At 46.8% G+C, this 55,957-nt stretch carries 52 protein-coding genes, 1 tRNA gene, 1 pseudogene and 1 CRISPR repeat array (1 of these 55 only partly in view); of the genes and pseudogenes, 24 read left to right on the top strand and 30 right to left on the bottom strand.

Going from position 1 to position 55,957, the window contains the following annotated elements; translation table 11 throughout:
- The 3 genes from FHS56_RS03015 to FHS56_RS03005 form a co-directional block, all read left to right on the top strand.
- Positions 1–1,694, top strand: partial view of a M13 family metallopeptidase gene (locus FHS56_RS03015; protein ID WP_166918396.1) — the 3' portion only. It extends 367 nt beyond the left edge of the window; 1,694 of the gene's 2,061 nt are visible here — the last part of the coding sequence; its start codon lies off the left edge, out of view; the stop codon is at positions 1,692–1,694.
- A 331-nt stretch (positions 1,695–2,025) separates the two neighbouring features.
- Positions 2,026–2,445, top strand: coding sequence for a DUF1207 domain-containing protein (locus FHS56_RS03010; RefSeq protein ID WP_166918395.1), 420 nt, complete (start codon positions 2,026–2,028; stop codon positions 2,443–2,445).
- Positions 2,432–2,824 carry a hypothetical protein gene (locus FHS56_RS03005; RefSeq protein ID WP_166918394.1) on the top strand — a complete coding sequence of 131 codons (393 nt, stop codon included), beginning with the start codon at positions 2,432–2,434 and terminating at the stop codon, positions 2,822–2,824. The genes FHS56_RS03010 and FHS56_RS03005 overlap by 14 nt, the downstream gene beginning before the upstream one ends.
- Positions 2,825–2,886: 62 nt before the next feature.
- Here FHS56_RS03005 and FHS56_RS03000 read toward each other — a convergent pair whose 3' ends face one another.
- From FHS56_RS03000 to FHS56_RS02980, 5 genes are all read right to left on the bottom strand, one after another.
- Complete coding sequence (locus FHS56_RS03000) at positions 2,887–4,749, bottom strand: T9SS type A sorting domain-containing protein (protein WP_166918393.1); 1,863 nt, start codon at positions 4,747–4,749, stop codon at positions 2,887–2,889.
- Between the two features lie 441 nt (positions 4,750–5,190).
- A complete protein-coding gene (locus FHS56_RS02995; protein WP_208409616.1) occupies positions 5,191–6,348 on the bottom strand; it encodes a TRAP transporter substrate-binding protein in 1,158 nt (385 codons plus the stop codon).
- A gap of 13 nt (positions 6,349–6,361) precedes the next feature.
- Positions 6,362–7,684 carry a TRAP transporter large permease gene (locus FHS56_RS02990; RefSeq protein ID WP_166918392.1) on the bottom strand — a complete coding sequence of 441 codons (1,323 nt, stop codon included), beginning with the start codon at positions 7,682–7,684 and terminating at the stop codon, positions 6,362–6,364.
- A gap of 3 nt (positions 7,685–7,687) precedes the next feature.
- A complete protein-coding gene (locus FHS56_RS02985) occupies positions 7,688–8,227 on the bottom strand; it encodes a TRAP transporter small permease subunit (RefSeq protein WP_166918391.1) in 540 nt (179 codons plus the stop codon).
- A 322-nt stretch (positions 8,228–8,549) separates the two neighbouring features.
- Positions 8,550–9,923 carry a cystathionine beta-synthase gene (locus tag FHS56_RS02980; protein WP_166918390.1) on the bottom strand — a complete coding sequence of 458 codons (1,374 nt, stop codon included), beginning with the start codon at positions 9,921–9,923 and terminating at the stop codon, positions 8,550–8,552.
- Between the two features lie 246 nt (positions 9,924–10,169).
- Between FHS56_RS02980 and FHS56_RS02975 the strand changes: the two genes are divergently transcribed.
- The 5 genes and pseudogenes from FHS56_RS02975 (at position 10,170) to FHS56_RS02955 (ending at position 17,878) form a co-directional block, all read left to right on the top strand.
- Positions 10,170–10,442 carry a hypothetical protein gene (locus FHS56_RS02975; protein ID WP_166918389.1) on the top strand — a complete coding sequence of 91 codons (273 nt, stop codon included), beginning with the start codon at positions 10,170–10,172 and terminating at the stop codon, positions 10,440–10,442.
- A gap of 130 nt (positions 10,443–10,572) precedes the next feature.
- Positions 10,573–11,439, top strand: a complete 867-nt coding sequence (locus FHS56_RS02970; protein ID WP_166918388.1) for a GLPGLI family protein — start codon at positions 10,573–10,575, stop codon at positions 11,437–11,439.
- A gap of 75 nt (positions 11,440–11,514) precedes the next feature.
- Positions 11,515–14,109, top strand: a complete 2,595-nt coding sequence (locus tag FHS56_RS02965) for a hypothetical protein (protein WP_208409615.1) — start codon at positions 11,515–11,517, stop codon at positions 14,107–14,109.
- A 107-nt stretch (positions 14,110–14,216) separates the two neighbouring features.
- A pseudogene (acs, locus tag FHS56_RS02960) lies at positions 14,217–16,137 on the top strand (acetate--CoA ligase).
- Between the two features lie 307 nt (positions 16,138–16,444).
- The gene (locus FHS56_RS02955; RefSeq protein ID WP_166918386.1) at positions 16,445–17,878 is read left to right on the top strand and encodes an MBL fold metallo-hydrolase RNA specificity domain-containing protein; all 1,434 of its coding nucleotides are present in this window, start codon (positions 16,445–16,447) and stop codon (positions 17,876–17,878) included.
- A gap of 156 nt (positions 17,879–18,034) precedes the next feature.
- On the opposite strand, the gene FHS56_RS02950 is transcribed toward FHS56_RS02955, so the two are convergent.
- From FHS56_RS02950 to FHS56_RS02940, 3 genes are read right to left on the bottom strand one after another with little or no spacing between them, the layout of a single operon-like run.
- The gene (locus FHS56_RS02950; RefSeq protein ID WP_166918385.1) at positions 18,035–19,780 is read right to left on the bottom strand and encodes a S8 family serine peptidase; all 1,746 of its coding nucleotides are present in this window, start codon (positions 19,778–19,780) and stop codon (positions 18,035–18,037) included.
- Positions 19,734–20,462, bottom strand: coding sequence for a hypothetical protein (locus tag FHS56_RS02945; protein WP_166918384.1), 729 nt, complete (start codon positions 20,460–20,462; stop codon positions 19,734–19,736). Before FHS56_RS02945 ends, FHS56_RS02950 begins: the two co-directional genes overlap by 47 nt.
- A 49-nt stretch (positions 20,463–20,511) precedes the next feature.
- Positions 20,512–21,342 (bottom strand): universal stress protein, encoded by an 831-nt coding sequence (locus FHS56_RS02940; protein WP_166918383.1) that lies wholly within the window; start codon positions 21,340–21,342, stop codon positions 20,512–20,514.
- A gap of 96 nt (positions 21,343–21,438) precedes the next feature.
- Between FHS56_RS02940 and FHS56_RS02935 the strand changes: the two genes are divergently transcribed.
- From FHS56_RS02935 to mscL, 3 genes are all read left to right on the top strand, one after another.
- Positions 21,439–22,338: an ABC transporter ATP-binding protein gene (locus tag FHS56_RS02935; protein WP_166918382.1), complete on the top strand. Its 900-nt coding sequence runs from the start codon at positions 21,439–21,441 to the stop codon at positions 22,336–22,338.
- Positions 22,339–22,366: 28 nt separating this feature from the next.
- Positions 22,367–23,704 (top strand): ABC transporter permease, encoded by a 1,338-nt coding sequence (locus FHS56_RS02930; protein ID WP_166918381.1) that lies wholly within the window; start codon positions 22,367–22,369, stop codon positions 23,702–23,704.
- Positions 23,705–23,799: 95 nt separating this feature from the next.
- Positions 23,800–24,207 carry a large-conductance mechanosensitive channel protein MscL gene (mscL, locus tag FHS56_RS02925; protein ID WP_166918380.1) on the top strand — a complete coding sequence of 136 codons (408 nt, stop codon included), beginning with the start codon at positions 23,800–23,802 and terminating at the stop codon, positions 24,205–24,207.
- Between the two features lie 54 nt (positions 24,208–24,261).
- Here mscL and FHS56_RS02920 read toward each other — a convergent pair whose 3' ends face one another.
- The gene (locus tag FHS56_RS02920) at positions 24,262–24,669 is read right to left on the bottom strand and encodes a YbjN domain-containing protein (protein ID WP_166918379.1); all 408 of its coding nucleotides are present in this window, start codon (positions 24,667–24,669) and stop codon (positions 24,262–24,264) included.
- A 179-nt stretch (positions 24,670–24,848) separates the two neighbouring features.
- Here FHS56_RS02920 and FHS56_RS02915 point away from each other — a divergent pair, with 179 nt between their 5' ends.
- A complete protein-coding gene (locus FHS56_RS02915; RefSeq protein ID WP_166918378.1) occupies positions 24,849–25,718 on the top strand; it encodes a universal stress protein in 870 nt (289 codons plus the stop codon).
- 315 nt (positions 25,719–26,033) lie between these two features.
- Here FHS56_RS02915 and FHS56_RS02910 read toward each other — a convergent pair whose 3' ends face one another.
- Positions 26,034–27,272, bottom strand: coding sequence for an asparagine synthetase B (locus FHS56_RS02910; RefSeq protein ID WP_394352666.1), 1,239 nt, complete (start codon positions 27,270–27,272; stop codon positions 26,034–26,036).
- A 181-nt stretch (positions 27,273–27,453) separates the two neighbouring features.
- Here FHS56_RS02910 and FHS56_RS02905 point away from each other — a divergent pair, with 181 nt between their 5' ends.
- Both FHS56_RS02905 and FHS56_RS02900 read left to right on the top strand, forming a co-directional pair.
- Entirely contained in the window at positions 27,454–28,674 is a 1,221-nt protein-coding gene (locus FHS56_RS02905; protein ID WP_166918377.1) for an ABC transporter permease, read from the top strand.
- A 234-nt stretch (positions 28,675–28,908) separates the two neighbouring features.
- Positions 28,909–29,718, top strand: coding sequence for a T9SS type A sorting domain-containing protein (locus FHS56_RS02900; RefSeq protein ID WP_166918376.1), 810 nt, complete (start codon positions 28,909–28,911; stop codon positions 29,716–29,718).
- 49 nt (positions 29,719–29,767) lie between these two features.
- Here FHS56_RS02900 and FHS56_RS02895 read toward each other — a convergent pair whose 3' ends face one another.
- The 7 genes from FHS56_RS02895 to FHS56_RS02865 form a co-directional block, all read right to left on the bottom strand.
- Positions 29,768–30,922: an ABC transporter substrate-binding protein gene (locus FHS56_RS02895; protein ID WP_166918375.1), complete on the bottom strand. Its 1,155-nt coding sequence runs from the start codon at positions 30,920–30,922 to the stop codon at positions 29,768–29,770.
- An 84-nt stretch (positions 30,923–31,006) separates the two neighbouring features.
- Entirely contained in the window at positions 31,007–32,773 is a 1,767-nt protein-coding gene (gene yidC / locus FHS56_RS02890; RefSeq protein WP_166918374.1) for a membrane protein insertase YidC, read from the bottom strand.
- 161 nt (positions 32,774–32,934) lie between these two features.
- Complete coding sequence (gene nqrE / locus FHS56_RS02885) at positions 32,935–33,543, bottom strand: NADH:ubiquinone reductase (Na(+)-transporting) subunit E (RefSeq protein ID WP_166918373.1); 609 nt, start codon at positions 33,541–33,543, stop codon at positions 32,935–32,937.
- 16 nt (positions 33,544–33,559) lie between these two features.
- Positions 33,560–34,228, bottom strand: a complete 669-nt coding sequence (locus tag FHS56_RS02880; protein ID WP_166918372.1) for an NADH:ubiquinone reductase (Na(+)-transporting) subunit D — start codon at positions 34,226–34,228, stop codon at positions 33,560–33,562.
- A 4-nt stretch (positions 34,229–34,232) separates the two neighbouring features.
- Entirely contained in the window at positions 34,233–34,961 is a 729-nt protein-coding gene (nqrC, locus tag FHS56_RS02875; RefSeq protein ID WP_166918371.1) for an NADH:ubiquinone reductase (Na(+)-transporting) subunit C, read from the bottom strand.
- A complete protein-coding gene (locus FHS56_RS02870; protein ID WP_166918370.1) occupies positions 34,948–36,168 on the bottom strand; it encodes an NADH:ubiquinone reductase (Na(+)-transporting) subunit B in 1,221 nt (406 codons plus the stop codon). Before FHS56_RS02870 ends, nqrC begins: the two co-directional genes overlap by 14 nt.
- A gap of 6 nt (positions 36,169–36,174) precedes the next feature.
- Complete coding sequence (locus tag FHS56_RS02865) at positions 36,175–37,551, bottom strand: Na(+)-translocating NADH-quinone reductase subunit A (RefSeq protein ID WP_166918369.1); 1,377 nt, start codon at positions 37,549–37,551, stop codon at positions 36,175–36,177.
- 149 nt (positions 37,552–37,700) lie between these two features.
- Between FHS56_RS02865 and FHS56_RS02860 the strand changes: the two genes are divergently transcribed.
- Complete coding sequence (locus tag FHS56_RS02860; protein WP_166918368.1) at positions 37,701–38,102, top strand: outer membrane protein assembly factor BamE; 402 nt, start codon at positions 37,701–37,703, stop codon at positions 38,100–38,102.
- A 180-nt stretch (positions 38,103–38,282) separates the two neighbouring features.
- Positions 38,283–38,864, top strand: coding sequence for a tRNA-(ms[2]io[6]A)-hydroxylase (gene miaE, locus FHS56_RS02855; protein ID WP_166918367.1), 582 nt, complete (start codon positions 38,283–38,285; stop codon positions 38,862–38,864).
- A 103-nt stretch (positions 38,865–38,967) separates the two neighbouring features.
- On the opposite strand, the gene FHS56_RS02850 is transcribed toward miaE, so the two are convergent.
- From FHS56_RS02850 to FHS56_RS02830, 5 genes are all read right to left on the bottom strand, one after another.
- The gene (locus tag FHS56_RS02850) at positions 38,968–39,303 is read right to left on the bottom strand and encodes a tRNA-binding protein (protein ID WP_166918366.1); all 336 of its coding nucleotides are present in this window, start codon (positions 39,301–39,303) and stop codon (positions 38,968–38,970) included.
- A gap of 81 nt (positions 39,304–39,384) precedes the next feature.
- A complete protein-coding gene (locus FHS56_RS02845; protein ID WP_166918365.1) occupies positions 39,385–39,786 on the bottom strand; it encodes a CBS domain-containing protein in 402 nt (133 codons plus the stop codon).
- 67 nt (positions 39,787–39,853) lie between these two features.
- Positions 39,854–41,137: a 3-deoxy-D-manno-octulosonic acid transferase gene (locus tag FHS56_RS02840; RefSeq protein WP_166918364.1), complete on the bottom strand. Its 1,284-nt coding sequence runs from the start codon at positions 41,135–41,137 to the stop codon at positions 39,854–39,856.
- 42 nt (positions 41,138–41,179) lie between these two features.
- A complete protein-coding gene (locus FHS56_RS02835) occupies positions 41,180–41,587 on the bottom strand; it encodes a DUF983 domain-containing protein (protein WP_166918363.1) in 408 nt (135 codons plus the stop codon).
- A complete protein-coding gene (locus tag FHS56_RS02830; RefSeq protein ID WP_166918362.1) occupies positions 41,568–41,804 on the bottom strand; it encodes a hypothetical protein in 237 nt (78 codons plus the stop codon). Before FHS56_RS02830 ends, FHS56_RS02835 begins: the two co-directional genes overlap by 20 nt.
- A gap of 190 nt (positions 41,805–41,994) precedes the next feature.
- Here FHS56_RS02830 and FHS56_RS02825 point away from each other — a divergent pair, with 190 nt between their 5' ends.
- On the top strand, positions 41,995–42,324 hold the full coding sequence (locus FHS56_RS02825; protein ID WP_166918361.1) for a hypothetical protein: 330 nt from the start codon (positions 41,995–41,997) through the stop codon (positions 42,322–42,324).
- 109 nt (positions 42,325–42,433) lie between these two features.
- Positions 42,434–42,507: transfer RNA gene (locus tag FHS56_RS02820), tRNA-Thr, on the top strand.
- 29 nt (positions 42,508–42,536) lie between these two features.
- On the opposite strand, the gene FHS56_RS02815 is transcribed toward FHS56_RS02820, so the two are convergent.
- Positions 42,537–42,899 carry a Rieske (2Fe-2S) protein gene (locus FHS56_RS02815; protein ID WP_166918360.1) on the bottom strand — a complete coding sequence of 121 codons (363 nt, stop codon included), beginning with the start codon at positions 42,897–42,899 and terminating at the stop codon, positions 42,537–42,539.
- A gap of 154 nt (positions 42,900–43,053) precedes the next feature.
- On the opposite strand from FHS56_RS02815, the gene FHS56_RS02810 reads away from it, so the two are divergent.
- The 4 genes from FHS56_RS02810 (at position 43,054) to FHS56_RS02795 (ending at position 47,503) form a co-directional block, all read left to right on the top strand.
- Positions 43,054–44,139, top strand: coding sequence for a TerC/Alx family metal homeostasis membrane protein (locus FHS56_RS02810; RefSeq protein WP_166918359.1), 1,086 nt, complete (start codon positions 43,054–43,056; stop codon positions 44,137–44,139).
- Between the two features lie 18 nt (positions 44,140–44,157).
- On the top strand, positions 44,158–44,601 hold the full coding sequence (locus tag FHS56_RS02805) for a hypothetical protein (protein WP_166918358.1): 444 nt from the start codon (positions 44,158–44,160) through the stop codon (positions 44,599–44,601).
- A gap of 50 nt (positions 44,602–44,651) precedes the next feature.
- Positions 44,652–46,964, top strand: a complete 2,313-nt coding sequence (locus tag FHS56_RS02800) for a patatin-like phospholipase family protein (protein WP_166918357.1) — start codon at positions 44,652–44,654, stop codon at positions 46,962–46,964.
- Between the two features lie 122 nt (positions 46,965–47,086).
- On the top strand, positions 47,087–47,503 hold the full coding sequence (locus FHS56_RS02795) for a YbjN domain-containing protein (RefSeq protein WP_166918356.1): 417 nt from the start codon (positions 47,087–47,089) through the stop codon (positions 47,501–47,503).
- Positions 47,504–47,752: 249 nt separating this feature from the next.
- Here FHS56_RS02795 and lpxB read toward each other — a convergent pair whose 3' ends face one another.
- The 3 genes from lpxB to FHS56_RS02780 all read right to left on the bottom strand — a co-directional run bounded on the left by lpxB (position 47,753) and on the right by FHS56_RS02780 (position 49,656).
- Positions 47,753–48,868, bottom strand: a complete 1,116-nt coding sequence (gene lpxB / locus FHS56_RS02790; protein WP_166918355.1) for a lipid-A-disaccharide synthase — start codon at positions 48,866–48,868, stop codon at positions 47,753–47,755.
- 218 nt (positions 48,869–49,086) lie between these two features.
- Complete coding sequence (locus FHS56_RS02785) at positions 49,087–49,329, bottom strand: DUF6952 family protein (RefSeq protein WP_166918354.1); 243 nt, start codon at positions 49,327–49,329, stop codon at positions 49,087–49,089.
- A 3-nt stretch (positions 49,330–49,332) separates the two neighbouring features.
- Positions 49,333–49,656, bottom strand: a complete 324-nt coding sequence (locus tag FHS56_RS02780) for a thioredoxin family protein (protein WP_166918353.1) — start codon at positions 49,654–49,656, stop codon at positions 49,333–49,335.
- A gap of 197 nt (positions 49,657–49,853) precedes the next feature.
- On the opposite strand from FHS56_RS02780, the gene FHS56_RS02775 reads away from it, so the two are divergent.
- Positions 49,854–50,492, top strand: a complete 639-nt coding sequence (locus FHS56_RS02775) for a phosphoribosylanthranilate isomerase (protein ID WP_166918352.1) — start codon at positions 49,854–49,856, stop codon at positions 50,490–50,492.
- On the opposite strand, the gene FHS56_RS02770 is transcribed toward FHS56_RS02775, so the two are convergent.
- Positions 50,489–52,120 (bottom strand): PAS domain-containing protein, encoded by a 1,632-nt coding sequence (locus FHS56_RS02770; RefSeq protein ID WP_166918351.1) that lies wholly within the window; start codon positions 52,118–52,120, stop codon positions 50,489–50,491. The two genes, FHS56_RS02775 and FHS56_RS02770, sit on opposite strands and share 4 nt — an antisense overlap.
- A 151-nt stretch (positions 52,121–52,271) precedes the next feature.
- Between FHS56_RS02770 and FHS56_RS02765 the strand changes: the two genes are divergently transcribed.
- Positions 52,272–53,723, top strand: coding sequence for a POTRA domain-containing protein (locus FHS56_RS02765; RefSeq protein ID WP_166918350.1), 1,452 nt, complete (start codon positions 52,272–52,274; stop codon positions 53,721–53,723).
- A gap of 35 nt (positions 53,724–53,758) precedes the next feature.
- Here the strand turns inward: FHS56_RS02765 and FHS56_RS12065 are convergent, their stop codons facing one another.
- The 3 genes from FHS56_RS12065 to FHS56_RS02755 form a co-directional block, all read right to left on the bottom strand.
- The gene (locus tag FHS56_RS12065; RefSeq protein WP_394352638.1) at positions 53,759–53,929 is read right to left on the bottom strand and encodes a DUF6804 family protein; all 171 of its coding nucleotides are present in this window, start codon (positions 53,927–53,929) and stop codon (positions 53,759–53,761) included.
- A gap of 2 nt (positions 53,930–53,931) precedes the next feature.
- A complete protein-coding gene (locus FHS56_RS02760) occupies positions 53,932–54,147 on the bottom strand; it encodes a hypothetical protein (protein ID WP_166918349.1) in 216 nt (71 codons plus the stop codon).
- Between the two features lie 180 nt (positions 54,148–54,327).
- The gene (locus FHS56_RS02755; protein WP_166918348.1) at positions 54,328–55,017 is read right to left on the bottom strand and encodes a DUF4328 domain-containing protein; all 690 of its coding nucleotides are present in this window, start codon (positions 55,015–55,017) and stop codon (positions 54,328–54,330) included.
- Between the two features lie 51 nt (positions 55,018–55,068).
- A CRISPR array of direct repeats spans positions 55,069–55,951; the repeat unit is 24 nt; unit sequence ATTTCAATTCCACATTGGTGCGAT.
- Positions 55,952–55,957 lie beyond the last annotated feature (6 nt).

Here is a 55,957-nt window from a genome sequence, read left to right as displayed (position 1 = left end):
CTATAGAAAAGGAAGCACCTAAGTGGGTAAAAGCCGAATTGAAGGCTATAGAAACAGCTTCAAGCAAAGAAGAGTTGCTGCAACAATGGGTAGAGCAGAAGAAAAACGGCAGCCGTGCCATGCTTTCACTCTTTGTGATGCCCGACGAGAAAAACAGCGAGCAATATGCTGTGTATATTTATCAAGGAGGCTTAGGCATGCCCGACCGCGATTATTACCTCAAAGAAGACGAAGACAAACAAAAGATACGCGAAGCGTACAAGGCTTATTTGACTAAACTCTTTCAGTTGTCGGGCAGCGACGAAACGGCTGCCAAACAAGCGGCTGAGATTGTATTTGGCATAGAAAAAGCTTTGGCAGAGGCTTCCAAGTCACGGGTAGAACTGCGTGACCCCATTGCCAATTACAACAAAATGAGCATAGCGGAGGTCGAAGCACTGGCTAAGCCTTTCTCTATTCAAAAAGCATTGGCTTTGGCAGGGGCAACACAAGCCAAAGAGGTGATTGTAGGGCAGCCTGCTTTTTTGAAGGCAGTGGCACGTATCTGGCAAACAACCCCACTGGAAGATTTGAAAACTTACCTCAAAGCACACGCCCTTAACAATGGCGCTCCTTATTGGCATCATGAGTTTGCGCAAGCTCATTTTGAGTTTTACAGCAAAACCTTGCGTGGACAAAAGCAAAATAAAGAGCGTTGGAAGCGCGTGTTGGCAAGCGTGGACGAGGGCGTAGGCGAAGCGCTCGGGCAATTGTATGTACAGAAAGCCTTTCCTCCCGAAGCCAAAGCTAAAGTGATGGAGATGATAGACAACTTGCAGTATGCCTACGAGCAGCACATCAAGTCGTTGAATTGGATGAGTGAAAAAACCAAAGAAGAAGCATTGAAAAAACTAGCTGCCTTTAAGCGCAAAATAGGTTACCCAGACAAATGGAAGGATTACACCGGCTTAGAGATTGTGCGCGACAACTATTGGCAAAACGTGAAGAATACCCATCGCTTTGAGTTCGAGCGTCAAGTGAAGCGCTTGGGACAGCCTGTCGATAAAACCGAGTGGTTCATGACTCCACCCACGGTGAACGCCTACTACAATCCGCCCATGAATGAAATCGTTTTCCCGGCGGGCATCTTGCAGCCTCCTTTCTTCAACCCCAATGCCGACGACGCTGTAAACTATGGCGGCATGGGGGCAGTCATAGGGCATGAATTGAGCCATGGTTTCGATGACCAAGGGCGCCAATACGATGCCGAGGGCAACTTGCGTGATTGGTGGATGCCCGAAGATGCCGAACGCTTCAAAGAACGTGCGCAGGCACTGTCGGCACAATTCTCTTCTTATGAGGTGTTGCCCGGCGTGAAGGTGAACGGCGATTTGACTCTTGGCGAAAACATTGCTGACTTGGGCGGTTTGGCTATTGCTTACACCGCTTTGCAAAAAGCTCTGGAAGGCAAAGAACGTAAACGCATCGATGGCTTTACGCCCGAGCAGCGCTTCTTTATCTCTTGGGCGCAAGTGTGGCGCACCAATGCCCGTGAAGAGTATCTTAAACAACAGGTGTTGGTAGACCCCCATTCACCGGCACGCTTCCGTGTGAATGGTCCACTTTCCAATCTACCTGAATTCCATGAAGCATTTGGTTGTAAAGAAGGGGATAAAATGTACCGCAAGCCGGAAGAAAGGGTGAAAATCTGGTAAGTATGCTATTCCTTTAGCTTTTAGAGGGGGTGTACCAGATAGGGCGCTCCCTCTTTTGCATTTGCTCCTCCTGTGTGTTTAGCTTGTTTTTGGTTAATCCCCTTTTGTCATTCCGAGCATTGGCGAAAATTGCTTTATATTTGAATTTGCAGGCTATCGTAGCAGGGGAATTAACAATGAAAAAGCTTCTAGTAAATCTTTTGGTGCTTTGTGTAGTGCTTTTATGGTCGTGTAGTGCATTTGCTCAAACTGTATTTTTAAAAAACGAGATTTCAATGCACCGCTCTATGCTGACCACTATGCTCCTGTAACTCGCATAGGCTTTAGTCTTATGCCTGCCAAAGACGATTACGATATCCGTACTGAAAAAAGCCGCTTTGTACTTTACAATGAGCCTATTTTGGGCATTGCATTACCCGTAGCACTGCACCATGGCAACAAATGGCGTTGGGCTGTATCCATGCCTCTTTCTTTCTCCGTTTGGTTTGATTTTCTTGAAGCACGCACTTCGCCCATCTTGAATACTGACTACCGGGTGGGGGTGCTCGAGTGGAATGCTTTTTTTGAGTTGTCTAATATGCCTTTTCGCAATGTAGGTATTCGTTGGCTTCCGTTGCTGCATGAGAGCACCCACTTGGGCGATGAACTGACCATAGAGCGTTTGCGCAATGCCCTGCCTATTACTCGTATCAATGTAAGTTATGAAGCAATGGATATTGTTCTCTTGATTAAAAGGGATGGTAAGAGCTGACCCGCTGGAAAGCGATACTTCCAAAGTGCCCCCTTCTTATCGCAGTGCTGAGCCTTATTTTCAGTACCAGTGGCAGAATCCTTCTTCTTTCTTGGGATATGGTGGTTTGTGGATTCTGTCTATAGACCTGAGTTTAAGAGTACGTTATACCTACCCCTGGTATGAGAAGCGTGGCAGCCTCTGGATTGAACACGTGCAGCAAGAAGCTTATGAACCTTGCGTGAATCTGTTGGCAGGCTATCGTTGGCGTAGCAACGACAACGCATTGAGCAATACTTTTACTTATGTGCGCCTGTATTGGGGGATTAACTACCATGGGCAATTCCGTAACCTTGGCAACTTCCCTGCTGTGGGGGTGGGAGTGGCATATAGACCATAAAACATAAAAAGCAGCTCTCCGAAAGAGAGCTGCTTTTGCGACACATCCATGCGAGCAACTTATCAACGGTTGAGCACGAGGCGTTGCGTGTGGCGCTGTCCGTCTTGTTCTATTTCAATGAGGTAAATGCCATTCTGCAAATGCGTGGGGGCTTGCCAACGGCTTTGTACTTCGGTGGTGTTCCACGCAGCTATTTGGCGCCCTGCAATGTCATATATACGAATGCTTGCCGGGTTGTCTGTTTTGTTCAATACAATATTGAAATTGCCAGTAGTGCTGGGGTTCGGGTATATTGCAAAGCCGGCTTGCTCTATGTCTAATGGGCTTTGGTTGCTGCCCGTAGCTTTGCGTTCTACAACGGCTATGGTATGTATGATATTCTTTTGCATTTGAGTACCGCGTGCTTCGAGGTTGATGGCATAGATGCCGGGCTTCAGGTCTTCGGTAAAGGTAGTGTTGAACTGTCCGTTGCCGGCACGCTCGAAGCTTAAACGGTAGGCAGCGCCATCTTCGGCAGGATTGCCTTCCAAGTCGCCTACATACAACAGCGTACCGCTTACTTCTGCATTATTGGGAAGATAACCGTTCACTTCTACCTTTAAACGCATAGGTTCGCCACGCTCATAAGTGAGCTTTTGGGCGTTGAGGTCGGAAGAGAAGCGCAGACGGCTGCCTCCTTCGGTAGAGGCAATCACCACCATGCGGCTATTGTTCGAGCTGCGGATGATGTATTCGGCAGCATCAGGGCGCTCAACCTCAGCAGTATGTACAAAATCGCCCAAAAAGTCATTACGCAAGTTGGCTTCGGATTGCAGCAAGAGACGCTCTTGCGTTTTCGGATTAAGCAACCATACTTCATCCGGCGACTCGGTGAATACTTCTATTTTAAGTGCACGTGCACCGGGTTCTATCAAAACAGTGGCGTTGCCGTTTTCGGCAGCTATGACTTGTGCGCTGCTTTCTACTACTGCATTGGGGTTGTAATTACCGTCTATCATCTCGGCGGCTTGCTCGCGGCTGAGGCTACCCGGCAGCTGCCCTTTGATATAGCTCCACATCTTGCTGCCTTCGGCTATCTCGAAGTGGTTTACATTACCACGGCTATCCAGCTTGCCAAAAATAACAGCAGAGTTGGGGCGTTTGGTACTGTTGTAGTTTACCACACCGTCGTTGCCACCATTGTCTTTGTTGCCTCCGTTCAGGTTCAAATACCAGCCCGACACGGTCAAAACGCCGCTATATCCCCATGCACCGAAAGTGCGGAAGTTCGTTCTGGGGCGGTTGGGGTGAGGGTCAGTAACACTGCGGAAGTAGTCCATATAACCGGTTTGCAGCACATAGGTTGCTTCGTTTTTTTGTCCAAACACATACGACAACCACGACACCCAGCCGCTCTGCGCAAGATTGGCTAAAGGGGTACCAAAATGGGGCGTACCTAAGGTAATTACTCGTTCCACGCGATTATAGGCTCCATAATGTACCAGTGCTGCATCGCTATCTACGCCTCCTTTGCTATGGGCAATCACCACCACGCGATTGACACCGTAGTAGTTGGCGATTCTGTTGAGCATGCTGGCAAACATTTCTCCGTTTGCCCACATCGACTTGTCGGGATGTACTGACACGAAAGCAGTACGATAGCCGTCGTTATAGGCTTTGCTGTACATGTCGTTGTCTTCCCACCAAACCCGCGCGTTGCTGGTATATCCATGGATGAATACCAGCACGGGTTTGGTGCTGCTGTTGGGAGGTACGGCACCGTAATAGATAGCGCCCACGTCGCCGGCACCGCCAATTAAGCCGCCCGCTGTTTGAAAACGGTCTGGTTCAATTAGCTGTACTTCACGTATTTTTTGAGCGTAAGCTGAAATGGAAAAGGCAATCATCACAAAGATGCCTACCAAAGAGAGTAATGCTTTTTTCATAGTTTTTAAGGTTTAAAATTGTACAATAAGCATATCGTATGTAATCATACCAATATTTTTTGTTTTTACAAAAAATACGAGGGTAAAATTTTATGAATAATTTTTATTTCCACTTTTCTTAGAAAAGCAGTTGCCTTGTTTAGGTAAAGAGCTCGCGAAAAAAAACGCGGACATAGGGCAAAGCATGCAGCCAATACATCCCCCGAAGCTTTTTTCTGGCGCTTCAGAATGAAGAGTGCCTCGTTGTTTCATGAGGTGAGAAGCCTCACCGTAGCAAATCATAAAAGCAAAATAAATGACAAGGTGGGCTGGAAATAGCAGGGGAGGAGAAAAGCCTAAAAGAGCAAGCAGAGAAAAAAGAAGGGGGTGAAGGTGAAAAGAGTGCCCCCCAATAAGATGACAAAACCAACAGAACGTTGCTTCTGCCTCTTTAAGCTATGTTTAGCTTTGCAGATAAGGCAGAATAGCTGCTTCGGAGATTTGATTCCAACCCTTCATTTTTTGCTTAAATGATTGTACATGCGTCCATACTTTGCGCGTGGTAGCATCTTGCTCCGCCAGTTCTTCCAGTAATTGCCGCGTGGTGCTTTGTAGGGCTCGCATTACTTCAGAAGGATAAGAGCGCAGCTCTACCTTCCCCTCCGATACGATTTTTTCCAGATATTCAGCATTCTTCGCTTCGAATTCTGAGAGCATCCACAGGTTGGCACGCAGGGCGGCATTGCGCACGATTTCCTGCAAGCTCGCAGGCAGTGATTCAAAAGCTTGTTTGTTGACCAGCAGCTCCAGGGTAGCTCCCGGTTCATGCCAGCCCGGGTAATAGTAGTAGCGTGCAATTTTATGGAACCCCAAGGTGTAATCGTGATAGGGACCAATCCACTCGGCGGCATCGATGACGCCGCGCTCGAGGCTGGTGTATATTTCGCTGCCCGCTATTTGCACGGCAGCACCTCCCATGCGGTCTAATACTTTGCCGCCCAAGCCGGGGATGCGCATCTTCAATCCCTTGAGGTCGGCGGGGCTATTGATTTCACGCTTGAACCATCCGCCCATTTGCACGCCTGTGTTGCCAGCAGGGAACGGAATGATGTTGTAGGGGGCATATATTTCCTGCCACAGCTGCCATCCGCCGCCACTAATAAGCCATGTGTTCATTTGTTGTGCGTTGAAGCCAAAAGGAACAGCAGCAAAGAAATTGGCAGCTGGTATTTTACCGCTCCAGTAATAGGCAGCGCCATGTCCTATCTGTATGCTGCCGTTGCTTACAGCATCGAATACTTCGAGGGGTGGAATCAGCTCGCCGCCCCCATACACTTTTATTTTTAAGCGCCCTGCCGACATGATTTCTACTTGCTTGGCAAACAGCTGCACGCCTTCGCCCAGAATAGGAAAATTGGGAGGCCAGGTAGTGGCGGCAATCCACTCAATACTTTCACCGCTGTGCGCTTCGTTTAGCTGTTCAACTCCAGCGGCTTGCTTGAGGTCTTGGCGACAGGCTGCTACACCCAGCAGGCTGCCCGCAGCCAAGCTTTGCAGTCCTTTTTTAAGAAAAGCCCTGCGGGAGGGCATCGAGCGGTTTTTATTCTTTTTTCCTTTCATGCCTGTATTGTTTTTATTGGTTAAGCATTTGTGGAAGCCAAAGCACCAGCTTCGGGAAGAAATAAATGAGCAGAAGAGTAAGGGCTTGTATGAGTAGAAAAGGCAAAACCCCTTTGTAAATGTCGATAGTACGCACTTCTTTGGGCGCTACCCCTTTCAAATAGAAAAGCGAAAAACCAAAAGGCGGTGTCAAGAAAGAGCTTTGCAGATTCATGGCAATGAGAATGCCCACCCAAAGCAAGTCGAAACCGAACTTTTGAAACAAAGGGGTGAGGATAGGCACAAAAATAAAAGTGATTTCGATGAAGTCGATGAAAAAACCTGCTATGAAAATTCCCAACATGCTAAGCCAGAAGAACGCCACAGGCGATAAATTGCTTTGTGTGATGGCTTGGACAATGAGGCGTTCACCTTCGAGGGCGCGGAAGGTGAGGCTGAAAGCGGCTGCCCCTACGAGTATCATGAAAACCATGGAGGTGAGAAAGGTGGTTTCGCTCATCACCTCTTTCAATGTCTTCATGGAGAGTTTGCCCTGTGTGGCAGTCAGCAGCGTTGCTGCCACTGCCCCGATGCCAGCGGCTTCGGTGGGGGTAGCTATGCCCGCAAAAATTGAACCCAGCACCGCCAAGATGAGCAGGAAAGGCAGCAAAAAGCTGATGGCTATTTCTTTGAGCATGCCTTTGCCTTTGAAAGCGTTCAGCTCTTCGCGGCTTGCAGGAGGCGCTTGTTCGGGCTTCAGGTAGGCAAAGGCGAGCACATACAAGAGGTAGCCTAACGACAGCAGCAAGCCCGGAATAAGTGCTCCCATGAACAGGTCGCCCACAGGCACATTCATGACACTGCCCAAAAGAATCAACACAATGCTTGGCGGGATGATTTGTCCCAAGGTCCCTGCCGACACGATGACACCACTCGCCAGCGATTTCGAATAACCGCGCTTAAGCATCGTGGGCAAGCTCAGCAAGCCCATAGTAACGACCGTTGCCCCCACAACACCAGTCGAAGCCGCCAGCAGAATGCCCACGATGATGACAGCCAAGGCAAGTCCGCCATGCAGGCGTCCCATTAACAAGGTGAGCGTTTGCAGCATGCGCTCGGCAATGCCCGACTTCTCAAGCATCAGTCCCATAAAGATGAAGAGAGGCACTGCCAGCAATACAATATTTTGCATGGTGCCGTAGATACGCAAAGGCAGTAAATCGAAAAACTTAATACCCATGACCATGCTACCTACCCAGATGGACACGCCTCCTAAGGCGAAAGCCACCGGGTAGCCCAGAAACAAGACCAGCAAAATGGCTGCAAACAAAATCAAGGCAAAGAGTTCTAAGCTCATGGTTTAGTTGTTTGAGTGTTTGGGCTCAATACCTTTATGCCAGATTACAAACAGGCATTGGATGATTTCCACAAAACCTTGAATACCAAGCAAGATGGCGGCTGCTGGAATTGTTGATTTGATAATAAAACGATAAGGCAAGCCACCCGGGTCTGGCGATTGTTCCTGCATGACGAAGGCTCGATATACAAAAGGCTCGGAAGCATAAAAAAGCACGAAACAGAAAGGCAACAGCAGCAGCAAGTGCCCCAAGAGGTTGAGCCATGCTTTTTGTTTTTCGCTCAGGCGGGCATAAATCACATCTACTCGCACGTGTTTGTCATGGCGAAGCGCATAACCGCTTCCCAACAAAAACATAATGGAAAAAAGGTGCCATTCCAGTTCAGGGAAAAGGGCGCTGCCTTCTTTGAGTAGGTAGCGGCTAATGACATCTACACAGACGAGCAGCACCATCAGCAGGGCGCTCCAACGGATGCCCCTGCCTATGTACTCATTGATTTGGTCGAGCCATGCGAGCCATACAGGAAGGTAATTTTCTTTCATAGGAAGGTGTTTTTTCGGCAAAAAATACAAGGAATGCCTCGAAAAGGCAAAAAATGATTTCTTATTTCGAAAAAATGCATTTGAAGCCTGCTTTCAAACGAGTGCATTCTTGTTTGCGCTTTTGGAATATCAATCAAGCCCAGTCGAAAGGCGTAAAATGGATTTCTCGCTAAAGTTTGAGACGACAGGAGAGGCGAGCCTCGAAAGCACGAAAGGATGAAGAAAAGTTCTTGAAAGAGTACGCAAACAAGCAAGGGGCGAAAAAATAAAAAGGGCTTTCAGCTGAAAGCCCTTTTGCTGGATATGTGAGAGTGCAGTTGTTTTATTTAGCCAATGCCATCAACAAATCGGCTTGGGTGATGATATGCACTTGATTGTTTTCGTCGCGTACCAGCAATGCTTTATTTTCTTTGTCTAACAGAGAAGAAAGCACATCCAGCGTGTTGTCCATGCCCACGAACTTAAACGGTGGGTCCATGACTTCGTGGATGGCTGTTTGGCGCAGCTCAGGATTTTCTATCAGTTTATGCAACAGTTTCGACTCACTGAGGCTGCCGGTGAAATGTCCGGTTTCATCCACTACAGGCAACTGCGAAATACCTTCTTTGAGCATCAGGGCGGCGGCTTCGCCCACGCTTTGCTTTTCGTGAATGGTAATCAGACGGCTGTTGCCTTTGCTACGTATGATGTCGCGGGCAGTGGCGAAGTCGCGACGCTCAAGAAAACCATGGTCGCGCATCCAGTCATCGTTGTAAATTTTGTTGAGGTAGCGGGTACCGTGGTCGGGCAGGATGATAACCATCACGTCGTCTTCTTTCATGTTTTCGCGGGCATATTCTAAGGCACCATGCACGGCAGCTCCGCACGACCACCCCACAAACAGCGCTTCTTCACGTGCCAGACGGCGGGTCATGAGGGCAGCGTCTTTGTCGGTTACTTTTACAAAATAGTCGATGAGCGAGAAATCCACGTTCTTAGGCAGGATGTCTTCGCCAATGCCTTCGGTCAGATAGGGATAAATCTCGTTTTCATCGAAGATGCCCGTTTCATGGTACTTTTTAAATACCGAGCCGTAAGTATCGATGCCCAGCACAAATACATTGGGATTCTGCTCTTTGAGGTATTGCGCTGTGCCCGAGATGGTGCCACCGGTGCCTACGCCTGCGGCAAAGTGGGTAATTTTGCCGTCGGTTTGTTGCCATATTTCGGGACCGGTACTTTCGTAGTGTGCTTGCTTGTTCGACAGGTTGTCGTATTGGTTCGGATAGAAAGAGTTCGGTATTTCACGGTTTAGCCGCTTGGCTACCGAATAATAGGAGCGGGGGTCTTCAGGGGGCACATTGGTGGGGCATACGATTACTTCGGCGCCCAATGCCCGCAATACGTTGATTTTCTCTTGTGATTGCTTGTCGGCTACTGTAAAAATACATTTATACCCTTTGGCAATAGCCACCAGAGCCAAGCCCATGCCTGTATTGCCCGAAGTACCTTCGATGATGGTGCCGCCCGGTTTCAAAATGCCGGCTTTTTCGGCGTCTTCTATCATCTTCAGGGCTATGCGGTCTTTGATGGAGTTGCCCGGGTTGAAGTATTCCACCTTTGCCAGGATGGTGCCGGGAATGCCTTGGCTCACTTTGTTGAGCTTCACCAGTGGCGTGTTACCAATGGCTTCTATAAGATGCTGATAGTATTGCATAAGTATCTCTTCTGATTTGCCCGCAAAGTTACAAAAAATAGGCAGACATGGGGGAGGTGTGTTTTTTTATTGGAATCAAAAAAAATTACACAAAAAACTTGACATGCTTTTTTTTTTTTTTTTTAGCATTGCACTGTGTCGACACAGCACCGGTGCAGTTACTAAAAATTGTATTTCAATGTCTGTTTGGGTACCACAGGCATTGGCTGAAAAGCAAAATGGTTGAACTCTTAAATTGTATTTGTTATGAAAAAGTTAGTTGTATTCTTCGCCTTGCTGCTGTGTGCAGCATTTGCAAAAGCAGAAATCCTGCCGGTAAAGCCAGGAAAGGAGGTGTCTGAAAACTTGTGCATAAATGATGATGTACAAAACCGCGAAGACTATCAGGCTCGTCCTTGTAGTGTTTCGGTAACATTTATTTTAAGCTGCGGAACCGTATCAGGAACGGCTGATTGTAGTCTTACGTTAGGTGAGTTGGTAAGTATAGCGAATACACTTGATGCATTACTTTGTCCTTGATTTAGTAAACTACTAACTGCTAAGTCAAGAGGAGCTTCCTCTTGCCTTTTATTGAAGATTGTGAGTTATCTTATTTTGGTTATAACTTTTGTGAGTTTTTGTATCAAATTTAAACTAAAAGGTTATAAATATGAGAGCTATTTTAGTACTACTGCTAATGATAACGGTGAGCATGAATGGACTTTATGCTCAAAGTTTCCTTAGGGCAGCCTACCGTGTAACGGGACAGTTGGACTCTTTGAATCAAGCTACCGCTTTGGTCGATACGCTTTGGCTGATTGCCTCTGCCAAAGAGGCTTTTTACTTTCATCCTGCAGCCATCAAACAAGACTCCGTCGATTTTCATTTTTCCAATATGACCATTGGGGAATACTACGCCCGCTACGGACAAGGGGGAGCAATGGAAATAAAAGCCCATGCGTTTTATCGCGTCAATATACTGAACCGTGAGCGTGTGCATCAACGGACGGACGATATGCAGATATATGCTGACGATCATGAAAAAACAACCTATATCAATGACAAGTGGCAGTGGCATTTCTTAGATGAAACCACCACTTTGGCAGGCTTTCGTTGCCATAAGGCGCAAGCAGAGTGGATGGGGCGGAAGTGGACCGTGTACTATACCCGTGACATCCCTCTCCCCTTCGGACCATGGAAGTTGCAAGGCTTGCCCGGCTTGGTGGTGTGGGCAGAAAGTAGCGGTTCGGCACCTTATCGCTTCGAGTTGATAGGAGTAGAAAAAATAGTAGATGAGCAGTTTTCGCCGGGGCTTTTCTACCGTCCGGAATTGGCACAGCAATACGTAAAGGTAAAGCACCGGCAGGCATTGAAAAATCTGTATGTACGCTATCAAGAACCCCTGAAGGTGTATAAGTCGAAAATCACTGCCATTGGATTGAACATAGAAGGCGCAGAAGAAAAAATCAAACAAAGCCGTATCGAACACTTCAACCCCATAGAGTTTCTGCCGGAGAGGAACGGGAAGAAGCAATAATGTAGCACGCATATATCATTGCATGTAATGAAGCGGTTTTGCCCCTACTTTTTTACTTTGATTCTGACAATCTGTTTGCCGGAAGCATTGCATGCCCAACGGTCCATAGAGGGCGTGGTTCAAGACACGGCGGCGCAGCCCTTGCCCTATGCCAATGTGTTGCTGACCGATTCTACCGGGCAGCGAATCTATGCCCACTCAATCACCGACGAAGCAGGGCGCTTCATGCTTTCCATAGCTGACAGCCTGAAGCACGCATGGCTGGAATTCTCTTTTTACGGCTATGCTACCCGCCGCCTGTCGCTCGCTGCTTTTGAGCAGTTGCCGCCACCCCGCACGGTCCGGCTCAGCGAAGCCCCCCTGCAAATTCGAGAGGTGAAGATAGAAGACCGCCCCGTGGAAATCCGTTCCGATACGGTAGTGTATGACCTGAACCAATTCCTTGAAAAGCAGGACATCAGTCTGGAGGAGGTGCTGCGACGCATGCCCGGCATAGAAGTGCTTGACAACGGTACCATTCGCTACAAAGGCAAAGCCATCAACCGTTTCTATGTGGAAGGCTTGAACTTATTGGATGCCAACTATACACTGGCAAGCCGCAACATGCGCCCACAGACTGTGGAGCGCATCGAGGTGTACGAGAATCATCAACCGGTGAAAATGCTCGACAGCATGGGCGTCAGGAGCGACGCGCCGGCGATGAATGTGATTCTCAAAGAGGAGTTCAAGGGCAAAGCCGATGTGGTCAATACCGTTGCCGCAGGCATCGACCACCGCCAACGCATTCTGGGTGCCTACCACGGGCAGTGGATGCGCTTCGGAAGCAGCAGGCAAAGCCTGCACTTGCTGAAAGCCAACAACACAGGCGAGCAGCTTGCCGGTGAGCTGCAAAGAGTGGTGATAGGGGGCAGTGCCACCTGGGATAATGTCTTCTCTCTCTTGCAAGAGCGCTCTGTTTACGGTGTGGTGAAAGATAGCCCCCCTTTCAAACCGCAACTTTTTTTATACAACCAATCGGCGAGTGTGGCACTCAACGGCATGCTCAAAAACGAGCGGGAAGTGGAATGGAAGAGCAAGCTGCATTACAGCTTCGACCAAAGCGATTGGCAGCCCGAGGCGCGGCAGCGCTTTTTTCTACCCGCCGATACCATCGACTTCGTGGAGCCACAGCGCTGGCAAGAACAGGCTCACTACTGGCGGGCAGAGATGCAAGCGGAAAAAAATCTGCCGGCAGGTTTTATGCGACACTATGCAGAAGTGCAGGGCGATGCCTCGGCAGCACAGGTGCTTTTCCCTTCGCAGGCTATTGAACAGCGGCTGGAACAGCTCAACCTTCAGCTTGCCTATGCTTTTAGCCGTATGCGTCCTACTGCTGCCGGCGGGGCTGTCTTTCAGCAATGGCAAAGCCGTTTGCAGATAGGGCAGGAGCAATTGGCACTACGGCCGGGGCTGTTCCCGCAGGTGTGGAACGGAGGAGAGGCCTACGAGGGATTGGATGCCCGCCTGCAGCCCTTGCGGTGGATGGGCGCAGGGCTGTATGCACTTCGCATAGAGGCTTGGGATATGGAAGGTAGTCTGCAGGCAGGCTATGCCGCTTTGAACCCGGCTTTTGAGCGCCTTGTGCCCGAAGCAAGCCCGGTGGATTCCATGAGCTGGCAGGCGGCACAGGCATACATACAGCCGGGCGTGAGTCTAAAGCGCACTTTCCGTTGGGGTAAACGCAACGAGCTGGTGCAGGCTTTTCAGGCAAAGCCCTATTGGTTGCACCTGCCCACAGAAGAAGCACGATGGTTGTTTGCCGGCGAAACCCGGAGCCAGTGGCATAAAAAAATAGACCTTCGCAACGAATTGTATGCCACCTTTCGTTTGGCGCGTGAAGTCGATGCCGAAACCTTTTACAGCCCCCGCCCTTTGTTGCACGACTACCGGACTGTTTATGTGCAAGGCAACCGCCCTTTTGTTTCCGACTTGGCTTCTGTTTATGTTACCTATGCTTATTCGGACCTGCTGAAAGGCATTCACTGGCGCCTGATGGCGAGCGGGCAAGGCGCTTTTCAAAACTATCAAGCCCAAAGCCGTTACATCGAGCGCCTGGCTATTACAGAAATGTTGCCGGAGCGCGTGCCGGTGCAGCAGGGGCAAGTAGAAATGCAAGGCGGGAAATACCTGAGCCGCTTTAATGCTTCCGTAGGTTTGCACTACCGCCGGTCGTGGCAGGCAATCTTGCGTCGCTTCAATGGCATTGAAACGCGGCTCAGCAACCAAGTGCACGATTGGGGCGTAAAGCTTGACTTTCCCCTGGCTACCGCATGGCGCTATGAGGGGCAATTTCAATACACATACAGCCTGTTGCGTTTAAATGAAGAGGCACAACCCGGCGTGTATCAATGGGAGTGGTATTCAAAGTTGCACTATGTAGCCGGCAGCTTCAAAGGCGCTTTCTCTGTAAGGTGGCAACATAATGAAAGTGATGGCAGTGCAGCCACTTTGTTGCTGGGCGATTTGAGTGCTTCCTGGCGTGTGAAACGTATGGAAATGGGCATCAAGGCAACCAACCTGTGGAATGTGGAGGCTTACCGTGCTTTCCGTTTGTCCGAAAATACCTTGTCAGAGCTTTATTATCCAATGCGTCCCTTGTCCGTGCTTCTTTCTGCCCGCTGGGTGTGGTGAGTGGCGTTGATTGTGTGGTTTTTGAACAATTGCGAGAAAATATTGACTTAATCCGCTTTTTTGAGGATATTGATACGAAAGATGCTGAGCTAAAAATAAAATTGACCATGATGAATTTTCGTATCAAATCCTTCGAAGAGTATCAAAGCACTTACCGCCGCAGCGTAGAAGACCCGGAGGGCTTCTGGAATGAGATTGCTGGCGAATATCATTGGTTTGCCCCCTGGCAGAAAACACTTGAATGGGAGTTTGACACCCCGTCTGTGAAGTGGTTTTTGGGCGGAAAGACCAACATCACTTACAACTGTCTGGACCGCCACTTGGAAAGCCATGCCGGCAAAACAGCCATTATTTGGGAACCCAATGACCCGGACGAAGCGCCCCTTCGCCTGACCTACCGGGAGCTTTATGAGCAGGTGTGCCGCTTTGCCAACGTACTCAAGCGCAATGGCATTCAAAAAGGCGACCGCGTGGCCATCTATATGCCCATGATTCCCGAGCTGGCCATCGCTGTGTTGGCATGTGCACGCATCGGGGCAGTGCATTCGGTAGTATTCGCCGGCTTTTCGGCTTCGGCGCTTGCCGACCGCATCAAAGACGCCCAGGCAGTGGCAGTCATTACCTCCGACGGCATGAAGCGAGGTGCCAAAGAAATGCCTGTGAAAGCGGTGGTTGATGAAGCCATTGCCATGGGGTGCGACTCGGTGAAGCGGGTGATTGTAGCAAATCGACTGGGGCAGGAGGTGAACATGCAGGAAGGGCGCGATGTGTGGTTGCACGAAGAACTAAAACAGGTATCTGACGAATGCCCCGCAGTGCCCATGGACAGCGAAGACATGCTGTTTATTCTTTATACTTCTGGTTCCACGGGCAAGCCCAAAGGGGTGGTGCACACAGTGGGCGGTTATATGGTTTATGCAGGTTACACTTTCTTGAATGTGTTTCAATACAAGGAAGGAGAGGTATATTGGTGTACAGCCGACATAGGTTGGATTACCGGGCATACTTATTTGGTGTATGGTCCTTTACTGAACGGTGCCACTACCCTCATGTTTGAAGGCGTGCCTACCTATCCAGATGCAGGGCGCTTTTGGCAGGTAGTGGACAAGCACCAAGTGAATATCCTTTTACACAGCGCCCACGGCTATTCGCGCGCTTATGTATGCCGGCTTGGACTATGTGCGCCCTTATTCGCTTGACTCATTGCGTGTGTTGGGTACCGTAGGCGAGCCTATCAACGAAGAGGCATGGCACTGGTATCACACCCACATAGGCAAGGGGCGCTGCCCTATTGTGGATACATGGTGGCAAACTGAAACCGGCGGCATTATGATTTCTTCTTTAGCGGGTGTCTACGATTCGAAGCCCGCACATGCAGGCTTGCCTTTGCCGGGGGTGCAGCCTGTGCTGTTAGATACCAATGGCAAAGAAATCGAAGAAAACAACCAAGAGGGGCTGCTCTGTATCAAATTCCCTTGGCCCTCTATGTTGCGTACCACCTATGGCGACCATGAGCGTTGTCGCCAAACCTATTTTTCTGCTTTCAAAGGGTATTACTTCACCGGCGACGGCGCGCGCCGCGACGAGAGGGGGCTCTACCGTATCATCGGGCGTGTAGATGATGTTATCAATGTGTCGGGGCACCGCTTAGGTACTGCCGAAATAGAGAATGCCATCAATCAATCGAAAATGGTTGTAGAGTCAGCAGTGGTAGGCTATCCGCACCCGGTCAAAGGACAGGGCATTTATGCCTACGTGATTCCGGCGACGCCTGCTGTTGACCCCGATGCTTTAAAAGCCGATGTTATCGAACAGGTGGTGCATGCCATCGGTAAGATAGCTTGCCCCGATAAGATTCAGATAGTGAGCGGATTGCCTAAAACTCGCTCCGGCAAAATCATGCGTCGTATTTTGCGCAAGATAGCCGAAGGCGATACTTCGAACTTGGGCGATACGACCACCTTGCTCGACCCCCAAGTGGTGGACGAAATTATTGAGGGAGCACGACAGTTAAGTGTTGGCTCTTGACCATCGCCTTGCCTTTTCGTAATCCCCTCTTTGTGGTGTCGTAGCAGAGAGGGGATTTTTGTTTTACAGAGCACCACCTTAAGGCTTTGTTTTTTGGGAGTGAACCTCTGCTTGGCAAGCCACCATGAAAATGCCAAGCCTACAATGAATTGCACAAGCGCCCCAAATAGCGTAACTTTGCATTTGCTACTTTTGGTGAACAGAGACGGCAATGCAGAAAGAAAGCAAAGTAGTGGGGTAAAAGAGCCGGCTCTCTTTTTTTGTTTATGATAACACTTTGATAACCAATAGATAAAACTAAAAGCAGATGAAACTTACATTTTGGGGCGCTGCCGGTCAGGTTACCGGTAGCATGTTTTTACTTGAGACCGACGACGACTATCGTATTCTGGTCGATTGTGGTTTTGATATGGAGCGGGAGCGCTCACCCGAAGACCCCATCGATGCTCACCCTTCCCGCCTTTTTCCCTTCGAAGCCTCCATGGTCAATACTGTGATTCTCACCCATGCCCACATTGACCACTCGGGCAATATCCCTAACCTCATTAGAGAGGGGTTTGAGGGAAAAATCGTCTGTACTTCCCCCACCGTAACTCTTACCGAACTGCTGCTTGAAGATTCGGCAGCTATCCATGAGCGCAAGTGGAAAAAATACCGACAGCAAAAAGACCGTCAACCTTTCTCAAAAAATGGTATTACCTTGCCCAAAGAGTGGTTTGTGAAGAAACACGTAAATCGGGCAAAGGAGCAATTTTTTCCCATTCAATTCAACAAGCGGTTTCAACTTGCCGAAGGGGTGTATGTAACCTTGTTGCCGGCAGGGCACCTGCTGGGAGCTGCCCATGTGTTATTAGAGGTAGTGGAAAAAGGAGAGAAGAAAACCATTCTATTTTCTGGCGACTTAGGACGTTACAACTATCCGCTCTTGCCCAACCCTACCATTCCGCCGCAGGTAGATTACTTAGTTTGTGAAAGCACTTACGGCGACAAGCAGCGTACTTCAGTTGGCGAGCCCGAAGAAGTGCTGCTCGACATTGTAAAAGAAGCTTGTGTAACCAAGGCAGGCAAGCTCATTATTCCTGCTTTTAGTGTAGGGCGTACACAAGCCTTGCTGTTTACATTGAATAAGCTGTATTTAAAAAAGAAGCTGCCGCCTATCAAGGTATTTTCCGACAGCCCCTTGGCACACAGCAGCACCCGTGCCTACATGAAATATGTGAACATGCTCAACGACGAAGCGCAGGCTTTTTATGAGGAGCACCGCGTGTTGTTTGATTTTGAAAATCTGGTGTATGTAGAAAAGCTAAAACAAAGCAAGGCACTGGCTTATTTGAATGAGCCCTGTATCATCATTTCTTCTTCGGGTATGGTACAAGGCGGGCGCATCGAGCACCACGTGCGTGCCAACATTCAAAATCCGCAATCCACGATTCTGATGGTAGGTTATGCCGCAGAAGGTACTTTGGGGCATGAGCTGCTAAATGGTGCCAAAACCATCAGTACGCATAAAGAAGAAGAAGTGGAAGTGCTTGCCAACATTGAAAGTATAGATGTATTCAGTGGACATGGCGACCAAAATGACCTGTTGCGCTTTGTGTCGCACCAAAACCCCGAACGCCTCAAAAAGGTGTTTTTGGTGCATGGAGAACTCTCTTCCATGCAGACTTTCAAGCAGCTGTTGCACGAGCGTCATTTTCGGGATGTGGAAATCCCCATGCGAGGACAAACCTTCGAATTGTAAGGATACAAAAGGCAAAGGGCAGCCCGCGGCTGCCCTTTCTTATTTTGTTACTACTTAGCTTTGCTGGCTTTTATTCTTTTGTCAACCCGGATGCTGTTTTTTGCCGTTTATAGAGTATGTTTTTGGGGCACTTCCATTTATTGCACAGCTTTGGCTTTACTCTATTACCAAGCGTTGGGTCAGTACCGGATGTTCTGCTATGCTTACTTTTACCAAGTAAGTACCCGCCGGCAGGAGGCGCTCTTCTCTTTTAAGTGTTATGCTTCCGAAATGTGCTATTTGGCTGAAGTTTCGCTCCAACATCAGTTTGCCGTCGCTGCTGATAATTTGCAATTGAGCGTTTTTGCCATGCAGCTCCTTGCCCCATTCAATGAAAATGACACCTTCGCGCCGGTCATAAGGGTTGGGGTAGATGCGGAAGCCACTGTCAGGAAAATCATAGTTTTTACTGCGTAAAATGTCTTTTTCTATTACTTCTGCGGCGCGCTGTGCGTGAGGCACTCCATAGCCATAGGTATAGTCGGGTGATGAACTGCGGTCGCCCGACAGGCGCACGGCATTGCGCAGCTGGTCTATGGTCAGTTGTGGGTAAGCCTCATAAAGGCAGGCTATCATGCCACAAACAGTAGGTGAGGAAAAGGAAGTGCCGTTGGCAAGTCCTACAAAGCCGTTTTTTACTACCGTAGTGCGGTAGGCTACCCCTACCACATCTGGTTTGACGACCTGAGAGGAAGGTAACCCTATTGAACTGAAAAAAGCTATTTCTCCTTGGGCATCGATGCCCCCTATAGCCAGTGTGGTGGGGCTGTCGGCAGGTACGGTGATGTATTTCCATTGACTATTGCCCTCATTACCGGCGCTGTTGACCACCAGTATTCCCACTTCGGCAGCTATGTTGGCGGCACGAGTAATGAGAGCTGTTTTGCCGTTGAGTTGCTCAGCAACATAGTTCATGTTTGGGTCGTCAAATACACTATAGCCCAAAGAAGAGTTGATGAGGTCGGCACCCAAGCTGTCGGCGTATTCGGCAGCCCGCAGCCAATTGTATTCTTCAATACGGTATTCACTTGAAACGTCTTCGGTGCGTAGCAGGGCATAGGAGGCTGCCGGAGCGCTGCCAATCATCTCACCGGGTTTGTAGGCAGCCATGCAAGAGAGTACCATGCGACCGTGCGAATCGTCTTCGTATACCGATTCTTCACCTATCACAAAATCGTAGGTAGCTACGATGCGGTTTTCTTCGAACAGGTGTTGAAAAAAGTCAATTTCATCTACATTGTGGAAACCGGTATCGAAGATGGCAATGAGAATGCCCTTTCCCATCTTGCCTTGCATGTGTAAATAAGGAACGCCTATCAATTGGTTTTGTGCGAGGGCTTGTCCGTATTCGGCAAGATGTTGGGGCGGGGTGGGGGTTGCTACCGAAGCAGAGGCGCTGCGTTGTTTTTGCTTCCGTGTCTTAGCCAAGCCGGGAGGGTCAACTGTTTCGCCGGGTTTGAGGTAGTCGATGCCTTCGAGGTCAACAAAAGTAAGCTTTTGTATTTCGGTCAGTTGGTCGTCGGTACAGACCACCACCACACCATTTAGCCACTTGCTCGTGTAGCGCACGCGTGCTCCTGTATTTGCTACCTGTGCTACATAATCGGGCGACACTGGTAAGTCCCTTTCTGTAATGGGGATGCCCATTTTTTGGCGCCGCTCAATAGCACGTGGTGAGAGAAAGGCTTCTGGATGTTCCACATTGTAGGGCGTATTTTTTTTGTCGGTAAAAGGAATAAAGTAATAAGAAAGGTTAGGATTGTTCTGGGCATGAGCTGCCCAAGCAACAAGCACACAGTATAGCCCTAAAAAGATGTTAAGGAACGAAAGCCCTCGTTTGTTTTTGCATCGCTTGCTTTCCATAATCCACTAACTTAAAATGAACAATAAAGCCGAAATCTATAACTCCTTGCCCCGTATAGGGAGGGTCGGTTTTATAGCGTAAGTTTTCTTCGTAACTTTCTATCATACCAATATTCTTGCCATAATACCGGTAGCTATATTTTTTGCTCACGAGATTAGAGTCAGCTTTTTCCAAGACACGCAAGGCTGGGCTGTAGCGGTTGCCTTCTATCAAGCGGCTTATCTCAAAGGAATCGATGCGGGCAATCTGCTCTGGCAAAGAGTTGTACATATTCATGTTCCAGCTTCTACCTGCTTGAACGGGAAAAGCAAGCCTTATCCAAGGGCGGTTGTTTTCAAGCGAAACCACGTGTTGCGGGAGGCGATAGGCTGCCCACACGGAGTCTATGGTCCAAGTGGCAGGCGACAATTTTGGCGACAAGTAGCGTTCTATCTCGAAAATAGTGTCTTGTTGTGTAGAGAGATAAGAGCGGGCAATCAGCTCTTTCAAATAGTAAGTGGTTTGGGCACTGCCACCACTGGAAAAATAATCAGTACGCTCTACTAAGTATATGCGGTAAAAGCCCGTTTCGAGAGGGTAATAATCATAGCCCAGCGTGGAGGGCGCAGGGTCCACCGAGCGTATGCACGCCGGGCACAACAGCAGTACGATGCCCACAAGACAGCGCAGAATCAGTTTCATTGAGTGAAAAATGTTGAGATGTGTTAAGCTATAATATAACAAAAAATTTTTAATGATTGCTGCGAAATGCCAGTACTGGAATGGGCGATTGCATGACAATCTCTTTTGTCAGGCTTGGTAAAAACAATTTTTCCAAGAAGCTGCGTTTATGGGTGAGCATTGCCAGTAGGCTTATATTTTGCTTCTCGGCAAATTCGCTCATCCCTTTATTGAAGTCTTCGGTTGCCACTTTGTGTACATACAGATGGGGATATGCTATTTTCTCTTTAACAACTATCTCGAAGCCGCGATAGCGGATGAGCTCTTCGAAGTCGTCAAATTCGGGTTCTACAAAATGCACAACGTGAATTTCCGCACCGAAGATAAGCGCAAATTCACAAAGCCTATCTATTACTTCTAGGTCGTGTGCTTCGTAGTTGCTGGCATAAGCCAAGCGATTGATTTGCGAAATCTGAGCTAGAACAGGGACCGCCAGCACAGGGCATGGGGCATTGTTTAGAACGGTGGCGGTGGTGCTGCCAAATACTACATTTTCAAAATCCGACGCCCCTTTCGTGCCCATGACTATCAAATCAAAATCATTGGCTTTGTTAGTAATGAAGTTTTTCACATCGCCACGGTGCGATATGGTTTCCACTTCTATTTGAGGGTGTTCTTTTTTGATTTTTGCTTGCAAGTCAGCCAAGTTCTTTTCTGAATCTTCTTTGAGTATTTCATAAATTTTATTTGATGCCATCACAGATTCGCTGGTGCGATAGGGTATATGGTAGGCATGAAGTAGGCTAAGAGAAGCTCCTGACCGCCGGGCTATAAAAACAGCGAAATCCAAGGCTTTTTGTGCGTGCTCAGAAAAATCAGTGGGTACTAGTATCTTTTTCATGGTTTGTACTATATTTAGTTTTTGTTTAAAGATAAAGAATCATGCCATATGTAGGCAATGACAAGTGTCAAAAAACGTTTTTTAAATAAACAATCTATGACATTATTGCAAGCAGAACACATCAAAAAAACCTACGAAGGGCACGTAGCTCTTGATGATGTGTCTATAACGGTGCCGCATGCCTCTATTGTAGGTTTGTTGGGTCCCAATGGTGCTGGTAAAACCTCTTTGATTCGTGTTATCAACCAAATAGTTTTGCCGGATGCCGGGCAGGTGCTCTTCGACGGGCAACCTATGGAGCGCCATCACTTAGAGCAGATGGGCTATTTGCCTGAAGAACGGGGACTGTATAAAAAAATGCAGGTAGAAGAGCACCTGTTCTATTTGGCGCGCCTGAAAGGAGTGCCCTCTAAGGAAGCCAAAATAAGAATCAGGCATTGGCTTGAGCGTTTTGACCTTATGAAGTGGCGAAAAAAGAGGGTAGAAGAGCTTTCAAAAGGAATGCAACAAAAGGTGCAGTTTATTGCCACAGTGCTACATCGTCCTCGTTTGGTCATTTTAGATGAGCCTTTTTCTGGCTTTGACCCCGTCAATGCCGAAATAGTGAAAGAAGAAATATTGGAACTGAACCGGCAAGGAACCACCATCATGCTTTCGACGCACCGCATGGAGTCGGTCGAGGAGCTCTGTCGTCATGTGGTCATGTTGCACGCCTCGCGCAAAGTGCTGGACGGCACCACACGCGAAATCCGCCGCCGTTTTAAAGAGCACGTCTTTGAGGTGCACATGCCCGTAGTCATAGAGCAGTTGCCCGAAGGCTTTCAGTTGTTAGAGAAAAAGCAGGCAGACGATGGACTGTGGGAATACCGCATTCAGGGGGCAGAGCATCTGCAGCCCAATGATTTGTTGCAATTTCTTATTGACAAGGGGCAGATAATTCACTTCGAAGAAGTGTTGCCCTCTATGAAAGACATCTTCATTAAGATAGTTTCTTAATTCACTCTTCAAAACAGACATAAAAAATATGTTAGGAAAAATAGGCATCGTTATTCATAGGGAGTTCAGCACGCGAGTACGTACCAAAGCATTTTGGATATCTACCTTCTTATCGCCTTTGCTGATAGTGGCGCTGATGATACTACCTCCCATTTTGGTAGTTATGTATGCCGATTCGGAAGAGAAAGGTATGCATGTAATGATTTTAGATGAAAGCAATTTACTAAAAGGGCAGATAGACAGCTCTAAAAGTGTTGTGTTTAATATCATAGACGGGAGCTACCAAGAGCGTTTCAAGCAGTTCCAAGCTCATGACAAAGCCGACGTGTTGGTTTATTTGATGGCACCGCAACCTAACAACACCGCACAAGTGAGTGTGCGGGTAGTTTCGAAAAAAGCGCTTTCGTTGGCAGAAGAAAATAGCATTGTGAAGCTTATTCAGCGGCGCATAGAAGAAATAAGATTGCTGGAAGCAGGCATTAGCAAGGAAGTGCTTGAGCAAACCAAGGTGCAATTGCAAACACATACTTTGGTGCTGTCAAAAGAAGGGGAAGAAAAAGCAGCCAACTCAGGAATACTCTTTGGTATTGGCATTTTCCTTTCTTTTGTCATTTATCTGTCTATCTTTATCTATGGAGCACAGGTGATGCGTGGAGTCATAGAAGAAAAAACCAACCGCATTGTAGAAGTCATCATCTCGACCCTGCGTCCTATAGAGCTGATGATGGGCAAAGTGCTGGGGGTAGGTCTGGTGGGTTTGTTGCAGTTTGGTCTGTGGATTGTGCTTACCGTTGTCTTGATTCAGCTGGCTACGGTTTTGATGCCTACTGAGTGGGCAACTGCCATGCAGTCTAATGCCCAAGCTGGCGTTACAGCACCAGAAACCTCGCATACGGCGGCAGCAGGGGGAGTAGGAAGTATTTTGCAAACTATTCTTGATATAAACCTCTTCCAACTTATCTTTGGCTTTTTGTTCTACTTTATGGGCGGCTATTTCCTCTACAGCGCCTTGTTTGCTGCTATAGGGGCAGCAGTTGATAGCGAGACCGATGCGCAACAATTTACCTTGCCTGTAACTATCCCTTTGATATTGGCTTTCATCATGGCACAAATTGTACTGAATGACCCGTATAGTCAGTTGGCTTTCTGGTTGTCTATGATTCCGCTCACCTCACCGGTGATTATGGTAGTGCGCTTGCCTTATGGTGTGCCTGCTTGGGAACTGCTGCTCTCGATGGCTTGCTTGGTGGCAGGCTTTCTGATTATCACTTGGCTGGCTGCCCGTATCTATCGTATTGGTATCCTTTCATATGGTAAGAAGCCCTCATATAAAGATTTGTGGAAATGGTTGCTCAAAAGTTTTTAGTTCAGCCTGATATACGCGCCAATGGGTGAGAGGCTGCTTGGAACGAAAAACAGACAAAAAGAAAAATTACAAAGTGTAATACTTGAAAAAAACCGATGATTATGCTCAAAGAATTCAAAAAGTTCATCGCACGTGGCAATGTGTTGGACTTAGCCGTTGCTGTAATTGTAGGAGCTGCTTTTAACAAGATTGTCAGCTCTTTGGTGAATGACATTCTCATGCCCCCCATTGGCTTGCTTTTAGGAAATACCAATTTTGTTGATTTGAAATGGACACTCAAAGAGGCAACCGAGGAGCAGGCAGCCGTTACCCTGAATTACGGTGCCTTCATACAAACCATCGTGGATTTTCTTATCATTGCTTTCTCTGTCTTTGTCATTGTGAGGTTTTACAGCCGTTTTCAAAAGAAAGAGGAAAAAGCAGAGCCGCCGCCAAAGCCTTCCGAAGAAGTGTTGCTATTGCGTGAAATACGCGATGCGCTTAAAAACAAGAACAAGGCATAAATACAAAAGGGAGGATGCATAAAATCCTCCCTTTGTTTCTATGATTGGGTGAGCTTAGTGCATATCTGCACCGGTTAGCTCCATTTCCAAATCATCGGCTTTTTGGGCTATCTCAACAATGATGTCTTTGATGATGTCTCTTGTGGCATGTTCCACGAGTATCGATGCAGCCAATTGGATATAGCCATCTTGTATGATGACTTTAGAGTAAACCAAGTCTCGGTTTACCTCCAAGCAGTGACGATAATCAATGCCGGGTGTGTCGGCATCACAAACACGCGAAGCGAACTCTATGGTTTTGCTTCCGTTTGGGTTTTCAAACAAATAGGTCGTGATGCTTTGAAAGCGCCCCTCTGGCAACGGGATGGTTGCAATGATGTTATTGTCTGAGTAGTCTAAGGTGTTTCCGTCGAGTTCTTCGGTGATACTGCGTATGGTTTTTTCTAATGTTAACTTGTCCATAGTATTCTTACTGTTTTGAGTTTAGGGCGAATGAGCATACTATATTCAAAGTAAGCTAATGAAAATAAAGGAATTGTGCAAATTTATGTCGTCGTGTTTTTTTCTTTTTTTTCTTGTCTTTTGAAAGAAGGTGCATCCTTTTTTATTAAATTCATGAAAAAGCCAAAAGGTAAATGCTTATGTTGAAAAAAATACTTGTACCCACAGACTTTTCCGACTATGCCAACCACGCTTTGCGTGCAGCCTTTCGTCTGGCAGAGCATACGGGGGCAGAGGTCGTGCTTTTACATGTAATGGAAGTAATGCCTACTACTTTTTATGCACCCTTAGTTTTTACCACCGAAAACAACCTGATTGAACAAGAGCTTCATCAGCATATGGTAGAGCGGGCGCAGGATGAATTGAAACGGGTGTTGGAAGAAATGGGCGACATGGTGCAAAAGGTATCGCACCGTATTGTGGTGGAGGTAGGGCGTGCTTATCCCATTATTATGGAATATGAGCAAGAAGAGCAACCCGACTGTATTATGATAGGGGGGCGAGGTGCCGATGCCTTGGAAGGTACACTCATTGGCTCTACGACCGACAAAGTGGTGCGCCATGCCGCTTGTCCCGTATTTGTGATTAAAAGCGATTTTGCTCCTAATCGCGTGCGCAAAATGCTGTTTGCAACAGGTTTCGACGAGGAATCGGAGGTGGCTGTGAAAGAACTGAAGTATTGGCAGGAAATATTGCAGGCGGACTTGCTTTTGTTGCGTGTCAATACACCCACAGACTTTATGACAAGCCGGGAAATAGAGCAGGCATACCAGCGCTTCATTGAGCGTTATGAACTGAATGCTTCTTTGCATGTATATTGTGATGTGAGTCAAGATGAAGGTATTGTGAACTTTGCCGATGACGTACAGGCTGACCTCATAGTCGTTCCCACACATCAGCGGCGGGGCATTTCACACCTTTTTTTGGGTAGCATAGCTGAGGATGTAGTGGAGCATGCTCATCGCTCAGTGCTTACTTTTAACTTGAAAAAACAGAAATCACACGGCTGAGACCATCCAGCTAAGGTTGATTTGCATAGCCTCCGGGCTTTTTTCTTCCTAAATAGGAAGGCTGTAATCAACCTTTAGCAGGTATTTGGTTAGATTCGTTGCGGTGGTTGCGAAGTAGCAAAAACAATTTTTTATTTCGCAGCAACTCTACATCATTGGCGGTATGCTTTTGGATGAGGTGGGCAATGCCAACGTGAGCAGGATGGCTGTAGACCTAACACCACTACAAAAGATAGAGATAAGCCAAGAGTTTGTGCTTATTAGGTTTGGCTACCACGCAGCAATACCGCAACATGTAGTGAGTGGATGCTGCTTTTAGGTTTTCTTTTTCTTTTTCTTAGCAGCAGGAAACAATACATTGTTCAAAATAAGACGGTAGCCGGGCGAGTTGGGATAAAGGCTTAAGTCTGTGGGCTCTTCATATACAAAATGCTGGTAATCTTCAGGGTCGTGCCCGCCGTAAAACGTCCAGAAACCTTTGCCATGCACCCCGTGGATGTAGCGCGCTTCGCCGATGGCTTTGTTTTCGCCCATAATGACCACATCGGGTTTGATGAGCTGTTTTTTGTAGGCAGTGGTTTGCCCCATGAACCCTTTGATTACATGCACGTGGTTTTGTGTGAGCATGGTAGGGATTGGGTCCCATTTGGCAGAGAATTGAAAAAGGGTAAAATAGTCATTCTCTTCGGTTACCCCACGCTCATAACTTTGGTTGTCTATGTTTGAATATTCATACTGGTAGGGATTCATCACCAAAGTAAAGTTCTGAAAAGCAAAGCAGTTGCTGAAGTTAAGCTTCGACTGGGCATTGGGGTCGGCAGGGTCGCCGTCATACATCGACTCGCAGATATCAACCCCATCGGCTGCCAAGGCAATATCGTAAGTATCGGTAGCCGAACACATAGCGAAGAGAAAACCGCCGCCGGCAACATATTCTCGAATACGTTTGACTACTGCCAATTTCAGCTGTGATACTTTTTTAAAACCATAGCGCCGGGCAGTAGCCTCAAACTCATTTTGTTGCTGAATATACCACGGTTGGTTACGGTAAGCGGCATAAAACTTACCGTATTGCCCAGTGAAATCTTCGTGGTGGAGGTGTAGCCAATCGTATTCTATGAGTTTGCCTTGTAGAACCTCGTCGTCAAAAATGACGTCATAGGAAATTTCGGCATAGGTGAGCGCTAAGGTTACGGCGTCGTCCCATGGTTGTTTGCTTTTGGGAGAATAGACAGCAATTTTGGGGGCTTTTTCTAATTTCATTACATCCATATTCACATCGGGGCGACTGATGAAGGCTACTATCTCATTATATTCGGCTTCGGATATGACACGGTAGCTTACGTTGCGTGAAAGTAGGCGGTTTTCAATGGCAGTAGCTGCGGGCAATACAAAGCTCCCCCCTTTGTAGTTGAGCAGCCATTCGATTTCGAAGCCCTGCGACAACACCCAATAAGCTACACCATAGGCTTTCAGGTGGTTTTTTTGGGTTTCGTCCATAGGGACAAAAATACGGTTGGCGTAAATTGTCGTTTGTATTGATAGGAAACACATCAGCAAAATCCCTTGCATGAGCTGCTTTTTATATAGAAAAGCCATCGGTGTTGCCATTGCTTTGTATTTTTTGCGTCTGAAATATATGATTCCTTTAAATTAGAGCGTTCTGCTTGTAAAAACAAGCCACACACTTCGAAAGTTTATTTTTAAGAAACCATTGTAAAGCGCATATCATTTTATGGAGAAGGTAGAATATATAAGAGAAGCTGTTCGCTCGGTATTGAGTAACCGTTTACGGGCAATTTTAACTGCGGCAATTATCGCCATCGGCATTACCGCTTTGGTAGGTATTCTTACGGCTATCAGTGCCATCGATAACTCGGTAAACAGCAACTTGGCATCGTTAGGTGCTAATTCTTTTACAATCAATACCGAAGTTGGAAGATGGGAGCGGATGCGGAAAGTAGCTCCGCCTTTGCGCTATCATGAAGTGCTACAGTTCGAAGCCATGATGAAAGACAAAGGAACGGTGGCTATTTCAACAGTATTATCGTTTTCGGCAGAAGCCAAGTACCGCTCACAAAAGACAAATCCTAACATTCAGGTGGTGGGTTCTAATGTCGATTATCTCAAACAACAAGATGTGCAGACAGCCAAAGGGCGTTTGTTTACCGAGCAAGAGATGGAAAATGGGCAGTATGTGGCTTTGATTGGCAGTGAAATAGCCCAAACTTTGTTCGATAAGGAAGACCCCATCAACAAAAATATACGTGTGCTGGGGCGTAGCTACAAGGTAGTGGGCGTATTGGAAAAACGAGGCAGTGATATGGGGGGCGGTTCTCTTGACCGCAGCATCATCATCCCTTTGACCAACGCACGCATACTTTTCTCTTCTGAACCCACCTTCACGGTAACCGTACAGGTGTATCGCCCCGAAGAGTTTGAATCGGTGATGGCAGAGGCGGAGATGTTGATGCGCCGTATCCGCAATGACCGTGTGGGGGCACCCTCATCTTTTCAGATAGAGCGTAATGAAACGCTGGCAGAAGAGTTGAGTAAAATTACGGGGTATTTGAGCATAGGCGGTGGAGTAATCAGTTTTATTACTCTCTTAGGGGCTTCGGTAGGTTTGATGAATATCATGCTGGTGTCGGTAACGGAACGTACCCGCGAAATAGGTACTCGAAAAGCCATTGGTGCTACTCCGCGTCAAATACAATGGCAGTTTTTGTTAGAAGCCATTGCCATCTGCCAGCTGGGGGGAATTGCCGGCATTATTATGGGTTTGCTCATCGGCAATGGAGTTGCCCGCCTGATGGAAATTGATGTTTTCATTGTACCTTGGGGAGCTATGTTGCTTGGGGTTACGGTTTGTGCAGTGGTGGGAGTGGCTGCCGGTTTTTATCCTTCTTACAAAGCTTCGCGCTTGGACCCCATCGAAGCCTTGCGTTATGAGTAACCTCCATGTAAGTATATGCTGCCCTGCTGCAATCTTTTGTGCAAGGATAAGAAAAACGTTGGTGCATACATTTAATGTAAGTACAATATTTACACCTATTCCGAGAGCGTATTGCTAAATTTGTATAAGGAAGAATAGCAATGTGCTTGCTTGGGAATATTTTTTTTTTCTAATTTGTACAAATGCAATAAATACTTAAAAAGTAAAGCTTTGTATTTTGATCTTGTAGAATGAATGGCTGATATAGTGTTACACTATCGCTTTTTAATAGGGGGACTGCTGTTCTGGATAGCCGCATTTTCCTTTGCGCACGCGCAGGAAAATGTATCATTTACCATAAGTGGAGTTTACAAAGGGCGCAACCTTTATGTGCAAAATCCTTTTACCCCCGATCGCAGCCGCTATTGCACCCAGTCGGTTTATGTGAACGACCAACAAGTAATTGTTGAGCCTCGGGCTTCATCTTTCGAGATAGACCTTTCGTCGGTGCCTATGAACAGTCCGGTGATTATTAAGATTGTTCATGCACAGGGTTGCAAACCTAAAATTATCAATCCTGATGCTATACGAGGAGATGCTGACTTTCAGTTTGTAACTTATTCCGTAGATGAAAATACTTTGCACTGGACTGCTGCCGGCGAGTCGTCCAACAGCACTTATTACATCCAAAAGTTCATGAACAACAACTGGCTGACCGTACGCATCATCACGGCACGAGGCAGCAATGGCGAGGGGAGCTATACGGTGCCCATACAGCATCATACTGGCATAAACCGCTATCGCATCCGTCATCAGGAGCTCGATGGGCGGGTATATTATTCGCCTGAGCTGGTGTACCGCAAGTCTGCCGAAGAGGTGCGCTTTTATCCTAAAAATGCCAGCACTAAAATTTATTTTACCCAGTCGGTCAATTACAAAATTACCGATATGAAGGGCAATGTGCTTTTGCAAGGAAATGGCAAGTTTGTAGATATCAGTAGCTTGCCACAGGGAGTATATATTGTTCACTTCGATGACAAGACCGACCGTTTCTTGAAGAAGTAACTCATTGAAATGAGAGTAGGAAAGGGGGGGAAGCCCCCTTTTTGTTTTTTTAAGGCAGTTGTTCATAGTATTTCCATGTATGGCGGGGCAAAAGCTTGGGATGTAAGGCTTTTACCATGTCGGCGAGAATGATGTGTGGTTCTACTACGCCTTGTTCCCAGTAGTCATTGCCACCGGTAGGTGAGAGGCGTCGCGTGCGGTTGAATACATGTCCTCCTTGCCATGACTTGAAGTCTTGCAGGCGGGGGTCGGCGTTGGTTATTTCTTGCCGGCTGCGTGCCTGTCCGGGGTGTAGCCATACATCGGCTTTTAAGCCTGCTTCATAGACTTTTTCGAAAGCAATGGGCAAGCTTCCTGTTTGGGGAATTTTTTGCCAGTAATATGCGCCTCCTGCGTCTTGTATGAACTGAGCCATGAAGCTTTGCCCGCCGGCTACGTACCACTGCCCCCGAAACGGCAAGCCAGTAATGACCAGAGGGCGAGGGACACGGGCAAGTTGCTGGGCAACAGAGTCACGCAGGGTGATATAAGCCTGTGTAATGTGTTCGAAGTACCTTTGCGCCTCCTGCGTCTTGCCTGTAAGTATCCCAAACAGCTTAATCCACTCGGTTTGTGCCAGTGGATGCGTTTCCATCCATTCGAGAATGGGCAGGGAAACTACCCCCAAACGGGCAAGTTTTTCAGCTTCGGCAGCATTGAGCGGCGAAGATACCAGCAGCAAACGACAGTGGCGAGCAATTGTCTCTAAGGGCAATGTTTCTTCTTGTAGAATGATGAATTTACCTTGTGCTGCCATTTGTCGCAATGAGCTATCGAAGATATAAGTTGTATCCGGTATAGCTTTCAAAAAAGGGGGGCAGGCAGCATTCAATGCTTTCAGAAAGCCGAGGTGTGTAGTTGAGCGCACGCCAATGTTTTGTACGGGCAGATGAATGAGGGGTAGCCCTTTGTACGCTTCCGGTATTTGGGAGCTGTAGGAGAGTACATAATACAGCTTTGTACTGTCGTTGGATGTGTTGCCCAAAACAAGCAAATAAGCATCTTCATTCAACTTTGTCAGGTGGAAGTGCGCATACTGTGTTTCTATCTCGGGCAATGCATTGTGGGAGACATGCGTTTGTTGTTCTTTTTCCGGCATTGTGCACTGCCATAGGCAAGCGAGGGCAAAGCTGCAGAGGGCAATGAGGTAAAAGAGACGTCTCATATTGCGTGTAGTTTTACGGGAGTGCATAATAAAAAAACCACCCTTGAAAAGACAAGGATGGTATGCAATTCAAGTGGTATTTGTTTATTTTTTCTTGGCTTGTTGTGCTTTGCGCATTGCCTCTTCCAAGCGTTTTTGGAAAGAAGACTGCTTGCCACCATTTTTTTGTTTTTTCTTGTTCTCTTCCAGAATGGCAAGAATCTTTTCGTCATCTACAAAGCGACGGATTATCAACTGTTGCCCGATGGTAATGATATTGGAGCAGAAATAATAAAAGCTCAAACCGGAAGGGTAAGAGTTCAGCACAAACATAAATACGATAGGCATGAAGTAGCCCATATATTGCATAGGACCGGCTTGGCTGCTGGCAGTGTTTTGACTGCTGTAGTAAGCATAAGCTATGCTTGAAAGGGTCATGAGCAAAGTAAACAAGCTGACATGGTCGCCGTAGAAAGGAATGTTGAAGGGTAGGTTAAGTATGGAGTCGTAGGTAGAGAGGTCTTCTGCCCACAAGAAGGCTTTCTGCCGCAGCTCTATGGCGTTGGGAAAGAACATGAACATGGCAAACAAGATGGGCATTTGAAGCAACATGGGCAGGCAGCCGCTCAGCGGGTTTACACCCACTTGCCGGAACAGTTCCATTTGTGCCATCTGTAGCTCTTGTGGGTCGCTGTATTTTTCTTTGAGCGCTTGAATCTCGGGCTGCAGCACTTTCATTTTGCCCATTCCTATGTAAGAACGATAAGTAAGCGGGAAAAGAGCTGTTTTGATGATAAGTACCAGCAAGATGATGATAAGTCCATAATTATCGATAAACTGCTCAAGGAAGTTGAAAATGGGGATGATGATGTAACGGTTAATCCAGCGAAACAGTGACCAACCCAAATAAACGTTTTTCTCGAAATCGTAACCTACTTTTGAGAGGATGGGCACTTTGTTAGGTCCAAAGAACAATTGGAAGTCAAGCGAGCTAAGTTTTTGTGCACTTTCCCAGCGCATGCCATAATGCTTCACTATACTGCTGTTTTCGTCGGCGGGAGGAGCTACAAACAACTGCGCTTTTTGGAAGGAAGCCGCCGGATGAATGATAGCAGCGCTAAAGAACTGCTGTTTAAAGCTGGTCCATACAATAGGGGAAGCAATACTTTCTTCCTTTGCTTCGGAGCTCATTTCATTCAGCCCATCGAAGCCTCCTTCGGTAGTATAGTAGTTCACTGTTGCTTTGCTGCGACTGAGGGTTACGTCCTTTTCTGTGTTCAACATGCTTGCCTGCCAGTCGAAGGCAATGCCCGCCAAAAGGTCTTGTTCAAGCCCCTCGCTGCGCAAGCTGTAGTCTAACAAATAAGGTACATCTTGACGGAAACGATAGGTTTGCACGATGCGCTTGCCTTCACCCAAAATAGCTTCTAAGACCAGTTCTTGCTTATCTTGTTTTTTCACGCTGTAATGAAGCTGCGATAAGTCGAGAGCCCCATGGCGTGTATTCACAATGAAACGACGTTTTTGGTATTGGGGTACCAGCAAGAACAAAGGCTCACCGGCGTATGTCTTGTAGTGCTTCAGCTCTACACTTTGAGGATAGCCACCCCGGCTGCTCATTTGAATGCGTAGCACCTCATTTTCAAATACAATCTCTTGGGTGGGCAGGCTGTCGTTTTGTAGTTGACTAAAAGCAGTGGGAATAAGTTGTTCATCGGCGGCAGGAGCGCTGTCAGAGGCAGTAGCCTCTGGGGTTTCTACTTGGGTGGTGTCACTTAGGGCTATTTCCTCTGGTGGAGGGGCTATGTACTGAAAGTAAACAAATGTAAGTACAAAAATCAGTACCAAGCCGATAAACTGGTTTCTATCCATAACGATTTTCTCTTTACTAAAAATTTGCTGCAAAGATAGGCAATTCGACGTAATAAGCTATGAATGGAAAAGGACAAAGGGCAGGGCTAAATAAGAAAGGCAGAGCGCACATGGGCTCTGCCCTTTTTTGTGTTGCTGTAATGAGTAAGTCAATTGACTTTTTAGAAGCCGGCAAAGCTCAAGAAGCCGAGTGCCATCAAGCCCACCAAGATGAAGGTGATACCCAAGCCACGCAAGGGGGCAGGCACATCGGAGTATTTCAGGCGCTCGCGGATAGCAGCCAAAGCCACTACTGCCAAGAACCAACCCAGACCGGAGCTTACACCATATACGCTGGCTTCGGCAAAGTTAAACTCTTTGCTAATCATGAACAGACCACCGCCCAAGATGGAGCAGTTCACCGCAATCAGGGGCAAGAAGATACCCAATGCTGAATACAAAGCAGGCGATACTTTCTCGATAATCATCTCGAGCAGCTGCACAAAGGCGGCAATCACTGCAATGAATACGATGAAAGTAAGGAAAGAGAGGTCCACAGAAGCCAGTGCTTCTATGCCGGTCCACTTAAGGGCACCTTCTTTCAAAATGAACTCATAGATAAGCCAGTTGAGGGGGGCAGTGATGCCCAAAACAAAGGTTACTGCTAAGCCCAAGCCTACGGCAGTCTTTACTTTCTTCGATACAGCCAAGTAGGAACACATGCCCAAGAAGTAGGCAAAAATCATGTTCTCTACGAAAACGGAACGTATTGCTAAGCCGAATAAATCCATAGTTGTTGCGCGTTTTTTAAGCCTCTTCTACATAACCATTGCGCCATCTTTGCACCCAAATCACAATGCCCAAGGTGATGGCAGCCCCGGCAGGAATCATCATCAAGCCGTTGCCCGGATAAGACAAGCCCAAAGCCTCGAATAGCTTGTAGCCAAACAGAGAGCCTGAACCCAGCAACTCGCGGAAGAAAGCTACAATTACCAGAATAACACCGTATCCCAAGCCGTTGCCGATGGCATCAAGCACAGAGGTCCAAGGTTTGTTTGCCAGTGCGAAGGCTTCCAAACGCCCCATCACAATACAGTTCGTAATAATCAAACCCACAAATACAGACAACTGCTTGGACACATCGTAGGCAAATGCTTTCAATACTTCGTTTACCAAAGTTACGGCAGTAGCCACTACTGCCAGCTGCACGATGATACGAATGCGTGCAGGTATGGTATTGCGAAGCAAAGAGATGAACAAGCTGGAAAGTGCCATGACGGCAATCACCGAAAGAGCCATTACTAAAGCAGGCTTGAGCTGCACGGTTACCGCCAATGCCGAGCAAATGCCCAGTACCTGAACAGTGATAGGGTTTTTGGCATCGAGCGGGTCAGTTATCAGCTTACGGTTTTTGGCAGAGAAAAGAGGTTCTTTCTCTTGCACTGCTACTTTTTTTTCTTTTACGTCGGTGCTCATAGTTTTAAGCGTTTTGGGTTGTACGTTTGCTACGCAAGAAGCGCTCGTAGGCTTTCATATAATCGTAAATCATCTGATTGACCCCCTTGCCGGTAAGCGTAGCGCCCGACATGCCGTCTACTTTGTGGGGTTTGTCGGCGTAGGCTTCATTCCCCACCTCGCCTTTTTGCATTTCTACCCCCACGATTTCGTCTTTCTCATTGAAGATTTTCTTGCCTACAAAGCGCTGCTGTACTTCTTCGGTGGTAATGCGAGCACCCAAGCCGGGGGTTTCACTCTTGTGGTCGAAGCTTACCCCTACGACGGTGTTCATGTCTGGTGCTAAGGCTATATAGCCCCAGATGGCATCCCACAGACCGTTGCCATACATGGGCAGCACATAGGCAATCGCTTCGCCTTGTTCGTTGCTTACCTCATACACAGGCAACAGGCGCTCTTCTACGGGCTTTTTGAACTCTTTGGCTACCTCTACGGCTTCGGCATGGATGCCCTCCACCACTTTTCCTTCATAGTTCACTACGTAGCTTTTTACTCTTTCCTCATAGAGTTTTTGCACGTCAGACCACTGAGCAAGGTCAAGCCCGGCTGTCTTCAAAATGATGGTCTTGCGTTCTATTTCTTGGTTGGCTTTCTGCTTGGGTTTTAAGCTTTCGGAGGTGAAAGCCAACAGCGCACCGCAGATGGCTGTCAGAGCGGCGGCATAAATGACGAGGTATAAATTAGACTGTCGCACGGCTTAATCTTCTTTTTTTGTTTGCTTCTACTACATAAAAATCAATGAGCGGAGCCATCACGTTCATGAACAGAATTGCCAACATGATGCCTTCGGGGTAGGCGGGGTTCAGCACCCGGATAAGGATGGTAATGACCCCAATCAAGAAACCGTAAATCCACTTACCTGTTTCGGTGTGTGCGGCAGACACAGGGTCGGTAGCCATGAACACAATACCGAAAGCCAAGCCGCCCATCACCAAATGATAGTGTGCAGGCATTGCCATGTAGGCATCGGATGCAATGGCGTTGAAGAAAAGAGCGGTTAGGTAGGCGCCCCCAAAGGCACTAACCATGATTTTCCAGCTTCCTACACCGGTGGCAATCAAGATGAGCGCACCAATTAAGCACATCAGGGTAGAGGTTTCGCCTATGGAACCGGGAATGGTGCCCAAGAACATGTTTTTAAAGGTGAACATTCCTCCCATGTAGTCGTTGAGTGCCTGCACCACGCTTTCGGCAGAAAATGCCTGCCCTGCTTCTTTCAATTTAGAAGCAGTGGTGGCAGCAACAGACAAAGCTGTTTCGCCGGTGTATCCATCAACGGTGGCTTGTTTTTCAGTAGCTACCCAAATGCCCGAGCCGGCAATATCGGAGGGATGTGCGAAATAGAGGTAGGCGCGGGCAGTAAGAGCCACGTTCAACACGTTCATGCCGGTGCCACCAAACACCTCTTTGCCCAAGACAACGGCAAAGGCGGTAGCTACTGCCACTTGCCACAAGGGAATAGTGGGAGGCACCACCAGGGGAATAAGCATGCCCGTAACCAAGAAGCCTTCGTTTACTGAGTGTTTGCGGATACTGGCAAAAGTGAATTCTATACCAAGCCCTACGACATAAGACACGATGATGATAGGCAAGGTTTTTTCCAATCCGAAGAGGAACTTTTCCCATCCGGTCATGGCTATGCCGGTAGCCAGTGCCTTTTGGTGCCCTACATTCCACATGCCAAAAAGTAGGCAGGGAACCAAAGCTATAATCACGGTTACCATCATACGCTTAAGGTCCATAGCATCGCGCACGTGTACCTCCTGACGCGGACCCGTGGTGTGATTGGGCACAAAAAGGAAGGTCTCAAAGGCATCGAAAACAGGATGCAAAGAGGCAAACTTGCCGTCTTTCTCAAAGAGAGGCTTGATTTGGTCAAGCTTTTTTCTTAGCCACATCATAGTTTATCAGCTATTTAATAAAGTTTCAATTCCGTCGCGTAAAGTCTTCTGCATTTTTTGTTTTGAGGGGTCTATGAACTCACACAGTGCAATGTCTTCTTCTATGACTTCATAGATGCCCAGAGCTTCCATGTTATCCAAGTCGTTGGCAAGGCAGGCTTTCAACAAAAACTCTACGTAGATGTCCATGGGAAGCACTTTTTCATAGATGCCCGTTTGCACAAAGGGACGTTCTTCGCCATGATAGTTTGTATCGAGCACGTACTCTTTTTTGGGGAAGAGCGCCGAAAGCATACCTAAGCCCTTGTGGAAGCTTAGGGAAGTGGATGTTTTAGAGATGGGCAGAATCCAGCCCATGAAATCATAATAGTTGCCTTCTGGAATGACGGTTACTTGGTGGTGATAGAAGCCCAAGAAACCGTCTATGTTGACTTTTTCACCGGTGAGCACATTGCCGGAGATGATGCGCAGTTCATGCTCGTCGCGGGTGAGGTTGTCTTTCAAGAAAGGACGCAACTGTGCCCCGCGATAGGTTTTGTAATACTGCGGGCTGGCTACTTCCGGACCCGTCAGGGCAAAGATGGTCGTAGCATCATAGATGCCCTTCAAGAACAATTTACCGATTTGGGCTACACCGTAAGGATGCACTGTCCACACGTATTCGCCTTTGGTCAGGGGTGCCAAGTGGTGGATATGCACACCCACGTTGCCGGCAGGGTGTTTGCCTTCAAAGTAGTTGATTTCCACGCCTTGCAAGCCTTCCAACACCTTAGATGGTTTTTTTGCCGAAAGGCTGAGATACACCTTTCCGTCGGTGAGTTTGCGAAGCGCTTCGATACCGGCTTGCAGGGCAACTTCTTCGCCTCGAAGCAAGAGGTCGTAGTCGGGTGCCAAAGGCGAGGTGTCGAATCCGGAGATAAAGATAGCTTTCGGCGTGTGCTCGGGATGGGCTATCAAGCCAAAGGGACGCTCAATGATGTTTGCCCATACACCGCTCTTGGTCATCAGGTCGGTGACTTCTTGGCGGCTAAGTTTGCTTATTTGCTCAAGGTTGTAGGTGGGATGTTGTTCATACTCGAGCGTTTTGTCGGCAAGAATCTTAATTTCGAGCGGGAAACGGCGTTCGCCGCGCTTTACTTCAATCACTTCACCGCTCACAGGGGCTGCCAACATTACGGAGGGGTTCTGCTTATCGAAGAAGATAGGTGTACCTGCCTTCACACGATCCCCTTCCTTGACCAGCACTTTGGGTCTGGTGATGTGATGAAAATCGGTGGGCTTTAGAGCATACACACTGGCTGAAATGTCTTGAACGAGATTTTCGCTCGCTTTTCCTTTCAGCCGTATATCAAACCCTTGTTTGAGCTTAATTGTCTTGGACATAGTCGCTATTTATCAAGGTTACAGTTTGAATTCAAAGCATCGCAAAATTAAGTCTTTTTTTGTGAAATAAAATCTATATGGCATTTTATTCACCCCTATATCTTAACATTTTGCTTTACTTTGTGTTTTTGAAACAAAAAAGTTGGAACATGCACAGCTTCAGCTTTGGGCTATCATCTGCAAAAATTTTGTTCATTTTTTTTGTTTGGGCGATGGTGGCGGCGGGCTGCCGCTTGGAATTGCCCCGCTTAGAAGGTTTCGACCGTGAAGCGTGGCAACAAGACCCCAAAGGGTGCAGGGGGCAGCGACTTGTTTTTGAAACAGCACTCGAGAAGCAACTAGATAAGTTGATAGGTTTGCGCCCCGAGGAGGTAAAACGCCTTTTAGGGAAGCCCGACAGGGTGCGCTTGTATCGCCGGGGGCAGTATTTCTATGTTTACTATCTCGAAACAGGCAATCAGTGCAACGAAACCCTTGCCAAAGAGGGGAAGCGCATCGAGCTGCGCTTCTCTTCTCTTGATAAAGTAAATGAGGCTGTTTTGTTGCGCTGAAAACAAGCCTTTTTTTGCCGTTAGTCATAGGCAGTTGCCTGTATTGGAACTATGCCACGGTGCCTGCCTATCCCGGGGGTAGCTCAACCAAGACAAAGGATGTTGCGGCTGAGTCTTGCAACAAAAAAGGTAAAGGCAAATGCAGCCTTTTTTTATCTTTGCATCAAACAACAAGGCTTTATGTTAGGATTGAAACTACCCACAGACCCGCGTTGGGTCAATATTGCCGAAAAAAGTATCGAGGAAATCCTCATTGACCACGCCTATTGCGAGCAAAAGGCGGCTTCGTCTTGCATCAGCTTAATTGTGAACTACCCCGACAAAGAGAAGATTGTAGAGGTGCTTACGCCTGTGGTAGCCGAAGAGTGGGCGCACTTCGAGCGTGTTTTGGAAGAGATGCGCAAACGGGGTATCAAGCTGGGACCTCAACGCCGCGATGAGTATGTGGTGCGCTTGCACGAACTGATTCGCAAAGGAGGGAGTCGCGAGCGCCGTCTCATGGACCAGCTGTTGGTGAATGCCCTCATTGAGGCACGCAGTTGCGAGCGCTTCCGCTTGCTTTCGCAGAAGCTCTCTGACCCCGAGCTGCGTAAGTTTTACTACGAACTGATGGTGTCGGAGGCAAATCACTATGTAAACTTTGTAAATCTGGCAAAGGAATACAACCCCGAAGCGGAAGTGAAAGCACGTTTGCAAGAAATGCTGGAGGCAGAAGCCGAAATAATGAAAAGCTTGGAGTTGCGTGGCGACCGCGTACACTGAGGCTTCACACAAGGGCAAGACGGTGTTCTTTCTGAAGGCAGTATTTTGGCTGCCTTTTTCTTTTTTATTGGAAAAGCACCGGTTGGTGCCCTTTGAAAAGAGGCTATCCTATGCGTAAGCCATTTTTTACCGGGAAGTCGGGACGCAAAAGTACCACGTCATCTTCTTCGCCCATGACGCCCAAAACCAAACACTCGCTTATGAAATGGGCTATTTGCTTGGGTGGAAAGTTGACCACTGCGATGACTTGTCGTCCTATCAGCTCGTGTGGACGGTATCGCCGCGTGATTTGGGCAGAAGAGCGGCGTTCGCCCAGTTCCCCGAAATCTATCCATAATTTGTAAGCGGGCTTGCGGGCTTCTGCGTTCACTTCGGCACGAGTGATGGTGCCCACGCGCAAGTCTATTTTTTTAAAATCATCGAAAGAGAGGCTGCTCATGCTCAATGGGGTGTTTTGAGTACAAAATAACAAAAAGCAGGGACGATTCCCTGCCTTTCACCTGAGCTTTTTAAAAAAGGCTTAGTACTGCTTTAAAAGATATTTGATAATGTCGGTGGTGGTTACAATGCCGCATAGTTTTTCGTCTTCGGCTACGGGCAGAGCATGAAACTCTTCCTGAGTTAATATTTCTGCTACCGTACGTATCTCATCTTCTGGGCTTACTGTTTTGGGGTTGGGTTTCATGATTTGCTCTATCTTGAACATCGACAGAGTGTTTTCATCCGGTTCTTCGTTTCCAAAGCTGAGGCGTAGAATATCAGTGATACTCAATATGCCAATGAGCTGTTCTCCTTCTACTACTGGTAGGTGGCGTATTTTTTTCGCCTTCATTAGGCGGTAGGCAGAGGCTAAAGAGTCATTGATACTTGCGGTGTACACCTCCCGGGTCATGATGTGTGATACAGGTTCTCTCTTTTTCATTGTTAATGTTATTTTGTTTACGTAGTGGCAAGTTATGGGAGGGGTAACACATGCTCAATGATTGTGGTTAGCTTTGTGGTTGATTTTGCTCAGTGAGGCAATGGCGAATACTGTTTAATATACTGGCGGTAGCCCCGCTGTTGCGTTGCACATAGTGGTGGGCTGCTTGGGCTGCTTGCCGGTAGGTGTCTTCTTCGGAGAGTAGCTTGTTCATGCACTGCTCAAACTCTCGGGCATTGCGCACAGCAAAGGCACCACCGGCTGCTATAAGCTCTATGGCTTCGCGGAATTTCTTGTAGTGAGGGGCGCCAAACAACACAGGAACCCCATAGACCGCCGCTTCCAGTATATTGTGAAGCCCTTGCTTGAAAGCTCCCCCTACAAAAGCCACTTTGCCGTAAGCATACAAGGAGGCGAGCATACCGATGCAGTCGATAATCAAGACTTCGGGGCGGTGTGTGCGCGTCTCGGAAGCAAGGTTTTTCCACTGGCTGTAGCGTATTGAAGCCACAGGTAGCATCTCTTCAATGCTCTTCAACATTGGTTCGCTAATATCGTGTGGGGCTAAAATGACTTGCTGCTTGCCTTGATGGCTTTGCAAGTAGGGTACTATGACTTGAATGTCTTCTTTCCATGCGCTGCCTACTATCCAGCATGTTTTATCGCCTATGAAGCGCTCTATTTCGGGCAGGGAAGAACGTTGGGCGGCAATGGCACATACACGGTCAATGCGGGTGTCGCCTGTTACTTGCGCCTCTATTCCCAAATGATGTTTCAACAGCTGTTTCGACTGCACGTCTTGCACAAAGATATGGGTAAAGGCGTGCAGCATGGCTCTGTGAAGGCTGCCCCAAGGTTTGAAGAAGACCTGTTCGGGACGAAAAAGGGCAGAGAATAAAATGAGTGGTAATTTCCGACGTCTTGCTTCGGTGAGGAAGTGATACCAATAATCGTATTTAGCCCAAAATACAATGGAGGGTTGGTAGGTATCATACCACAGGCGGCTGTTTTTGGGCGTATCGTAGGGCAGATAAGCCACGTGGTTTGCCCCCTGATAGTCTTTTCTTACCTCATAACCCGAAGGCGAAAAGAAAGTGAGAAGTATTTGGTAATGTGGATATTGTGCGTGGAAGGCTTCCATCAAGGGGCGGGCTTGTTCAAATTCCCCTAACGAAGAGACGTGAAACCAAGCCAAAGGACGATTGAAATCGCGCCAAGCAGTATTATTAAGTGCGTCTTGGCGTCCTTCTACAAAACGCTTCATTTTATCATTCAGACGGGCAGCTACAGGCAAAAGCAGCCCGGTAAGCTGCCAGGCTGCATCATACAATAGAAGGTAAATACGCTTCATGCAACGCTTGTTGTGGGTTCACAAGCGCCAAAAATAAGTATTTTACTGTGAAGCCTTGGCTTTTTGAGCTGCTTCAGGGTCGTATTTTATGTCCGAAAAGAAATATAAATAGAGGGTACGGGCATAGCGAAAAAATAAAGGGTAGAGTAGAAAAAGAGGAATGAGTACTCCGGCAAAATAAGCCCATATAGGCGGTTCTTCTATCAACAGGTTGAGGGCTACGAGTACCGTTACAAACAGTGCTACCTGAAAAGCATAAGACACGTACATAGCACCGTAGAAAAAGCCCGGCTCCCGCTCGTAGCGGATGCCACAATGAGGACACTCCTCGTACATTTCCATGAATTTGCGCGAATAGGCTGGGTATTTAAATAACTTGCCCTCGCGGCAGTGGGGGCAACGCTGTTCTGCTAAACTTTGCCAGTAGCCTTTATGCTTTGGATTGTCCATGGTTTCGTTCTTTGAATTTTTTATAGTTCTTGTACCAGATGAAGCCAAGCGCTGCTAATAAAAGATACGGAATGACCATCATGTAAAGAATGCCGGCATTGATGCCGGAGGTCAGTGAGCCGTTGCTTTCCACGGTGGCTTTGCACATGGCGCACTGTGCTTGAACTGCCACAGGAGAAAGCAGGCTTAGCGCTGCAAATATAGCCAATCGTTTCATAATATGAATTGATTTTTATATGTAAACATGTGTTAGTATTGTGGAGTTCACGATGCAAGTTACAGAATTTGCGCGTGTTTCAGGAATCGCTTGCGTGGGCAAGCAGAAAAACACTGAAATGTATGGTACACTGTTTTTTTCTATGCTACACAAAATGCTTAGTTTTACGCCTCAATTAAACAACAAAGCAATGGTAGAATTGGTTGTCAAAAACTTGAAAGAAGTAGAAGAACAGTATCGCGACCGCATTGAGCGGGTGTGCAAAAAGAAAATTACTTTCTTTGAGCGTTTGTTTAAACGCTACGACAAAGACCTGACTTTGGAAGTGATTTTTGACCATTCGGCATCTACTTACAAGGTCAGCGCATCCATCGACCTCAAGAGCAAGAAGGTGCTATTGGCAAAGGAAGACAAAGACCCTTTGAAAGCCGTTATCCACTTACTTGATGAATTTAGAAAGGTGGTAAAGCGCCAATATGACCACGAGCGCAAGCTCTATGTGTTTAAGCGCAAGCGTTAGCAAGGAAGCTGTGGCAAAGAAATACTATCTTGCCACAGCTTTGCTTGTTATGAAGCGGTGAGTACTTGACACAAACACAAAGCTGTTATTAAATTTGCTGGGGCAATAAGCCACTTTAGCTCAGGTGGTTAGAGCGACTGATTCGTAATCAGTAGGTCGGCGGTTCGAATCCGCCAAGTGGCTCGCCAAAGGGGGGGATTTTCCCCCCTTTTTTATTTGTCGAGTAGTTTTTCGGGTAACCCTACGTATAGCTGTCCTGCTTGCCACCTTAGTGGAAAAACAAGCGCGTCGGAGCAGCCAAAGTAATGTTGCGCGGCTCTGCCTGTGCGCAAGTCGAAGCGGTAATCGTGTAGCGGACAAATGATTTCTTCGTAATCGTTTAGCCTGCCTTGATGCAAGGGAGCCCCCCGGTGAGGACAGCTGTCTTCAATGGCGTAGACATTGCCCTGTGTAGTGTGCGCCAAACAAAGAAAAAAATTGTTGATACGGATACGGCATAGCTTGCCGGGAGGGAGTTGCTCATTCAACTGACTTTTTTCAATGGGAAGGGCTATCCATTGCAACTTGCTGTCCATGTAAGGCGTAAATACTGAAAGCAAAATGATAAGACCAAAAATCTTGCTTTTTTAGTTAATTTGCAAAAACTTTTTTTACTTACACTTTCCTGTAAGAGAGGATAAAATCTCTTAAAATCTCTTACAGGAATTGTCATAAAACAGGGAAATACTTATGTTCGGAAGCGAATCTCTTTTTTTTGGAGCTTTCACGGTTTTCATTCTTTTGATGCTTCTGCTCGATTTGGGTGTTTTTTCGCGCAAGTCTCACGAGGTGAGCTTCAAAGAAGCAGCTATTTGGAGTGCTGTGTGGGTATCTTTTGCGCTGGGCTTTTATTTTTTCCTGCTTTATCACGGCGATTTGATTCATGGCATAGAGACTATGGAAGATATTAAGCAGGTGATTAAACGCTATGCTTCCACTGCTGTGAAGGTATATGAGGGGGACTTTGAGCGGACGGTGGCTGCCTACCGCCAAAATATGGCAATAGAATATATCACGGGTTATCTGCTGGAATACTCCCTGTCGGCAGACAATATTTTTGTTATCATTTTGATATTCAACTCTTTTCGGGTAAAAGAGCGTTATTACAAAAAAGTACTATTTTGGGGTATTTTAGGGGCATTGGTCATGCGCTTTATCTTTATCTTCGTGGGAGCAGCGCTCATAGCCAAAGCCCACTGGATACTCTATGTTTTTGGTGCTTTCTTGCTGTTTACAGGCATCAAAATGTTATTTGAAAAAGAGGGTAATGAAGAGATAGACCCCCAAAAGCACCCGGTAGTACGTTTTGCTTCCAAATACTTCTCTGTGTATCCGCGCTATGAACGCGACAGGTTTTTCGTAAAAAAAGAAGGTAAGTTCTTCATTACGCCGCTGTTCTTGGTTGTTCTTATTATAGAGTTCACCGACCTGATATTTGCCGTAGATTCAATTCCGGCTATTTTTGGCGTAACCCTTGACCCTTACGTCGTTTTCTTTTCGAATATATTTGCCATCTTGGGCTTGCGCTCCATGTTCTTTTTCTTAGCCAACATCATGAATCTGTTTCATTATTTGAAGTATGGCTTGGCAACCCTACTTTCATTCATCGGGCTTAAATTGCTGGCAGAACCGTGGCTCGAAGACATCGGCTTTGAACGCATCTATTCGTTTTATGCTATTTTGATTATTTTGGGAGTATCTATCGGAGCTTCGCTGCTTTTTCCGCTTAAACGCACAGAAAAAACACCTGCTATTTCCGATGAAATTAAAGAATAAAAATAAAAGAGTAGGGATATGCGTATCGTTGCCATTATATTCGGTATCATAGCGTTGGTTGGGGCTTATTTGCTGTTTGGTAATTACAGCGTAGGTACGCGTTCCGGCATTCTGGTGAAAATCAGTCATAAAGGTTATGTGTTCAAGACTTATGAAGGAGAACTAAACTTGGGGGGCTACAATGCCGATGGCAGTATATCCAACTATGTAGCGGGCATTTGGCGTTTTTCGGTAACGCCTCATGACCAACAACTTGTAGAAGCATTGCACGCCTTGCAGGGCTATCCAGTGAAACTTTATTACCGTGAAAAATACTTTCGCCTACCTTGGCGTGGCGACACTAAATACATCGTGTATCAGGTGGAGAAAGTAGGTGAAAAGCCACGAGTTGAGCGTATTTTTATGAAAAAAGAAGAGCGCGAAGCACTTGAAAAACAAAGGCAGGCAGCCTTCGGACAATAATTACCCCTTTTGACCCTCTGTGTGCACCTATGCAGCGTAGCTTGGTAAGTATGATAAAGCACTTTTGGCAGGAGTGGGTGGTCTCACGTCTCTTTTACTCTATGCCGGTGCAGTTGCTACTGCTTCAGCTGCGCAGCAGGATAGCACTTGTTTCTATCTGGGTATTTTTGTCGACGATTGTTACGCGTACCATAGGGATGGATGTGGGGCTTCCGTATTTGCTTCTGGAGCCGGAGTACCTCAATCGGGTCGATTTTCTGAGTATGTTCATTGTAGGCATCACTTTGGGGGGCTTTATTATGTCCTATCATATTGCCTGTTATATTCTTGATGGTTTGAAATTCCCCTTCATAGCTCACAGCCGCCGTCCTTTTTTCAAATTCAGCATAAACAACAGCCTATTGCCTTTTTCTTTTTTGATAATCTACATAGGCTCTTTTATCGAATTTCAGCAAAGTAGCGCCTTCGCTTCACAGGAATTCATCGGCTGGCGGCTTGGCGGTTTACTGCTGGGTACCCTGTTGATGTGCAGTCTCTTTTTTGTGTATTTCTTCCTGACCAACAAAGATATTTTCAAAATCTCGCAACGTCTGGGAGAGCGTGTGCGTCGTTTTCAGCTGGTGCGTATGAACCTGATGGGGCGCTACAAAGAGGTACGCAAACAAAAAATAAGGGTAGATTATTATCTGGACGGATGGCGGTGGCAGAAAGTATCGGAGGGGGTACCTGTCTCGCGCAAGGAATTGCTGATGGTGTTTGACCAAAACCACTTTAACTCTATTGTTATTCAGTCCACTGTCTTCCTTTTCATCCTCTTTTTGGGAAATTACAGCGACAGCCCCTACTTTCAGATTCCGGCGGGTGCCAGTCTCTTTTTGCTGCTTACGATTCTTACCATGGCATTGGGGGCTTTTACCTTCTGGACACGCCATTGGGCTAGCGTTGCTTTCTTGTTGCTATTGATAGGAGCGGAAATATTGGTACGTCAAGGGGTGTTTAGTTTACCATTTCAGGCATATGGCTTGAATTATGACACGGCGCCGGCTCCCTACAATCTGGGACGCTTGCGCGAAATCAATAGCGATTCTGCCTATGTCAATGACTATCGTTATACGCGCATTGCCCTTGAGAATTGGCGCAAAAAATTTCCGAAAGATGCCAAACCCAAACTGGTGGTGGTGTGTGTGAGTGGGGGCGGCTTGCGCGCGGCACTGTGGGCTTTCCGTTGTCTGCAATATACCGATAGCACACTGAACGGCTCGCTGATGGACCATACCGTACTCATAACCGGTGCTTCGGGGGGGATGGTGGGCGCCGCTTATTTTCGGGAGTTGTATTTGCGGCGTATCTTGGGCGAGCCCATCAATATTTATTCTACGGCTTATTTCAATAACTTGGCTCGCGACTATCTGAATCCTATCATCTTCCATTGGTTTGTCAATGATATGTTTTTGCGCTTTCAGCCTTTTGACTACAAAGGCAAGCGTTATTTCAAAGACCGTGGCTATGCATGGGAAGAGAAGTTCAATTTGAATACCGGTGGGCTTTTGGATAAGCCGCTATGCGAGTACAAAGAGCCGGAGTTGCTGGCGCTGGTGCCTATGTTTGTGCTTTCGCCTATGATTGCCAACGACGGGCGGCGGCTCTATATCTCGCCTCTGCCTATGTCTTATTTGTGTGTGCAGAGCCCTTTTGAAAAGCGTTTTAGAAATAACAAAATTAAGGGAGTGGAATTGCGTCGCTTGCTCGACAAACAAGAGGGTGAGTCCTTACGTTTTTTGAGTGCCCTACGCATGAATGCCACCTTCCCCTACATTGCGCCCAACGTGAAGCTGCCCACCGACCCCGTCATAGAAATCATGGATGCTGGCTTAGTGGATAATTACGGCATCAGCACGGCGGTTCGTTTCCTGTATGTTTTCCGAGATTGGATAGTGAAAAATACCAGTGGGGTGCTTATCGTAGCTATTCGCGACAGCCAAAAAGACTCGCCTCTACCTAAGCCCATTAAGCCTTCGCTTTTTGAACGTTTGTTTACCCCCATACGCAGCATTTACGCCGACAATATGTTTACACAGGATATATTCAACGACGACCTACTGGAATACGCCAAGTCGTGGTATGAGCAATACATTCCTTTTGATAAAATTGAGTTTCAGTATGTACCCATATCCAAAGATATGGCAGAAATAGAACAGCGCTTGAGTGGGCAGGTCATCAATCCAGATAAAATCATCAAGATAGAGCGGGCTGCCCTCAGCTGGCACTTGACAGCCAAAGAAAGAGAGAGCATTTGGCGCACTATCTACGAAACGCGCAACCAAGCGGCTTTGCGGTGGCTTGAGCAGCGCCTTATGCCTTAGCAAGTTCAACAAAATTGCTGCTTTTGCTTGCAATATACTTGCATATTTGCCAATAAAATCTTTTTTTAGGAAAACATTTTGCTGAGGAAGAAACAACAAACTCATAGAAACAACTTGCTAATATGGGAGACATCAACTATTACGCAAATATCATCGAAGACTGTATTCGCGACTTAGGGCTTGACCCTGTGCAAATGCGTGGTGAGTTGGAAGGGCAGTGGAATCTGAAGCGAGGTTCTGCGTCGGTATATGTGGATTTGTGGCGCTCAGATACCTCAAAGCAGATTTACTTCCAACTGCTGGCACCGGTCGTAGGGGTGCCGCCTACCAATCGTGAGCAGTTCTTTCATGAGTTGCTTCAAATCAACCATACCCTGTATGGTGTGGCTTTTTCGGTGAAAGACAATTATGCCTACATTAAAATGATACGTGAAGCAGAAGGCTTGGATAAAAGCGAAGCTTCTGCCATGATAGAGCGTATCGGCTATTATGCAGACCTTTACGACGACAGGCTGCGTGAAAAGTATTTCGGAAGATAGTGCTATTGCTTTGGGGGGCACCCCTTGTTGCACTTTACAGTAAGTGGCTGTTTGTTTCGTCTTCTTTGTTATTTCAACCCCAGCTTGTCGTTTCTTACCTCTTATCTCACGCAGCGTAGTGAGAAACTTCAAGTAAAGCAAGCCGCAGGAAACAGAGTAAAATTAGGTTTTCTGCTCACACTCGAAATAAGGCGAAAGCCAAGCAGAGTGGCAAGGCAAATGCAAATTGCCTTGCCTTCTTATTTACCCCTATTTTGTTTCTTGTAAGTATTGCCAGATGAGTGAGGCGGTGCGTTTGGATGCTCCCGGAGCGCCCAGCAATTCGCGCAAAGATGCGTAATCATCAAGCATGCGCTTGCGCTTGTCGCCATGCAGTATTTCCTGCAAATGACGATGGATGTCATTGGGATTACAGTCGTTTTGTATCAGTTCAGGCACTACCTCGCGCCCCATGACAATGTTCACAAGCGAAATATAATTGACCTTGGCAACGGCTTTGGCTATGTGATAGTTGAGCCATCCGGCTTTATATACCACTACTTCGGGCACTCCGAACAAGGCAGTTTCCAGCGTGGCTGTCCCCGAAGTAACAAGGGCAGCATGGGCATGCGATAGCAGGTCGTAGGTGGCATCATACACAAGGCGTATGGCTGGGTTGGAACGGCAGGCAGCATACCATTCTTGGGGTAGGTGGCTGATGCCTGCCACCACAAATTGATAATCGGGAAAGCGGTGGCTCACCTCTACCATCTCGGGAAGCAACAGCTTGAGCTCTTGGCGACGGCTGCCGGGCAAGAGCGCTATGATAGGGCGCTTAGCGTCTATTTGGTTTTTGGTAAGAAAGTGTTCATCGCGCCGATGGCTGGCAATGGCATCCATGATGGGGTTGCCTACATAGTCCACTTCATAGCCAAAGCGAGCATAGAACTCCTTTTCAAAGGGAAAAATAACAAACATATGCTCGATGAGGCGCTTGATTTTATATGCCCGCCCTGTATTCCATGCCCATACTTTCGGTGAGATGTAGTAGAAGGTGCGAAAGCCATCACGATGACAAAACTCGGCTACTTTCATGTTGAAGCCTCCGTAATCAACCAATATGACGGCATCGGGGTGGAAATCCTTGATTTGTTGTTGGCACTCTTTCAGGAAACGGCGAATGGTTGGCAGGTTTTTGATGACTTCCCAAAAACCCATGAATGCCATGTCGTTGTAGTGGCGGAGCACCTCTACGCCGGCTGCTTGCATCGATTCGCCCCCCCAACCACGTATCTGCGCCTGTGGGTCGATAGCTTGCAATTCTTTTGCCAAGTTGGAGGCGTGCAGGTCGCCCGATTTCTCGCCTGCTATGATAAAGTACTTCATAAAAAACATGTTATTGTGCTTTGCAAAGATAAGAACTATGGCGCTATGGCTCACAGACGATAAAGCTCCAAGCTCTTATCGAATGTATTGATGCTTTCCTTTCTGAGATTTTTGGGTTTGAGTATCTGCCGACAAGGTTTTGACAATAGTAAAAAAAAGCACCGGGGGCATGTTCTTTATCCACTCCGGTGCTCGGCAAATAGGCGTGCCCACACTCATCAGGAAATACTGCTACGCACCATTTGGGCATAAGCGCGCATGGCAGAGGTAAAGTCCATGCCTTCTTTGTGCATCTTTTCAAGAATCCAGCGGGCAGCTATGATGTGGGTCAGCTGCTCCCCTTCGTCTTCGCCTTCTACTTCTATGGCAAGCGGCTCGCCTGCTTCAAGGGCTTGCTCAGCGGCTGCCAAGGTAGCTTCATCGTATTGTTGTACCAACTTTTTGATAGCAGGTATTTTCATGACTTAGAGGTTTTTGAGTTTTTCCAATAGGGCTACTATACCTTCTTCCTTGCCGGTGGCTGCGCTTTCTACCAGTTTACCTTTGTGGAAAATGGCAAAGGTAGGCAGATTGTTCACTTGGGCAGCTTTGCGTGCCTCGGGGCTTTCTTCGGCGTTGATATCCAAAAACGCAATGCCAGCAAAACGCTCATCGTCGGAGAGGCGGCGGTACTTGGGAGCTATAAGACGACAGGTGCCGCACCAGCTGGCGTAAAACTTGGCGATAACTTTGGAATGTTCTTCCAGTAAGCTTTGAAAATCTTGGTCTGTACTTGTAATAACTGCCATTTTTTAATTGGTTTTATGGTTTTGTTTCTTTATTTAAAGCCTTTTTTTAGATTGTTTAAAACTGTTATCTTTGTGTAATAAGCAGTTGTTTTTTTAAAAAAAACAGTAGTTGCGCATCTTTACTACCGCAAAAATGTGTAATTTTGTTTTTGTAGCGTGCCAAGTCAAACAACAAATATCAAAAAAGAATTGTTCTTATGGGACTAAAAACCTTTGTAAAGGTCAGCGTCAACAATTTGAGTGATGCCCGCTATTGCGCTGGAATGGGGGTAGATATGCTGGGGTTTTGTATGGAAGCCGAAAATCCCAATTTCGTTTCTCCGGAAAAGTACTTCGAAATCATCGGGTGGCTGGCAGGTGTGGAATTCATTGCCGAATTCCATAACTATGACCTGCAGCAAATCAACAAAGTGCTGGCAGACTATCCGGTGCATGGTTTGCAAGTAGATAGGGAAGATGTGTTGGAGGAGCTGCGCCAAATCTCTATCAATACAGATGTGCACGGCTTGCCTGTTTTATTCCGCCTTTGCCTGCATGCACACATGAACCTGTTTACTATAGAGCCGCTGCTGGAAAAATACCATAAACTGGTGAAGATGTTTGTGATTGAGTCGGAAGTAGACCGCCTGACAGTGTCGGAAATGCAGCAACTCAAAAAGTTAGCAGAGAAATATCCCATCATGTTGGGTTATGGCATTAAGGCGGACAACATCAACTTGCTGCTGGCGGAAGTGCCCCTAAAAGGCATATCGCTTCATGGCAATGACGAACTCCGCCCCGGCTTGAAGGACTTCGACCAGCTGGCTGACATACTCGAAGCCATAGAAGTAGATTAGTCTCTTTTGGCTTGTTTCTTCAAGGATTCTATCTTCTCTTTGTAATTTTTCAGTTCTTTGTTCAGCGGGTTTTCGTCTCCCGCAACTTCTTTGTTTTGTTTTTGTATCCGTTCTAACATTTCTGCCTCATCGGGCAACAGTTCACTCAACTGTGTGCTGATGCCTTTGATAAGCAGGCAAGCACCAATGATTTCATTATGGTAATGAATGGGGGAGAAGAGGACCTCGTGCATGTTTTCATGAAAGTACTCAAGGGTTTGTGTGCTTTGCCCTTGCAACACTTTTTCGCACAGGCGCCGCCAATGGTTGAGCTGCTCTTCCGGAACCAACGAAAGGAAATACATACCTTCATGCACGGCTAACCCTGCACTCAAGAAAAACTGCCGGGCAGCGCGGTTAAAGAGCGTGATGTTGATGTCGTGGTCGATGACAACAATACCTTCTTGCACATTGTCGATGACGGCGCGTACATAAGCCTCCTCTTCACTCAACTGGCGGTTGGTTTCGATTAGCTGACGGTGCGTTTGTTGTAACTCTTGGATGTGGCTTTGTAGTTCCTCTTCTTTTTCGCGCAACTTTTGCGCTTGTTCTTCGAGCTCTTGCAGCATTTGGGCTTGTTGTATTTCTTGTTTTTTGCGCTCGGTGATGTCGCGGGCAAAGACTGCCACCCCAATGGTTACCTGTTCTTTATTGATGATAGGGTTGAAAGCGATTTCGTAGAACTTATTGTTTTGCAGTAGGTCGTACTCTATGTTCAGATGGCAGCTGTCGTTGAGCACTTTGTCTATGTAGGGGCGCCAGAAACTGATGAATTCAGGCGGCAGCTGCTTAAGCAGGCTACTGTGGGTAGATAGCTCTACGCCATACTGCTGCCGGATGTAATCGTGAAAGGCTTTGTTGTAGCTAATAAGTTTGTAACGAAAATCTATCGAGAAGATAAAATCATGGGCGTTGTCAATCAATGCCTGAATATTGGCTTGTTGTTCCCACAGCTCGTCTTTGGCTAACAGCAGCTCGCTTTGTGTTTTTTCTAAATCTTTGATTTTGCTTTGTAGCTTTTCGTTTTGCTCTTTTAACTCGCGTAAGAGGGCGTTTACTGCTGGGCGCCGGCTATGCACAGCGATGTACGTTCTGTTGTCGCCAAGCTGAATGGGTGTAAAAAACCATACCAATTGATTCAATTCATCGCTGTTTTCGCTTGGTTCGCTTTGGAAAGACTTCCCTTCCATTGCCTCCTGCAGCCCTTTTTTCCATAAGGCAAGGGCATGGTCGGGCAGAAAACACCACAGCAGCTGCCCTTCTACGGCTTTTTGCTTGGGTAAGCCTGCCCACACGCGAAAATTATTGTTGACAGCCACCACTTTTTGGTCTTTGTCCAACAGTAGGGCGGGGGTGTCGAACAATTGCAGCAAGGCAGGCACCAAAGGCGAAGGAGTGAGCAATATTTTGCGTTTCATGCGGTGCAGCAGGGCTTGGTCGAGCATGAAAGAGCCACCAAAAGCAAAAAGGGCTATGGCTATAGCCACCGCAAGGCGACTTTCGTTGAAATACACCGCCCAAGCGATGCTGCCCAACAGGCAAGCCAATGTTACGATTTTCAGTAGAATGCTCTGAATAGGTGCTAACATGGGGTTGCGGCTTACAAACCGCGCTTTTATGTACTACTTTTTGATTGGCTTCAAAATATATAGCATAAATGCGTATTTTTCAATTATACGCATAACTTTTGCTAAAAGCAAGAAACATAATCCAAGCGACAAAATAAAGTTTAGTTTTTCTATGACAACAGACCAGAAAATAAGAATGCTCTTGTGGAAGGGGCTGGTGGCTTGGATGCTTGCCACCTCTTTTGCTTGTGCCCGTCAAGCGATGGAGGAAACTGCCAGAGCAGATTCTTGTTTCTGGATAGTGCGACAGTTGCTTTTTGAAGGCAACAAAAAAACAAAAGAAGAAATCTTGCTGCGCGAGCTGGCGCTTTTGCCGGGCGACACTTTGCCCGTAGCCCATTGGCAAGAACTCTTGACCCGCGAGCGAAACAAACTCTTCAATACAGACCTTTTTGTAACCGTAGAAGCTTGGATAGCGCCCGATTCGGCAACTTGCGGGCAGCTGGTCGATATCCATTATCGCTTCAGGGAGCGATGGTATGTCTTTCCTGTTTTTATCTTTGAATTGGCAGACCGCAATTTTAGCGAATGGCTCTATGACCGCGGTGCCGATTTGAGCCGTACCAACTACGGCATGCGTTATGTGCAGAAGAACCTACGCGGGCGCAACGAGCGTCTGGAACTGCTTTTTCAGCAGGGTTTTACCCGAAAATACGAGTTTTTCTATGCCTTCCCCTATATAGACCGAAACCAACGCTACGGCTTAGAGTTGCGCACACAGTTTATGCGGAACCGAGACATTCCCTATATCTCACAAGACAACAAACTGCTGTATTGGCGTTCAGAAAGTGTCAACCGTGAGCGATGGAACTCAGAAGTCCGTCTCAGACGCCGTGAAGGCTTTTATTTGTTTCATTACCTGACTCTACGCTACAAACGGGAGTGGGTAGCCGATTCGGTGCTTGTGCTCAATCCCAACTACTTTACAGACCCAAACAACAACCTGCAACGATACTGGGAATTGCAATACGATTTGGTGAAAGACCGCCGCGACATTGCCGTGTATCCACTGCGAGGCGAACGCTGGGGGTTGCGTCTCATCAAGTATGGCATTGGCGGTTTTAGCGACGTAGATGCTTTCAGCATCAGGGGGGAGGGTGAGCGCTATTGGCAACTGAAAGGCAATTGGTTTGCCGATTTGTCGGGAAGCTTTCGTTTTTTTTGGACCCAAGCCCAGCCCTATTCACTTGCCCGTGGTTTAGGCTATGGCGAAGAATTGCCGCGCGGTTTTCAGCTTTATGTGATGGACGGGCAGCACTTTTTTCTATTGAAAACCACTTTGAAGTACCGTTTTTGTGACAGTAGTACCTATTTGCGTTTTATGCCCCTTGAAGAATTTCGCACCTTTCCATTGGCGTTTTACGGGCGTCTTTTTTTCGACCACAGCTATGTGTCGGACAAACTACTGTTTTATATCGACAACCGCTTGGCAAACCGCTGGCTTTATGCCTATGGGGCGGGCATAGACTTCGTTACCTTCTACAATGTAGTATTACAAGCCGAAATAGCACGCAACAACCTTGGCGAAACTGGCTTCTTTTTCAACATCCGCGGCACCTTCTAACCAGAACCCCCTGCCATTCCATTTTAAAACCTATTTTAAAACCTATAAGGTCTGAAAGACCTTATAGGTTTGTATTTTTTTTGTTCATTGGCTTGATAAGCAAGTACTGCAAAACCAATTAAACTTATAAATCGGGCAAATTGAAAATACCCGCAAGGCATATCTGCTAAACAAAGTAACAGAAGTATTGAGAGTATACTATCCATACTTATTCCAACATACTTGCAATTCCTATTATTATAAGTCCGAGAGCAAAATCAAATACTTTGCCCAAAATGCCCCAAGCAATTAGAAAAAGAATAGCTGTCCCAAAACTATCAGGTTCTACCCAATCCCAAGCTAATACACCTGACCCCAACCAGGAGGCAACTTTCCCGATTATCATTAATGCACTAAGGCATCCGCTCGCATTTGAATTACTCATTTTTTTTTTTTGTTTAGTTTTAAATATTTAAAATATTTAGTTCATTCATTTAGAACTTTTCACCGTAGGTTTTTCTAAACTGACGCACAACGTGATGCGTCTTGGCACAGTTGGGGTTTTTGAAACACGTCCCTGTCATTATTTCTGAACTTTCAAATTACATTCTAACCCGCAATTGTGCTAAGCTTGCTGTTGTGCGGTTGTTGTTTCTTCTTCATCCTTTATTTCGAAAAGCATTGGTTCAACATTTGAATAATCTTTTATTACTTTTACAGTAATCAAAGCAAGTAGTATTCCTATAATATTTCCAATCATACTTGCAATTGTGCTTGTAGTCAGTTCATCAATTGATTTAGCTTTTATAGAGTAGCGAAATACAAATTGTCCAATTATGTTATTTAAAATCCATAGTGTCCACCACCAACCTAATGAACTTGTTGTGAGGTTTGTATTTACATTTATTCCTTTTTTATTTAACAATTCTTTCGTCTCTTGATATAACTCTTTCATAATTTGATACGGTCTATATAAGTTCACTATTGGAACAAACCAGCTTCCTGCTGCCCAGCCTTCTGTATATGCCAGATTTTTTACTTTTTGGTGAAGATTAAAGTAAGCCCTCCTAAACCATTGTATAAATGTTACTGCTGATATAACATAGACGATTATATAAATTGTGCCTATCATCTGTTCTCTTGTGTCATTTGCAGTTGCTGTTGCCATTGAAATTTTACCACCATTAGCAACTGTCTGCAATAAGTCATATTGAAGGTAACCAGAGATTAATGATATTATCTCCAATGCCAATACAATCCATATTAAAGTGATAGCATTCTTTGCTCTTTGTCCGTTTGGTCTAAGATTTTCCATTTTATTGTTGTTTTGATTTTACAATGCCGCATAACGGTTCGTAGCTACATTATTTCAATTCCACATTGGTGCGATAGCAACCATTAGGCAGAGCATTACGAAACGCAGCGGTTAGCGAGCTTGCCGAGCCATTTCAATTCCACATTGGTGCGATAACAACCATTAGGCAGAGCATTACGAAACGCAGCGGTTAGCGAGCTTGTCGAGCCATTTCAATTCCACATTGGTGCGATTAAAACCGTGAAGCACTGCCAAACAATATTCGCAATTTTTTGTATTTCAATTCCACATTGGTGCGATAGCAACCATTAGGCAGAGCATTACGAAACGCAGCGGTTAGCGAGCTTGTCGAGCCATTTCAATTCCACATTGGTGCGATTAAAACGCAGTTCGAGATTATCAAAATCTCAAGCATTGATCTATTTCAATTCCACATTGGTGCGATTAAAACAACCCTAAAGCGGCGCTATACTATAACAACCCGAGATTTCAATTCCACATTGGTGCGATTAAAACATATATAGCAGCCAAGTGCCTCCATACCAGCGCGCATTTCAATTCCACATTGGTGCGATGGCAACCATCAGGTAGAACATTACGAAACGCAGTGGTTAGCGAGCCCGTCGAGCCATTTCAATTCCACATTGGTGCGATAGCAACCATTAGGCAGAGCATTACGAAACGCAGCGGTTAGCGAGCTTGTCGAGCCATTTCAATTCCACATTGGTGCGATTAAAACTATACTTGAAAACATACGGTCGCCAGCCACCATTAAAATTTCAATTCCACATTGGTGCGATTAAAACACCTCTCGACGATAATCATCTTCATCGTCTAAAAACTATTTCAATTCCACATTGGTGCGATTAAAACACCTCTCGACGATAATCATCTTCATCGTCTAAAAACTATTTCAATTCCACATTGGTGCGATTAAAAC

Source organism: Thermonema lapsum, from assembly GCF_011761635.1.
Taxonomy (GTDB): domain Bacteria; phylum Bacteroidota; class Bacteroidia; order Cytophagales; family Thermonemataceae; genus Thermonema; species Thermonema lapsum.
The sequence above is the reverse complement of the archived record's forward strand: the minus strand, read 5'-3'. Positions and strand labels throughout refer to the sequence as shown.

What these genes read in the sequence shown, in the direction of transcription:
- FHS56_RS03010 (WP_166918395.1), top strand. Translation starts at nt 2,026, where the DNA reads ATGCCTGCCAAAGACGATTACGATATCCGTACTGAAAAAAGCCGCTTT.
- FHS56_RS03005 (WP_166918394.1), top strand. Translation starts at nt 2,432, where the DNA reads ATGGTAAGAGCTGACCCGCTGGAAAGCGATACTTCCAAAGTGCCCCCT.
- FHS56_RS03000 (WP_166918393.1), bottom strand. Translation starts at nt 4,749, where the DNA reads ATGAAAAAAGCATTACTCTCTTTGGTAGGCATCTTTGTGATGATTGCC.
- FHS56_RS02995 (WP_208409616.1), bottom strand. Translation starts at nt 6,348, where the DNA reads ATGAAAGGAAAAAAGAATAAAAACCGCTCGATGCCCTCCCGCAGGGCT.
- FHS56_RS02990 (WP_166918392.1), bottom strand. Translation starts at nt 7,684, where the DNA reads ATGAGCTTAGAACTCTTTGCCTTGATTTTGTTTGCAGCCATTTTGCTG.
- FHS56_RS02985 (WP_166918391.1), bottom strand. Translation starts at nt 8,227, where the DNA reads ATGAAAGAAAATTACCTTCCTGTATGGCTCGCATGGCTCGACCAAATC.
- FHS56_RS02980 (WP_166918390.1), bottom strand. Translation starts at nt 9,923, where the DNA reads ATGCAATACTATCAGCATCTTATAGAAGCCATTGGTAACACGCCACTG.
- FHS56_RS02975 (WP_166918389.1), top strand. Translation starts at nt 10,170, where the DNA reads ATGAAAAAGTTAGTTGTATTCTTCGCCTTGCTGCTGTGTGCAGCATTT.
- FHS56_RS02970 (WP_166918388.1), top strand. Translation starts at nt 10,573, where the DNA reads ATGAGAGCTATTTTAGTACTACTGCTAATGATAACGGTGAGCATGAAT.
- FHS56_RS02955 (WP_166918386.1), top strand. Translation starts at nt 16,445, where the DNA reads ATGAAACTTACATTTTGGGGCGCTGCCGGTCAGGTTACCGGTAGCATG.
- FHS56_RS02950 (WP_166918385.1), bottom strand. Translation starts at nt 19,780, where the DNA reads ATGGAAAGCAAGCGATGCAAAAACAAACGAGGGCTTTCGTTCCTTAAC.
- FHS56_RS02945 (WP_166918384.1), bottom strand. Translation starts at nt 20,462, where the DNA reads ATGAAACTGATTCTGCGCTGTCTTGTGGGCATCGTACTGCTGTTGTGC.
- FHS56_RS02940 (WP_166918383.1), bottom strand. Translation starts at nt 21,342, where the DNA reads ATGAAAAAGATACTAGTACCCACTGATTTTTCTGAGCACGCACAAAAA.
- FHS56_RS02935 (WP_166918382.1), top strand. Translation starts at nt 21,439, where the DNA reads ATGACATTATTGCAAGCAGAACACATCAAAAAAACCTACGAAGGGCAC.
- FHS56_RS02930 (WP_166918381.1), top strand. Translation starts at nt 22,367, where the DNA reads ATGTTAGGAAAAATAGGCATCGTTATTCATAGGGAGTTCAGCACGCGA.
- mscL (WP_166918380.1), top strand. Translation starts at nt 23,800, where the DNA reads ATGATTATGCTCAAAGAATTCAAAAAGTTCATCGCACGTGGCAATGTG.
- FHS56_RS02920 (WP_166918379.1), bottom strand. Translation starts at nt 24,669, where the DNA reads ATGGACAAGTTAACATTAGAAAAAACCATACGCAGTATCACCGAAGAA.
- FHS56_RS02915 (WP_166918378.1), top strand. Translation starts at nt 24,849, where the DNA reads ATGTTGAAAAAAATACTTGTACCCACAGACTTTTCCGACTATGCCAAC.
- FHS56_RS02910 (WP_394352666.1), bottom strand. Translation starts at nt 27,272, where the DNA reads ATGTGTTTCCTATCAATACAAACGACAATTTACGCCAACCGTATTTTT.
- FHS56_RS02905 (WP_166918377.1), top strand. Translation starts at nt 27,454, where the DNA reads ATGGAGAAGGTAGAATATATAAGAGAAGCTGTTCGCTCGGTATTGAGT.
- FHS56_RS02900 (WP_166918376.1), top strand. Translation starts at nt 28,909, where the DNA reads ATGGCTGATATAGTGTTACACTATCGCTTTTTAATAGGGGGACTGCTG.
- FHS56_RS02895 (WP_166918375.1), bottom strand. Translation starts at nt 30,922, where the DNA reads ATGAGACGTCTCTTTTACCTCATTGCCCTCTGCAGCTTTGCCCTCGCT.
- yidC (WP_166918374.1), bottom strand. Translation starts at nt 32,773, where the DNA reads ATGGATAGAAACCAGTTTATCGGCTTGGTACTGATTTTTGTACTTACA.
- nqrE (WP_166918373.1), bottom strand. Translation starts at nt 33,543, where the DNA reads ATGGATTTATTCGGCTTAGCAATACGTTCCGTTTTCGTAGAGAACATG.
- FHS56_RS02880 (WP_166918372.1), bottom strand. Translation starts at nt 34,228, where the DNA reads ATGAGCACCGACGTAAAAGAAAAAAAAGTAGCAGTGCAAGAGAAAGAA.
- FHS56_RS02870 (WP_166918370.1), bottom strand. Translation starts at nt 36,168, where the DNA reads ATGATGTGGCTAAGAAAAAAGCTTGACCAAATCAAGCCTCTCTTTGAG.
- FHS56_RS02865 (WP_166918369.1), bottom strand. Translation starts at nt 37,551, where the DNA reads ATGTCCAAGACAATTAAGCTCAAACAAGGGTTTGATATACGGCTGAAA.
- FHS56_RS02860 (WP_166918368.1), top strand. Translation starts at nt 37,701, where the DNA reads ATGCACAGCTTCAGCTTTGGGCTATCATCTGCAAAAATTTTGTTCATT.
- miaE (WP_166918367.1), top strand. Translation starts at nt 38,283, where the DNA reads ATGTTAGGATTGAAACTACCCACAGACCCGCGTTGGGTCAATATTGCC.
- FHS56_RS02850 (WP_166918366.1), bottom strand. Translation starts at nt 39,303, where the DNA reads ATGAGCAGCCTCTCTTTCGATGATTTTAAAAAAATAGACTTGCGCGTG.
- FHS56_RS02845 (WP_166918365.1), bottom strand. Translation starts at nt 39,786, where the DNA reads ATGAAAAAGAGAGAACCTGTATCACACATCATGACCCGGGAGGTGTAC.
- FHS56_RS02840 (WP_166918364.1), bottom strand. Translation starts at nt 41,137, where the DNA reads ATGAAGCGTATTTACCTTCTATTGTATGATGCAGCCTGGCAGCTTACC.
- FHS56_RS02835 (WP_166918363.1), bottom strand. Translation starts at nt 41,587, where the DNA reads ATGGACAATCCAAAGCATAAAGGCTACTGGCAAAGTTTAGCAGAACAG.
- FHS56_RS02830 (WP_166918362.1), bottom strand. Translation starts at nt 41,804, where the DNA reads ATGAAACGATTGGCTATATTTGCAGCGCTAAGCCTGCTTTCTCCTGTG.
- FHS56_RS02825 (WP_166918361.1), top strand. Translation starts at nt 41,995, where the DNA reads ATGGTAGAATTGGTTGTCAAAAACTTGAAAGAAGTAGAAGAACAGTAT.
- FHS56_RS02815 (WP_166918360.1), bottom strand. Translation starts at nt 42,899, where the DNA reads ATGGACAGCAAGTTGCAATGGATAGCCCTTCCCATTGAAAAAAGTCAG.
- FHS56_RS02810 (WP_166918359.1), top strand. Translation starts at nt 43,054, where the DNA reads ATGTTCGGAAGCGAATCTCTTTTTTTTGGAGCTTTCACGGTTTTCATT.
- FHS56_RS02805 (WP_166918358.1), top strand. Translation starts at nt 44,158, where the DNA reads ATGCGTATCGTTGCCATTATATTCGGTATCATAGCGTTGGTTGGGGCT.
- FHS56_RS02800 (WP_166918357.1), top strand. Translation starts at nt 44,652, where the DNA reads ATGATAAAGCACTTTTGGCAGGAGTGGGTGGTCTCACGTCTCTTTTAC.
- FHS56_RS02795 (WP_166918356.1), top strand. Translation starts at nt 47,087, where the DNA reads ATGGGAGACATCAACTATTACGCAAATATCATCGAAGACTGTATTCGC.
- lpxB (WP_166918355.1), bottom strand. Translation starts at nt 48,868, where the DNA reads ATGAAGTACTTTATCATAGCAGGCGAGAAATCGGGCGACCTGCACGCC.
- FHS56_RS02785 (WP_166918354.1), bottom strand. Translation starts at nt 49,329, where the DNA reads ATGAAAATACCTGCTATCAAAAAGTTGGTACAACAATACGATGAAGCT.
- FHS56_RS02780 (WP_166918353.1), bottom strand. Translation starts at nt 49,656, where the DNA reads ATGGCAGTTATTACAAGTACAGACCAAGATTTTCAAAGCTTACTGGAA.
- FHS56_RS02775 (WP_166918352.1), top strand. Translation starts at nt 49,854, where the DNA reads ATGGGACTAAAAACCTTTGTAAAGGTCAGCGTCAACAATTTGAGTGAT.
- FHS56_RS02770 (WP_166918351.1), bottom strand. Translation starts at nt 52,120, where the DNA reads ATGTTAGCACCTATTCAGAGCATTCTACTGAAAATCGTAACATTGGCT.
- FHS56_RS02765 (WP_166918350.1), top strand. Translation starts at nt 52,272, where the DNA reads ATGACAACAGACCAGAAAATAAGAATGCTCTTGTGGAAGGGGCTGGTG.
- FHS56_RS12065 (WP_394352638.1), bottom strand. Translation starts at nt 53,929, where the DNA reads ATGGATAGTATACTCTCAATACTTCTGTTACTTTGTTTAGCAGATATG.
- FHS56_RS02760 (WP_166918349.1), bottom strand. Translation starts at nt 54,147, where the DNA reads ATGAGTAATTCAAATGCGAGCGGATGCCTTAGTGCATTAATGATAATC.
- FHS56_RS02755 (WP_166918348.1), bottom strand. Translation starts at nt 55,017, where the DNA reads ATGGAAAATCTTAGACCAAACGGACAAAGAGCAAAGAATGCTATCACT.